This is a genomic window from Actinoallomurus acaciae (assembly GCF_042429965.1).
Lineage (GTDB): Bacteria > Actinomycetota > Actinomycetes > Streptosporangiales > Streptosporangiaceae > Actinoallomurus > Actinoallomurus acaciae.
In genome coordinates, this window is the sequence record NZ_JBHLZP010000003.1 from 5542 (window position 1) to 62681 (window position 57140).

Genomic DNA, 57140 nt, shown 5'->3' on the forward strand with positions numbered 1-57140 from the left:
CTTCGAGCCGAGGACGGCCATGAGCGACAACCCGAGAACCAAGAACGAGACGAAGAGCCCCCGGCCCGACGGGCGATCCGCGCGGTCACGCCTGCGTGCCGAACGTACCCGCCGGAGGCGGGTACGCGCCCGCCGGCGCAAGGCCGCCATCGCCACGGGCATCACGGCGCTTCTGCTGGGCGGCGGAACGGCCCTCGCGATCGGCACCGCGAACGGCGGCGCCGCGGGCGGCCGGGTGACGATGCCGGCGAACGCCTCGGGCGCCGACGGCACGGTGATCGTCTACGGCAGGGCGACGGCCCGTAACACCCTGGACGTCTGGGAGGACTTCCGCTGCCCGTACTGCGGCAGGCTGGAGAGGACCGACGGCGAGGCCATCCAGCGACTCGCCGACACCGGGGTCTACAAGATCCAGTACCACATGGGGACGTTCCTGGACGGCAACCTGGGCGGCCACGGCTCGATGGAGGCGTTGCAGGCCGCCGGTGCCGCGCTCGACGAGGGCGCGGCGCGATTCAAGGCCTTCCACGACGTTCTGTACGCCGGCCAGCCCGACGAACGGACCGACGACTTCGCCGACAAGGACCGTCTGCTCGCCCTCGCCGCGAAGGTGCCCGGCCTGGCCACGCCGGGCTTCGCCAAGGCCGTCAAGGACGGGGCCTACGCCGGTTGGGCCCACAAGGTCAGTGACGCCTTCACCCGCAGCGGGGTCGACGGCACCCCGACGCTGAAGCTCAACGGCCGGCCGCTGGCCGTGCTCGACGGCACGGGGAACCCGATCGCGCCGGCGCAGTACACCGCGCTCATCCAGCAGTCCGTCTCCGGCCGTTCGCGGTAGTCGGGAGTTCCGTCATGACCACGTCGACGTCCCCGGCCGCCCTCACTCACGGGGCGGCCACACGTCAGGGGCCGGTGTCCGGGTCCCGCCCGCTGGCCTGGTTGCTGCTGCTCGCCGGAACGCTGGGCCTGGCCGCCTCGGCCATCCTCACGCTGGAGAAGATCCGTCTCCTGGAGGACCCGAACTACCGGCCGAGCTGCAACATCAACCCGATCATCAGCTGTGGCTCGGTGATGCGCACCCCGCAGGCATCCGCCTTCGGCTTTCCCAACCCCTTTCTCGGCATCGCGGGCTTCTCGGCCGTGATCGTCATCGGCGTCGCCCTCCTCGCCGGCGCGGCCTTCCATCGCTGGTTCTGGCTCGGACTCCAGGCGGGCGTCCTGTTCGGAGTCGGCCTCGTGCACTGGCTGATCGACCAGACGCTGTACCACATCGGCGCCGTGTGCCCGTACTGCATGCTGGTGTGGATCGCGACGATTCCGCTGTTCTGGTACACGACGCTGCACAACGCGCAGAGCGGGGTGGTACCGGTCCCGGTGTCGTGGCGGCCGGCGGTCCGGGCGGTCGCCCGCCACCACTGGCTGGTGCCACTGGCCTGGTACGTGATCATCGCGCTGCTGATCCTCAACCGGTTCTGGTACTACTGGCGCACGCTGCCGTAGCGGGCCGGACCCTCCGGGCCTGCGGGTCCGGAGGGTCCGCGTCGTACTGCGGGTCAGCGGCGGCGTAGCGCCGGGTCGAGCAGGGCGGGCGGCGTGTCGAACTTCTCGTGCGCGGCGAGGTCGACGCCGGGCGCGACGATCGCGTCGATGGCGTCCAGGACGTCGGCGGAGAGCACCGTGTCGGCGGCGGCGAGTTGCGAGTGCAGGTGCTCCAGCGTGCGGGGACCGATGATCGCGCTGGTCACGGCCGGGTGTGCGGTCACGAAACCGAGCGCGAGCTGGATCATCGTCAGACCGGCCTCGTCGGCGACCTCCGCCAGCCGCTCGACGGCGTCGAGCCGGGCGCGGTTGGCCGGAACGGACAGGTCGAACCGCTGCGGCATGAACGCCGAGCGGTTGGTGGTGATCTCCCGGCCCGCGCGGATCGCGCCCGACAGCCAGCCGGTGGCCAGTGGGCTCCACGCCAGCACGCCGAGCCCGTACTGCTCGGTCACGGGCAGCACGTGGGACTCGACGCCGCGTTGCAGGATCGAGTAGCTCGGCTGCTCGGTGACGTAACGGCCCAGGTGGTTCTCCCGGGCGGCCCACTCGGCCTGCACGATGCGGTACGCGGGAAAGGTCGAGGAGCCGAAGTAGCGGATCTTGCCCGCGCGCCGCAGGTCGGTCAGGGCCGACAGGGTCTCCTCGTCGCTGGTCGCCGGGTCCCACCGGTGGATCTGGTAGAGATCGACGTGGTCGACGCCGAGGCGGCGCAGGCTGTTGTCCAGTTCGGTGACCAACCAGCGGCGCGAACCGCCCCGGTGGTTGCGCTCGTCGCCCATCGGCATGCCGGCCTTCGTGGCCAGCACGATGTCCTCCCGGCGGCCGGCGATGGCCTTGCCGACCATCTCCTCCGACCCGCCGTCGCTGTACATGTCGGCGGTGTCGATGAGGTTGATCCCCGCCTCGAGGGCGGCATCGACGATGGCGGTGACCTCCTCCTGGGTGGTGCGCCCGATGTCGCCGAAGTTCATCGCGCCGAGCGCGAGGGAGCCGACCTGCACGCCGGTGCGGCCCAAGGTGCGGTACTGCATGACCGTGTCTCCTCCACTGCGGGTTCCGTGAGAGTGCGTGGCTTGGTCGTCGGCCCGTGCTCTGGCATCATGAGCAAACGGAACCTTGTTCCGATAAACATACGGAACCATGTTTCGTTTTGGCAAGCTCGACGGGAAGGGTGAGGTGTGGTGAACGGCGGCGAGGGAGGTGCGGGGCGCGTGGCCCCGCGCAAGCGGGCCGACGCCCGGCGCAACGAGAGGACGCTGCTCGACGCCGCCGCCGCGGTCTTCGTGACCTCGGGCGTCGAGGCGCCGGTGCGCGACATCGCGGCCAGGGCCGGAGTCGGGGTGGCCACGATCTACCGTCACTTCCCGACGCGGGCGGATCTGATCATCGCCGTCTACCGGCACCAGGTCGAGGCCTGCGCCGAGGCCGGTCCGGCGCTCCTGGAGAGCAGCGCGACCCCTCACGCCGCGCTGGGGCGATGGATCAACCTGTTCGTCGACTTCCTGGTCACCAAGCACGGGCTCGCCGCCGTGCTGCGGTCCGACGACGCAGGCTTCGAGGCGCTGCACGCGTACTTCCTCGACCGCCTCGTGCCCGTGTGCGCCCGGCTGCTCGAGGCCGCGGCCGGCGCCGGCGAGATCGGCTCCGACGTCGACGCCTACGAACTCATGCGCGGCGTCGGCAACCTCTGCATCGGCGCGGACAGCGACCCCCGCTACGACGCGCGCCGGCTGGTCGAGCTCCTCGTCGCCGGGCTGCGCCTGCCGCACTAGCTCGCCGGAACAATGCTCCGGATATTGCCGCCCGGTGCCTGAGGCCTCCGCCGGAGGCGATAACGTCGCGGTCCGTGACGGAGAACGTATACGTGGGCAACGCCACCGTGGACGCGGCCGGCGATCGCGGCTGGCTGCTCGGGCACTTCAAGCCGGCGGACGATGTCCGGCACAGCGACGACGTCGAGATCAAATGGGGCGTACACCGGCCGGGGGACCGGCGCGCGGAGTGGGTCACCGAGGAGAAGCGCACCGCGCTGCTCATCTTGATCAGCGGCCGGTTCCGGGTGGAACTGCCCGGGCGCAGCGTTCTCCTCGCGAACCAGGGCGACTACGTGGTGTGGAGCCACGGCGTCGATCACTCCTGGCACGCCGAGGAGGAGTCGGTCGTGGTGACCGTCCGCTGGCCGTCCGTCCCCGGCTACGCCGTGAAGGACGGCGGCCGGTAGCCGGCCCGGCGCAGGTCGCGGGAGAGACGGACGCGCCGAGCCGTACGACGTTTCCCGCGTCAGCCAGCCGTGCGCAGGAGCCGGGCGACGAGGTCGAGCGCCGCCGTGCCGTCGGCGGGTGCCTTTCCCCGGGCCAGGGTGGCGTTGCCTCCGCCGTGCCCCTCAAGGGCGGCCTTGACCAGCTCACCGGCCGACAGGCCGCGTGCGCGTGCGGCCTCGTTGGTGGCGGTGACCAGGCTGGCGGGTGTGACCACCGTGACCACGCCGGGTCGGCCGGTGTCGAGGTGGTCACGGACGAGTTCGGCCGTCCGGCGTGCGTGGTCTTCGGCTCGTACGCCCACATACGCGATGTCGCCGATGACGGTGGGCCGGGCGGCGAGTCGCTGGGCCTCGGTGTCGATGAGCCGGTCTCGTAGCCGCTCGGACTCACGCTCGGCCTGTTTCATCCGTTCGATGAGGCCTGCCACCCGGCCGGGGAGTTCCTCGCGTGGGGCGTGCAGTTGTTCGGCGAGTCGGGCGACGAGGTCGCGTTCGCGGGCCAGGTGGTGGAACGCCTCGATGCCGGTTACCGCTTCGACGCGGCGCCGGCCGGAGCCGACGGAGGATTCGCCGGTCAGGGCGATGGGGCCGATCTGGGCGGCGTGGTCGACGTGGGTGCCGCCGCACAGCTCCCGTGACCAGGCGCCGCCGATCTCCACGACGCGTACGTTCTCGTCGTAGGTCTCGCCGAAGAGCGCGAGCGCTCCGATCTCGCGGGCGGCGGTCAGTGGCATGTAGCGCACCTGGACCGGCAGGTCGCGGCGGATCGTCCGGTTGGCCGCCTCTTCGACGTCGTCTCGGGCCTGTTCGCTCAGCGCGCCCTGCCAGGAGAAGTCGAGCCGCAGGTATCCGGGCCGGTTGTAGGAGCCGGACTGCAGCGCGGCGGGGCCGAGTACCTGCCGCAGCGCCGCGTGCACGACATGGGAACGACGTCCGGTCGAGCACCACGGTCACGATCTGACCGGCGCTCGCGGTCCGCACCGGAGCGCCGTCGCTGAAGATCGCCAATACGGTCGCGTCCGTCTCCAGCGACTCGTAGGCCACCCACCGGGTCGGGCCGCTTGTGTCCAGGACCGGCCGGTACGGGCCCGCGTCGGCGGGGCCGGTCTTCTTCGCCCGCGCGTCCGCCTTCGCGCGCCTGCGCTGTTCCGCCATCAGCCGGGTGAACCCGTCGACGTCCACGCTCAGGCCGCGCTCGGCCGCGATCTCCACGGTCAGATCGATGGGGAGGCCGTAGGTGTCGTGGAGCCGGAACGCCGTGTCCCCGGGCAGGGCCGTGGACGTCTTCGCCAGGGCCTGGTCCAGGATCGTGGTGCCCTGCCGGAGCGTGGCGCGGAAGGCCTCCTCCTCGCCGTAGGCGTAGGAGGCGATGCGGTCGTGGTCGGTGGCGACCTCGGGATAGGAAGGGGACATGCGGTCGCGTGCGACCGGCAGCAGGTGAGGAAACGCGGGGTCGTCGAAACCGAGCAGCCGCATGGCGCGTACCGCGCGGCGCAGGACGTAGCCCCGGCCCTCGTTGGCGGGCATGACCCCATCGCCGATCAGCATCAGTGCCGTGCGCACATGGTCCGCGACGACCCGCAGCCGTACGTCGTCCGGGTGACTTTCGGCGGCGACGTGGCCCGAGCGTGCGCCGTGGGTCCTGCCGGTCAGCGCGGCGGCCGTGTCCAGGATCGGGCGGACCTCGTCGGTCTCGTACAGGTTGTCGACGCCCTGCAGGACGGATGCCAGGCGTTCCAGGCCCATGCCGGTGTCGATGTTCTTGGCGGGCAACGCGCCGAGGATCGGGAAGTCGTCCTTTCCGGTGCCCTCGCCGCGCAGCAACTCCATGAAGACGAGGTTCCAGATCTCGATGAACCGGTCTCGGCCAGGTCGCGCCACAGCGCGTACGTCTCCTCGTCGGAGGTGTGGACGGTCGCCCAGATCCGTTCGGGGTCCAGGCCGTAGCCGCCGTCCTCCACCGGCGCGGTCACCAGGGACCAGGCCAGCTCGATCGCGCGTTCCTTGAAGTAGTCGCCGAAGGAGAAGTTGCCGCTCATCTGGAAGAACGTGCCGTGGCGGCTGGTCCTGCCGACCTCGTCGATGTCGGGGGTGCGCACGCATTTCTGCACGCTCGCCGCCCTCGGATACGGCGCGGGGACGTCGCCGGGCAGGTACGGCTTGAACGGCACCATGCCGGCGTTGACGAACAACAGGTTCGGGTCCTCGGCGGGCAGCGGCGCACTGGGGACGGCAACGTGGCCGTTCGCCGCGAAGTGGGCCAGGAACCGCCGTCTCACCTCTGCTGTACGCACCCTCATCCGCCCTTATTGCAATTGATTCGCAACTACATGGTAGGTCGGGCTCAGCCTCGCCGCACCGCGTACCGGCCGCCCTGATCGTCGTCCATGGCCACGTGGGAGGACATCGTCGGCCGTGCCCGGGAACCTCGACGCCGGAGCCGGTTCCCGGGGGTACTGGATGAGGTTTGTGAACCACGTGGTTCACTTATTGAAAAGAACGATTCCGTCCGATCGGGAGGCAGACATGCCTACGTCTGTACAGCGGGAGAAGGTTCGGTTCGACAGTGGCGGCACGCGATGCGTGGCCTGGCACTATCCGAGCACCAACGGCGCCTGTGTGGTGATGGCCGGCGGCTTCGGGGTGACCAAGGAGCCGGGGACGGACCTGTTCGCGCGCCGGTTCCACGAAGCCGGGTTCGGTGTGCTGGCCTTTGACTACCGGCACATCGGGGAAAGCGGCGGGCAGCCCCGTCAGATCGCGCGCGTCCGGGAATACCTGCAGGACTGGCAGGCCGCCGTCGGCTATGCCGCGACCCTGCCGGGCGTCGACCGGGACCGGATCGCGGCTTGGGGGTTCTCGCTGTCGGGCGGGCACCTGTTCCGCGTCGCCGCGCACACTCCGCATCTCGCCGCGGTGGTCGCGCAGACGCCGGCCGTCGGCGGCTGGACGGCCTCGCGTGCCGCCACCCGTCACCAGAAGACGCTTCCGCTGCTGCACTTCTTCGCCCGGGGCATCGCCGACGCCGCCGGGTGGCTCGTCGGCCGTCCGCCGCGGCTGGTGCCACTGTCCGCCCCGCCGGGCGTACTGGCGATGCTGTCCACCCCCGACTCACTGGACGGCCCGCGCGCCCTGGACCCGGCCGGGGAGCACACGGGCTGGCGGCAGGAGATCGCCGCACGGTCGGCGCTGCGGTTCGCGCTCTACCAGCCGGGACGCGAGGCACCACGCGTCCGCTGCCCGGTGCTGGTGATGGTGTGCGAGCAGGACATGACCGCGCATCCACCCTCGGCGATCCGCGTCGCGCGGCGTACGCCCCAGGCGGAACTGGTCCGGCTGCCCGGCATGCACTATGCGCCGTTCCTGGACGAACACGAACGAGCCGTACGGGAACAGTTGTCGTTCCTACGCCGCCACCTGGTGGATTCCTCGCGAACGGACCGCTCCGCGCCGGCGCTGTCGTGAGGTGACGAACGTACGAGGGCGGACTTGTGCGCGGGGACGATCGAGCCACCGACACCGCTGAGTGCCCCGCGCACGAGCCGATGAACGACGCGGGCCGGTTCTCGGCGACTTCGGCCGAGCATGACGTACCCCCGGGGCTGATCATGGGTCCTGTACGGCAATCTCAGGTTCCGGCGGCCCGTGACCAATGCCCGTCCTCGGCTCGCCGGCGTCGGTATTCCGCCGCTCTGGCCTCGTAGTTCTGGTGTTCCCGCGCGTGATCCGGGGGCAGGTGCGGTGCGTCCGGGGACGTCGTGGCGAAGAACCGCGTGAGCGCGGTGTTCGCGTTCACGGCGAGTTCCCCGGATCGCGGGAACATCGCGGCCTCGTACCGTACGACCGCGTCGTCGAGGCTGTTCTCCCTCTTGACGGCGTGCGCGAGTTCCGCGCCGTCGAGCAACGCGAGGTTCGTGCCGTGGCCGCCGAAGGGCGCCATCAGGTGGGCCGCGTCGCCGATCAGGGTGACGCCGGGGACGTGGTCCCAGGTCAGCGGGGCGGGCAGGGCCCAGAAGCTGCGCTGTACGTAGTCGCCGTCGTTGTCTGTGATCAGCGGGCGCATGACCGCGGACCATTCGCGGAACTCCCGCAGCAGGTAGGACCGCACCGCCTCGCGGTCGGTGACGTCCACCCCGGCCGTGACGTGCCAGTCGAGTTCGGCGCGGAAGGCCACGTAGCCGCGGACCACGCCGTTGCTGTTGCGCTGGACGATCACCGCGCGGCCGTCGCCGTCGGTGGAGAACATGTGGCCCTCGCCCACGATCGCGGCGACCTCGGGGTGCCTGGTGTCCACGTCGTCGAATCGGGCGTCGAGGAAGTGGACGCCGAGGTACCGCGGCACCGCGTCGGTGAGCAGCCGGCGAACCGGCGACCACGCGCCATCGGCGCCGATGACGAGGTCGGCTTCCGTGTCGGCGCCGTTGGCGAACTCCAGCCGGTGCACTCCGCCTCCGAGCGGGGTGAAGTGGCGGAGTCGGTGTCCCCAGCGTACGGTGCCGGGTTTCAGGTGTTCGTAGAGCATGGTCCGCAGTTGGCCGCGGTCGATCTCGGGGGCGGCCTCGTCGCCCTCGGCGGGGATGAACTCGGCCAGGACGGTGCCGTGCTGGTCCCGGCGACTCTTGGCCTGGCCCTCGACCCGGGCCAGCGCCCGGAAGGCCTCCATCAGCCCGGCGTCCTCCAACGCGATCTGGCCGGAGTCGGCGTGCAGGTCGAGCGTCCCTCCCGGGTCGCGGGAGTCCACGGTGGCGTCCGTGTCGTACACCACCGGTTGAATGCCGTGCCCCTGCAGGACACGAGCGCACATCAGGCCGGCGGGACCGCCGCCGACGATGGCGATACGGGGTGGGGTCGTCATGGAGGTGAGTCCTTCCCATGTGTGTGGTGCGACGGCGTGTTCGCCGCCGATGGCCCGGGCCGTACGGCCCGACCTCCCACACCATAGGTGGAACCGTAAGAAAAATCGAACGGTTCTACATTTAGATCGGTTCAACACGGACGCTAGAGTGGAGACGTGACCGAGACAGGACGCCGCGAGCGCAAGAAGGCCGCCACCCGCCAGGCCTTGGCCGACGCCGCACTGGAACTGTTCCTGGAGCGGGGCTACGACGCGGTCGGCGTACGGGAGATCGCCGACACCGCCGACGTCTCGGTGGCCACCCTGTTCAAGCACTTCCCCGACGGCAAGGAAGCGCTGGTCTTCGACCAGGACGCCGACCGCGAGGCCGCGCTCGTCGCCGCGGTCCGCGAGCGCCCCGCCGGACAGTCCATCCCGCAGGCGCTGCGCCGGCTGCTGCGCGACGAACACTCCCGGCAGGTCCGCGCCGACCCGCGCCTGGCGGACTTCCTTCGCCTGATCGACACCACTCCCGCGCTGCGTGAGTACTTTCGCCGCATGTGGCTGCGCCACGAGAACGCTCTGGGCGCAGTGATCGCCGCCGACGCCGGCCTGCCCGAGGGCGACGCCGGCTGCCAGGCGCTGGCCCATTTCGCCCTCGAAGCCGTCACCCTCGTCCGAGGGCGCGACGACGCCGAGTCCGCGCTCGACCAGATCTTCGCCCTGCTCGACAACGGATGGACGGGCACGACGAAGGAATCCGCGAGGCAGAACGGCACCTGACCGAGCCATGGACGACTCCCACGCCCGAAAACGTTCGTGGGGCCGTGGTCCCGGGCGAATATCGAGTGGGCAGGAACGATCTTGAGTGGCCATCCTGGCCGACGTGAAGCTTGCCGAGGCTCTTGCTCTACGCGCGGATGCGGCGCGCCGAACAGCTCCGGATAGCGCTACCGAATAGGGCCGGAGGTGAGACCATCCCGCCCCGTGGACAACGAGCCCGCCGCCTGACTGGAGATGTCCTGCACGTGTACCGATGCCGCGTCGATGAACTCGTCGACAAGCTGCTGCGCTCGGTCACCCCGAGCCGTTAGATCGTCGTTGCCGGCGGCTTTGTGAAGGTCTTCCGTGATCCTCATGATTTCGTTGACACGAGCGATGAGCTTGCGATCACTCGTGAGAAGCCTCACCCGAAACGTCGTCTGCCTCGCGATCGCCTTCAGCCGGTACGACTCCGTTCGGGCGTCGATGTACGCGCCACTTGACGGATCCTCCTTGTGACGATGCCACCGGTCGTATTGAGCCCGTCGGTACTCGACCAGTGCTTCGGCAAACGCACCGTACGCCTGGAGACGCTCCTGCCAAAGCCGCTGGTCACGAGCGAAACGTTCGGCACGCTCCGCATTGCGACGCTGCAGGAGGTACGTCACCACGGATCCGACAACGGTCCCCACCACCGCGAACAGCCCAGTAAGCACGCCTTGCACACCAACAAGTGGATCACATCCCCCAGCCCGACGCCCCTTCTTCCGGATCCGCGGACTGGCGGCTGCGCTGCTGGACTCCCCGTCGTGGCAGTCACACCCGAGAGGCCGGCCAGCGACCCCTCAGGTCACAGTGGCCCAGGCCGAGTCAAGAGCGTGCTTGATCACGCGGTGCCAGCCTGCCGGCGCGTGGGGGTCTCTGCTTGCGGTGCCGGCCAGCCAGAGCATGCAGAACAGGTCATCTTCGGTGAAGTCCGGCGAGAGCGACCCGTCCGCGTGCGCTTCACGGACCAGGCTTCGGCCCATCGTGGTTGAACGCTCGCACACATCAAGGAGTGCCACGGCGTCCGGATAGCGTCGCAGGATCGCGTCGTTGAGTGCGGGATCGTCGCGCTGGAGCTCGATCATGCCGTGCACGAAGGCTTCGAGGCGCTGCCTGGGTGTGTCTTCGGCCATCACGGTGGTCGCGAGGGCTTGCAGCCTGCTGCCTGCGACGTCGGGAATGACCGCATCGATGAGGTCCTCGCGAGACCCGAAGCGGTAGTAGAGAGTTCCGATGCTGACGCCTGCAGCCCGTGCGATCTCATCCAGCGGGGCGTCAAGGCCCTTGGCCAGGAAAACCTCCAGTGCGGCCGCATGCAGCTTCGCCAGGTTCTCGCGGGCGTCCCGCCGCACGCTCTTAGATCGCGCCATGTCCATCCCGTCACAGTTTGAGGCCACCCTCAAACTTGGTGCTAGGCTCCGACTTTGAGGGTGTACTCAAACTATCGGAAGGCAGGCCACGATGGAATCGACGGCAGACGTCGCGACATCGACGCGACTGACGATCGACGTGTGGGCGGATGTCCTGTGCCCGTGGTGCTACCTGGGCGAACAGCGACTGAGTGTCGCCATCGCCCAGTCCCCCCATGCGAATGACATCGAGCTGAAAGTCCATACCTTCCAGCTCGATCCCACCGCACCCGCCGAGGTCTCCGCGACTCTGGACCACCTGTCGAAGAGGTACGGGGTCCCCGCGGCGCAGGCCCGGTCGATGGAGGAAGGGATGGCCGAGCAGGCCGCCGCCGCGGGACTGAGGTACGAGGTCGATCGTCCCGCGCGCAACACCTTCGACCTGCTGCGCCTGCTGCACCTGGGTGCGGAGTACGGCGTCTCGTGGGAGTACCTGCGTGCGATGCAGGCCGAGGTGTTCAGCGGCAACGACGACGCGTTCGAGCGCGACACACTGGTCCGGATCGGCGTGGGCCTGGGCATTCCCGCCGACGAGATCCGCGACGTACTCGCCACCGACCGCTACGCCGACGCTGTGCGAGCCGATCACGACGCTGCCGTGGCTCTGGGCGCGCGAGGGGTGCCGTTCACCGTCCTCGGCGGACGACTCGGCATCCCGGGCGCGGTCAGCGTCAGCCAGTACGCGAGCGCCATCGACCAGGCGTGGGAGCAAGTCCGTGGCTGACGACACGCCCACGCCGGCGGTGTCGCTACAGCTCATCGACGGCGACGCGGACGGCTACTGCGATCCCGAGACCGGAGTGTGCGCGCTGCCGGGATATGCGGCTGCCGCAAATACCTCCAAGGAGCGGTCTCCGCACGAGCCCGGCCCCGCGGCGTCAGACCAATGTGCGACGATCACGCCCCCTTCAAGGGTCTTGGACCCTGAACCTCCACAACGAGCTTGAACCCCACAACATCTACGTCGCACACATCGCCATCAGCGCATGGATCGGAGCCGGCCACCCCGGCGCCGCACCCGACGTCATTGCCCAGGCCTACACCGAGCTGTACGAGACACGCACCGAACCCGAGCTGCACTACATCGCACTTGACTAACACGTGTAATGGCGGCTCCGACGACCTCAATCGCCTGTACGTCTTGCTCGTCAAGGTCGCCTTCACCTCCCCCTGCAACGGCGGGCGGGGACGACGTACGGGATCCGGCTCGCGGGCGACGACACGTGGTTCGTGACGGACGCGCCGTGCTGGAACTCATCGGCCACGACGGGCTCACCGGCGGTCGCCGCCTTCCTCGGCGGCATCGGGCGGGGAAACGGGATGAGCCTCGACGGTCGGGTGGTCAGGATGGGGGATGCTGGTCGCTCAACCTCACCGTCTTGCATGCCGGCGACGTCGTCGGGCAGCAGAGCATCGGCGCACGTGACCTTACGGCCCTCCGCCAGGTACAGACCGGCTCATGGTTGGGACAGCGCTATCAGCGGCAGGGGATCGGGACCGAGATGCGCGCTGCCGTGTTGCACCTTGCCTTCACCGGGCTGGGCGCCGAGGAGGCCGTCTCCAGCGCGTTCGCGACCAACCCGGCCTCACAGGCCGTCTCGCGGAAGCTCGGTTACCAGCCCGACGGACTCGATCGTCGCCTCGTCCGTGGTGCCATGGTCATCGATTGCCGGATGCGCCTGACCCGGGCGGCGTGGGAACGCCACCGCACCATTCCCGTCTCCATCGACGGACTCGCCCCGTGCCTACCTATGTTCGGGATCGACGCTGCGTGACCGCAGACGGTCAGATAGCTCCCCGCTGACTCCGCCGCCGGTGGGGAGTTCGAACCGGCCGCTGACACACGATGCAGGACGCACGTCGAGCCACCGAGGAGATGACCTCGATCTGCGATGCGGTTCAAACCGCCGGTGATGAGCTTCCGCGGCACACCGGTCGGTGCTGATGTACGACGGGTGGCCGAGCTCGGCATCACACCGCGCGAAGCATGGCGCGGGGGTCGTCTCATGTCGGCGTCGAGGGTTTGCGGGCGATTACGGCGATGGCGTCGAGGTGGTCGTGGTGGGCCCGGAAGGTGGCGCGCATCGCGAGGATCCGGCGTCGAGCGTCCGGATGGGTGAGCACGTTACGGGCGAACCGGAGCGTGCCGAGGAGGCCCTCGTCGGCGATGAGGCGGCGCGGTTGCAGCAGCGCCATCGGCGCGGTGAGGACGTGATCGACGATCAGGCCGTGTTCGCCCAGCAGTTGCCGCCACTCCGCCGGGGTGAGCGGGCGTGCGTTGACGCGGATCGCTTTCGCGAGGCCCCTGCGGATGTCCTCCTTGGCCTCCTCGGGCAGGTCGTCGGGGGTGAGCGCGAGCTCGTGGATGGCATAGCGCCCACCGGGCCGCAGCAGGCGTACCGCCTCGGCGATGATGGCGTTCTTCGCCCTCTCGCCCTGCATGGTGAGCATCGCCTCGCCGATGACGACGTCCGCGCCGGCGTCGGGGAGTCCGGTGTCGGAGGCGTCCGCGACGCGTACCTCGCCGTGGTCGCCGACGATCGGGCGGACCGCCTCGACCGCTTCGGGGTCCTGGTCGACACCCTGGTAGCTGCGCGGTCGTCGCGCGATGACCTCCGCCGCGGTGCGGCCCAGGCCGGGCGCGAGTTCGACGACGTCGGCGTCGGTCAGGCGCGCGTGGGACAGCAGGTTCCGGGTGAGCTCAACGCCTCCGGGGCGCAGGACTCGCTTGCCCAGCCGGGCGAGAAGCCAGTGTCCCTGGACGGTGTCGTCGTCGCGGTCGGCGAAGGAGGCGAAGGGCAGGCGGGTACGGCGCTGGTGCTCCTCGCCGGTCATCGCCCCGCCCCGATCCGGCCGGTGTCGAGCAGCAGCGACTGCCGCCGCTGATGCACGGTGAGGTAGCGCAGGCCCTCCGGCCCTGCGGTGAACCGGCGCTGTGACCGGCGCGGCAGCCACACCAGGGCGCCGGCGGTGAGGTCGAGCTCTCCGCGTTCGGTCGCCAGCCGGCCGCCACCGGCCAGTACGTGGATGAGGACGTCGAGGTCGGGACCGGTGTGCGCCTCGATCGTGCCGCCGGCGGGCAGGGCGATGATGTTGGAGTCGAGGTCGCGGTCGCGTGCCTGGAGCTTCCAGACCGCACCGGTCACGTCCGCCTCGCCGGTGTGGGCCGCCAGGTCGGCGGTGTCGGCGAGGATCCGGGGGAGCGGCGTACTGGTGAGCTTGGTGATCCGGATCCGCCAGTTCCGCGGCTCGCGGTCGAGGTACTCCCACGCGAATCCGCCGGCGTGATCGGTCTCGAACTCCTCGCGCAGGTGCCGGGGGTCGTGGTCGTTGACCAGGACGAACGACTCGCCGACGTCGAGTGCGGCGTACGCGGCGAAGATCGTCGGATGCTTGTCCGGTTTGCGGAGCGGGCGTACGTCCAGCTCCTGGCCGGGTTCCCCTCGCTGGGGCTGGCGGGTGTCGGCGGGCTCGGCCACGGGGTTTCCTCCTCGACGGTGTTTTTACAAGTATCTCTTGTATAAACTGTAGGCCATGACGTACGTGATCGGCGGGCTGGGGTCACCGGATGGCGCGGCCGGGTCGCCGCCGGGGGAAGCGTGACCTCCCGGGTCCGCAGGCGGAGGCCGGGGCGGCGCGAGGATGTGCTCGCCGCGCTGCGAGAGGCGCGCTCGCCGCAGTCGATCGTCGAGATCGCCGACCGGGTGGGGGTGCACCCGAACACGGTGCGCTTCCACCTCGACGTGCTCACCGACCAGGGGCAGGTCGAACAGGTGACGCCGGAGCGCCGCTTGCCGGGGCGGCCGCCGCAGCTGTTCCGTGCGGTACGCCGGATGGACCCGAACGCGCCCCGGCGCTATCGGATGCTCGCCGAGATCCTGGCTCAGTCCCTCGGCGAGGATCCCGACCCGAGCGGCCGCGCGATCGAGACGGGCCGCGCTTGGGGTCGGAGCCACCACGACACTACGGGCGCGACCGAGGGCGAGGAGCCGGTGAAACGTCTGGTCGCGCTGCTGGACGACCTCGGCTTCGGGCCAGAGGTGGAGGAGGCCGACGCGGCCGGCGAGCCGTCGGCGATCGGACTGCGCAGTTGCCCGTTCCTGGAGCTCGCGGCGAGCCGACCGCAGATCATCTGTCCGATCCACCTCGGCCTGATGCAGGGGGCGATGGACGCCTGGGATGCCGGGATCAGCGTGGATCGGCTCGACCCCTTCGTGGAACCCGACCTGTGCCGGGCCCACCTCCGGCCTCGCCGCACCTCAGGAGTCTCGTGACGGACGGATCGATGCGAATGTCTGTTCTCTGCCGGCTGCGACGATCATGACTGTGCTGGAGACGAAGCGGCTTCTGATGCGGCCGCTGACGGGCGACGACTTCGCCGACTACGCGGCGATGATGGCGGATCCGCAGGTCGCGGGAGGGCTGGCCGAGAGTGTCGGCACCTCACCCGCCGATGCCTGGCGAAGTCTCGCCCTGTTCATCGGGCACCGGGAGATCCGCGGTTACTCCCACTGGGCGCTGGTGGAGAAGGCCACGGGCCGGTTCGTGGGGCGCGCCGGTCCCTGGCGGCCACACGGGTTTCCGGGGCTGGGCGTCGGCTGGTGTCTGGCGCGCGAACATTGGGGGAGGGGCTACGCGACGGAGGCGGCCCGCGCTTCGCTGAGCTACTGCTTCGGGGAGTTGCGCGCACCGGAAGTGGTCTCCGTCATCCTGCCGGGCAACGTCCGCTCCATCGCCGTTGCGGAGCGGATCGGCCACCGCCACCTGCGCGATGTCCAGTACGGCGGCCGGACCGTCCATCTCTACGGCCAGCGTGCGCGCTCGACCCCCGATTGAGACTCCGCGAAGGCGGGCCTGCTGACGGGTGCCACCTGCGGTGAACGCCGTATCAGGACCCCGATGTCCACTAGCTATTTTAGAGGACTATAGTCCTCTAAAAAGAGAGCCTGAGGGGAAGGGGACGCCGGTGACCTACGTGATCGCGGAGCCCTGTGTGGACGTGCTGGACCGGGCGTGTGTGGAGGAGTGCCCGGTCGACTGCATCTATGAGGGAGCCCGCGCGCTCTACATCCATCCCGATGAATGCGTGGACTGCGGGGCCTGTGAGCCGGTGTGCCCGGTGGAGGCCATCTACTACGAAGACGACGTGCCGCGGCAGTGGTCGGCGTTCATCGAGGACAACGCCGCGTTCTTCGGCGAGGTCCTGCCCGGCCGTACCGAGCCGCTCGGTTCGCCGGGCGGGGCGTCCAAGCTGGGCCGCCTCGGTACGGACACGCCGATGGTCGCCGCCGTCAAGGAACCCGCATGAGCGTCCAGGAACGGGCCCGCGCCCACGGCGCGCTCGCACTGCCGGCGAGAGTCGCGGTCCTGGAGCATCTGCGCGCGTCCCCGCGCCCGTTGGAGGCCCGTGCGCTGGCGGCCGCGACCGGCCAGCACGTGACCACGATCCGGTTCCACCTCGACGTACTGATCAAGGCCGGGCTGGTCACCGCCACCGGAGAGCGGCCGCAGGGCCGTGGACGGCCACGGACCCTGTACGCGCCCACCTTCGGAGGCGGCGGGGCGCCGGGCGGGGCCTACCAGGAACTCGCCGACGTGCTGGCCGCCCACCTCGACACCACTCCGGCGCGGCGCAGACGGCGCGCGGAGCGGGCCGGAGCGGACTGGGCCGGCCGGCGGCTCGGCTCTTCGGCGGAGGCCGCCCCGTCGCCCGCCGAGGCGCGGCGCCGGGTCACCGGAATGTTCACCGAGATGGGCTTCGACCCCGAACCGGCCTCTGACGGCCGGGTGCTGTTGCACGACTGCCCGTTCGGCGACATCGCCCGCGCCCATCCCGAGGTGGTGTGCGCCGCCCATCAGGGTCTGCTCACCGAACTGCTGGCTCGTCTCGACCCCTCCATGCCCGCTCCCGCGCTGGAGCCCTTCGTACGGCCGGGCGTGTGCATGATCACCTTCGATGAGGATCCCGCCGCTGGCACCGGTGCCGAGCCCGAAGAGCCGGAGGAGTCCTGAGATGGGCGGTCTCGCCGCGGCCCTCGCCTTCACCTGGTTCGGGATGGTGATCGCGATCTCCTTCCTCGAAACACCGCTGAAGTTTCGGGCACCGGGCATCACCGTGCCCCTCGGCCTGGGGATCGGGCGGCTGGTGTTCAAGGCGTTGAACATCGCCGAGTCGGTCCTGGCCGTCCTCCTCCTGGCCGCGCTGGCCACGGGACACGTCGACGGCCGCGGATGGATTCCCGCCGTCCTCGCCACCGTCTGCCTGCTCGCCCAGATGGCGGTGCTGCGTCCCGCGCTGGACCGGCGTGCGGCGGTCGTGATCACCGGCGGCGAGGTCGCGCCGTCCCGGCTCCATCTCGGCTACGTCGCTCTCGAAGTGATCAAAGTCGTTGCCCTGGTCGTCGCCGGCGCACTCTCACTGGCCTGACACCGAACCGGAGAAGCCATGCACGCCGTCACCATCCACACCTCGCAGGACCCGGTCGACCGGGTCACCCCGCGCCTGCTCATCGGCCCCGGCGATGAGGGGTGCACCCACCTGGCGGCCGTACGCATCGAGGTGCCGGCGGGCCGCCGAATGGGCGAGCACGCGCACGGGGACTCCGAGACTCTGCTGACCGTCATATCCGGCCAGGTCCTGCTGCACGCGGGGCGGCGTACCAGTGAACTGCGGCCGGGCGTCCTCGCCCACATCGGCGTCGGCGAACGCGTGGAGGTGGAGAACCCCGGGCACGAGACGGCGACCCTGCTGGCGGTCTTCTCCCCGCCCGAGTTCGCCGCCCGGCTGCCCCGATGACGTGAACGTCTCCCGGTGAGGAGAGGGAAGCATGGCGACGAGCGGTACGCGAACGCGTTCCACGACCGGGCCGACACGACGCGGGCGCATCCTGGTGTCGTGGCCGTCGTCCACCGACCACAAGGTGATCGGCTACCTGTATCTGATCACCTCTTTCACGTTCTTCCTGTTCGGCGGCGTACTGGCCCTGGTCATGCGCGCCCAGCTGGCCCGGCCGGGCCAGCACCTGGTTTCCGGTGAGCAGTACGACCAGCTGTTCACCATGCACGGCACGGTCATGCTGCTGCTGTTCGCCACCCCGCTGTTCATCGGCTTCGGCAACGTGATCGTGCCGTTGCAGATCGGCGCCCCCGACGTCGCCTTCCCCCGGCTGAACATGCTCAGCTACTTCTTCTTCACCTTCGGCGGGCTGATCACCATCAGCGGGTTCCTCACTCCGGGTGGGGCGGCGGGCTTCGGCTGGTTCGCCTACGCCCCGCTGTCGGACGTCGTGCGTTCTCCCGGAGTCGGCGGCGACCTGTGGATCATGGGCCTGGCCCTGTCCGGGCTGGGCACGATCCTGGGAGCGGTGAACTTCATCACCACCGTCTTCTGCATGCGGGCGCCGGGCATGACGATGTTCCGGATGCCGATCTTCACGTGGAACGTGCTGCTCACCAGCATGATGGTGCTGATGGCCTTCCCCGTCCTGGCCGCCGCGCTGCTCGCCCTGGAGGCCGACCGCAAGCTCGGTGCACAGGTCTTCGACGCCGCCAACGGCGGGCCGGTGCTGTGGCAGCACCTGTTCTGGTTCTTCGGCCACCCGGAGGTCTACATCATCGCGATCCCGTTCTTCGGGATCATCACCGAGGTCATCCCCGTCTTCAGCCGCAAGCCGCTCTTCGGCTACATCGGCATGGTCGGCGCGACCACGGCCATCGCCGGGCTTTCCATGACCGTATGGGCGCACCACATGTTCGCCACCGGCCAGGTCCTGCTGCCCTTCTTCTCCTTCATGTCGTTCCTCATCGCGATCCCCACCGGCATCAAGTTCTTCAACTGGGTCGGCTCCATGTGGCGCGGGCACCTCACCTTCGAGCCCCCGATGCTGTTCGCGATCGGCTTCCTCATCACGTTCCTGTTCGGCGGCCTCACCGGCGTGATCCTCGCCTCACCCCCACTGGACTTCCACGTCACCGACTCCTACTTCGTCGTCGCGCACTTCCACTACGTCGTCTTCGGCACGGTCGTGTTCGCGATGTTCGCCGGCCTTTACTTCTGGTGGCCGAAGATGACCGGCCGAATGCTCAATGAGACGTGGGGGAGAATCCACTTCTGGCTCACCTTCGTCGGGTTCCAGACCACCTTCCTGGTCCAGCACTGGCTCGGTGCCGGCGGAATGCAACGACGCGTGCCCGACTACGCCCCCCAGTTCGCCACCCTCAACCTCGTCTCCTCCATCGGCTCGATCATCCTCGCCCTGTCCACTCTCGCCTTCATCTGGAACGTCTTCACCAGCCGCCACGCGCCCCGCGTCACCGCCGACGACCCCTGGGGGCACGGCAACTCCCTGGAATGGGCCACCTCCTGCCCGCCGCCGCGCCACAACTTCACCGCGATTCCCCGCATCCGCTCCGAGCGCCCCGCCTTCGACCTCCACCACCCCTACGCCGACACCAGGAGACCACCGGAGCCGCGCCATGACCGAGTGAGCGGGTGACGGGCGCCGAACGTGGCGGTGCCCGCCAACGGTGACCGGCCCGCTGGTCTTCCGGCTCCGTTGAGCTAATGATCCGGTCAAAGTGCCCATCAGCAACTACGGTTGCAGGTATGTCTGGGCTCAGATGGTTCGAGACAATCGCGGCTGTAGCCGTGGCGGTGCTGGCGGTCGGTCCATTCATCTTGTTGTGGAGGCGCGCGCCACGATTGGTCTTCTGGTGTGATGCGCTCGCCCTGATAATGATAATCGCATCGATAGCGGTACCTTTGGGTAGTTGGGTTACGTTTCTAGCGGTGTCAATAGCAATCGTCGTCCCGATCTTTTCGGGAAAACGATCGGCGATCCTCGCGGGCCTTACAAAACGCGGATTCTTTGCCAAGAGCAGCAGGCGGGGCCCCGGACTTGCTCGACCGAGCGCTTCCCGAGTCGCGGACGGAGGCCGCCGAGATGCAGGCCGCCGGGAACCCCCGGTCGGCTGACCTGCTCGCCGAAATCGAACGCGGACGACCATGCAGACCGGTCGACGCCAAGCTCGCGATGTACCGCATGATCGTCGAACGGCCGGGCAAGGCGCTTGGTCAGCCGGCCCGTGCGGGCGAGTCGCCGGACCGACGCGCCAGCAGCCGCAGGGCCTGCTCGGAGGGCGAGCCCGGCTCGGCGACGTGCAGGCACAGCACCTGGTCCGGATCGCCGTTGGGCGTGAGAGCCTCGTACTGGAGGCTCAGGTCGCCGACCACGGGATGGTGGAAGCGTTCGGTGCCGTGCGCGTGGTGGTGGACGTCATGGTCGCCCCACCAGGCGCGGAAGTCCTCGTCGTGGGTTGACAGCTCATCGACCAGCTCCGCCAGGCGCGGGTCGTCGGCATGGCGCCCGGCGTACAGTCGCAGGGCGGCCACGGCCCCACGGGCGACCAGCGCCCAGTCGGTGTACAGCCGGCGTCCCTCCTCGCCGAAGAGAAGACGTGCCATGTTCCACTCGTGGCGCGGCAGTGCTTCAAGCCCGGTGAGCAGGGCACGGGCCAGCCGGTTGATCGCCAGAATGTCCAGGCGGTGGCCGAGCACCATCGCCGGAACTTCCGTCGAGGCGTCCAGCACCTGGCGCAGTCCCGGTCGTACGCTCTGAACGGGCGCCGCCCGAGGTCTCGTACGAGTGGGCTTGGCCAGGGCGAGCAGGTAGGCGCGCTCGGTCTCGTCCAGGCACAATGCGCGAGCGACGGCGTTCAGCACGGACTCGGAGACGTTGAGGTTGCGGCCGCGTTCCAGGCGCACGTAATAGTCCACGCTTACTCCGGCGAGCTGGGCCACCTCCTCCCGGCGTAGTCCCGGCACGCGCCGGGAATCGGTCGGCCGGGAACCCAGGCCGACTTCGAGCGGGGTGATCCTGGCACGACGGGAACGCAGGAAATCCCGTAGTTCTGTGTTGCCTCCCGGGGCAGAGGCGTGGTCGGTCATGGCCCTCAGGCTAGTCAGGCCGTTTCGCGGCGAGGGGGCCTGGTAGACCCCCGGCCTGGCGGACCCCGGGTAAAAGCGTGCCTGCTCCATCGCACTATCCGGTTCGCTTCACGTGCTTGGCTTACTACCGACCCGACCGGTCTCCTCTCCGAGAAGCTCCGGATGCCGACGATCAATGAACGATTGGGTGATGCATGGTGACCGATCAGACAGCGGTTCCCGTAGGAGGAAAACGTATTCTCATCGGCGCTTCCGGCTCAGCCGCCGTGATGATGCTGCCGATGTACATCGGCGCGCTCCGCAGCGCGCTCGGTGGCACTTACACCGTAATTATGACGCATACGGCGTCCACCTTTCTTCCGCCGCACACAGTGGAACTCGTCGCCGAACGGGTGGTGGGCGGGGACTCCCCGGCGGACTGGGCGCAGGACAACCACGCACGTCTCGTGGCCGAACACGACATCCTCGTCGTGCTACCGGCGACGGCGCACATGCTGTCCCAGGCAGCGACCGGAGCGGCACCGAACCGCCTCTCGGCGGTCATTCTGGCCGCGAACCTCCCGGTTCTCTTCTTCCCGGTGATGAACGCCGACATGTGGAACAAGGCCGCGGTCAAGCGGAATATCGCGCAACTCCGCGAGGACGGATACCACGTGAACGAACCCGTGTGGGCGGACCGTTACGACGTCGGATCGGGAACGGTTCTCCACGACCCGACGCTGCCTCCTCCTCCGGTCGTCGCCCAAGTGGTCGGCGAAAATCTGCGCCCCTTTTCAGCCGACCCCGTACGGGAGGCCGACCGCGAACGCCTCCACCTCGGCGGGTGAGGAGATCGTCGTTCGCAGCGCGGTGAGCGCGGCCCAGACCGTCACCGTCGAGGAACATCGGCCCGCCGATGCGGGCCGGAGCGCGCAACGTCGTGGCCGCGACGACCCCGGCGCCCGCGGAGTGCCCGACGAGGATCGGATGATCGAGCCGCAGCGCGTCCAGGAACCCGAGCACCTGGGTGGCCTGGTGTTCCAGATCGTAGGGTGCGCGGCCCCGGGTGTAGCCCGCACCGTTCAGGTCCAGGGCGTACACGCGGTGCTCGCGGGCGAGTAGCGGGGCGAGCGGACCCCAGGTGTCCGCCGATCCAACGCCTCCTCCCCATCCGCCGTGCCGGTTCCGTGTCCGCCTCGTTCAGAGGCGGCGAGCCGCCCCCCGGTTCGGTGGGTTCGTCGTGGAGTTCCACGTCGTCGCTCATGTGTACGACTCGACGAGGGTGATCGAGTGTTCCCACAGGCGTACCGCGAGGTCCGGGTCGTCGGCCTGCCGATTGACCTTCGCGTCCTTGGTGAAGCCGTTGAAGTAGGCGCCGCTGGCATCGCCGACCTCGGATGACGTGGCGAGCCAGACCAGGGGGGCGGCGCCGTCCTCGCCGGTGAGGCGGATGGCGCGCAGCGGTGCGTGCGCGATGAGGCGGCCGAGCCGGGTCTCGGCCGCGAAGTTCGTGGGGGTCGCGCCGCGGCCGGCCGTCTCCCGCCTCCTCCGCGGGCCGGGGGCGGGGTTGAAGGAGAAGGCGGCGATGTCGGGGTTGCGGCGTGCGAGTTCGCGGGTGAACAGGATGTTCATCAGCTTGGTGGTGGAGTAGGCGATCCAGCCCTCGCCGTACCGGCGCTTCTCCCATTCGAGGTCGTCCATGCGGAGCTTGCCGAACCGGTTGCCGAGGCTGGATGTGGTGACGACGCGGACGGGACCGTACCGGGCACTGTCCCGGAGGCGGGGCAGCAGCAGCCGGGTGAGCAGGAAGGGCGCGAGGTGGTTTGCCTGGAAGGTCAGCTCGTGCCCGTCGGAGGTGACCTGACGTGTCGGGACGAGCGCGCCGGCGTTGTTGACGAGCACGTCGATGCGCGGGCAGCGTTCGAGCAGCATGTGAGCCAGACGGTGCACCTGGTCGAGGTGGGCGAAGTCGGCCACGATCGGCTCGACGCCGAGTTGCGTGGCGACTCGCGCGGTGCGTTCGGGCGAGCGGCCGACGGGCACGACGTTCGCCCCCAGAGCGGCCAGCCGGCGTGCGGCGGCGGCTCCGATCCCGGAACTCGCTCCGGTGATCACGACCGTCTTACCGTCCATGCCGATCCGGGAGCCGAGGTCTGTCATCAGTGTCCTTCCGGAGAATGGTGTCCCGTGTGAGCGGTGAACGCGGGGTCAGACGGCCAAGGGTTCGGGCTCGCGTCCGGACCGCGTTTCGAGCGCGCGGCCCTCGATGTCGACATCGGGAAGCGCCCGGCCGAGCCATCGGGGCAACCACCAGGCGCTGCGGCCGAGCAGCGTCATGACCGCGGGCACGATCGTCATGCGGATGACGAAGGCGTCGAACAACGTCGCGGCGGCCAGGGCGAAGCCGATCGACTTGACCAGTGGGTCCGAGGAGAGCATGAAGCCGGAGAAGACGGCGGCCATGATGACGGCGGCGGCCGTGACGACCCTGGCGCTGTGCCCGAAGCCGGTGACGACCGCGGCCGCCGGTTCCTCCCCGCCCACGTAGGCCTCGCGGATACGGCTCACGAGGAAGACCTGGTAGTCCATGGCCAGGCCGAACACGACGCCGATCACGAAGATCGGTAGCGCGCTGAGGATGGGGGCGGTCTGGGAGACGCCGAAGAACCCGGCGAGCCAGCCCCACTGGAACACCGCGACGACGGCCCCGAACGTCGCGGTGACGCTGAGCAGGAACCCGAGTGTGGCCTTGAGCGGGACGAGCACCGACCGGAACACCAGGACGAGCAGAATGACCGCGAGGCCGATGACGAGGGCGAGGTAGGGCGCCAGCGCGCCCGCGAGCTTGGCGGACATGTCGATGTTGAGCGCGGTGAGCCCGGTCACCGCGATGTCGGCGCCGGTTTCGGCGCGGAGGCCGGCCGCCTCGCCACGGATGGCGGTGACCAGGTCCGTGGTCGCGTCGCTGCCGGGTGCGCTGCGCGGCACGACGGTCATCAGGGCGGTGTCGCCGGCGGGGTTGAAGACGGCGGGAGTGGCCGCGGCGACGTCCGGCCGGTGAGCGATGGCGTCGCGGACCCGCTGGGCGGCCTCCGTGGGGTCGGCACTGTGCGCCGCGTCGACGACCAGGGTCAGCGGACCGTTGAAGCCGGGCCCGAATCCGTCGGCGAGCATGTCGTACGCCTTGCGCTGGGTGGTGTCCGGGGCGGCGACGCTGTCGTCGGGCAGGCCCAGGCGCAGGCTCAGGGCCGGTGCGGCGAGCACCGTCATGCCGAGAACCGCGACGATCAGCACCGGTACCGGCCGGCCGGTCACCAGCCGCGCCCACCGCGATCCCCACGAGCGGCGGGCGTCGCCGGGACCGCGCGGCCTCCGGAATCGGCGGCTCACGATGCGCCGTCCCATGAAGCCGAGCAGGGCCGGCAGCAGGGTCAGGGCGATGAGCACGGCGACGAGTACGGAGGCCGCGGCGGCCAGGCCCATCTGCGTCAGGACGGGGATCCCCACCACCGACAGCCCGGCCAGGGCGATGACCACGGTGAGCCCGGCGAACACGACGGCCGAGCCGGCGGTACCCAGGGCGCGCCCGGCGGCCTCTTCCGCGTCGTGGCCGGCGAGGAGCTCGTGGCGGTGGCGAGAGACGATGAACAGCGCATAGTCGATCGACACGGCCAGCCCGAGCATCACCGCGAGCGTCGGTGTCGAGGCGCTCAGCTCGACGAACCCGGTGGTCGTGGTGATCGCGGTCATACTGACGGCGATCCCGATCAGCGCGGTCAGCAACGGCAGCCCCGCGGCGGTGAAGGAGCCGAACGTGACCATCAGTACGATCGCCGCGACCGCCACCCCGATGACCTCGCGCAGACTCTGCCCGGACGGCTCCTGCGCCGCGTCGCCCCCCATCTCGACCGTCAGACCGTCGTCCCGGCCCGACGCCACCGCCCGTGACAGCGCGGCACGAGCCGCGCCCGCCAGGTCGACTGCCGGTACCCGGTAGGTGACCTGCGCATAGGCGACCGTACGGGCCGGGTTGATGGCGCCGGCGGCGAAGGGATCGGACACGTTCGCCACCTGCGGGCCGGACCTGAGACGGTTCACGACGCTCTCGACAGCAGCCTTGTCGCCGGGGGCGGTGAGCCGCCGCCCGCCGGGCGCCGCGAACACCACCCGGGCCGTGGCACCGCCGGCGGAGGCCTGAGGGAACCGTTCGGCCAGCATGTCGACGGCCCGTTGCGCCTCGGTGCCCGGGATCGAGAAGGAACTGGACGTCGGCCCGGAGAAGGCCAGAGCCCCGACGATGAACGCCGCGAGCAGGCCGAGCCACGACAACGCGACCAGCCGCCTGTGGCGGAAAGCGAACCGGCCGAGCCGGTACAGGTGTGCGGCCACGACGAACCCTCCCGATGAACATAACGTCTCTTGGATGAGACAGAGTGTCTTATCAGAGAGGCATGCTGTCAAATGTCGGGACGACGATGTACGCTGTCCGCGATGAGCAGGAGTACGTCCCTCCGCGACCACGTGGCCGCCGGAATCCTCGACATCGCCGCCGAGGTCCTTGCCGAGCGCGGCGACTCGGCGAGCATGGTGGACATCGCTGCGGCGGCCGGCGTGGCGCGGGCCACCCTGTACCGCTACTTCCCCAACCGGGACGCGCTGCTCCGCGCCCTGTACGAGGCGGCATTCGCGGACCTGGACGAACGCATCTCCGACGCGCAACTCGACGCGGCGCCGATCGACGAGGCGATCGCCCGGATGACGCGTGCGGTGCTCGCGGCGACGAACAAATACCGGGCACTCGGGCTGTTCAAGAAGACGCCGGGCGAGGCCCAGCAGGCGGACCATCGACTCACCGCACCGCTTCGCGCGGTGTTCGAGCGGGGTGCCGCCGAGGGCTCTTTCCGCGACGACCTCCCCGTGCAGACGCTCGCCGAGGTCTACTTCGGACTCCTCGAAGGGACGGTCTCGCGGGTGATCCAGGGCCAGCTCGGCGTCGAACAGGCCAGCGCCGCGATCACGGGCATCTTCCTCAACGGCGTGCTCGACGCCTCCGGCCACGGACGATGAGGGCCTGCACGTTTCGTGTGACAGCGGGTGGGCCTGTGAGCGTGTGACCTTGGCCTGTCTAGGCTCGGACACGTGGACTCGTCTGATCGCTCACGGGCTTCTGGCGGTGAACGGCCTCTGGCCGTGTCGGCTGATGTCCGGGTGCGTGGTGCCCGTGAGCACAATCTCAAGAATCTCGATGTCGACATTCCCCGGGATGCCCTTGTGGTGTTCACCGGTGTCTCCGGGTCGGGTAAGTCGTCGCTGGCGTTCGGCACGTTGTTCGCGGAGTCTCAGCGGCGGTATCTGGAGTCGGTGGCTCCGTACGCTCGTCGGCTCATCGAGCAGGCCGGTGTCCCCGACGTCGACTTGATCGAGGGGATGCCTCCCGCGGTCGCGCTGCAGCAGCAACGTGGTGCGCGTAGTGCCCGGTCGTCGGTCGGAAGCGTGACGACGGTGTCGAGCCTGGTGCGCATGCTCTACTCGCGTGCCGGAAACTACCCGGCGGACCAGCCCATGCTCTTCGCGGAGGACTTCTCTCCCAACACCGTCGAAGGCGCGTGCCCGGCGTGCCACGGCATCGGCCGGGTGTACGAGGTACCCGAGCGGCTCATGGTTCCCGACCGGTCGCTGACGATCCGGGAGCGGGCGATCGCCTCGTGGCCACCGGCGTGGCACGGGCAGAACCTCCGCGACATCCTGGTGTCACTGGGGTACGACGTCGACACCCCGTGGAAGAAGCTGCCGAAGAGGGACCGCGACTGGATCCTGTTCACCGACGATCGCCCGACGGTGCCGGTCTATGCCGGCTTCACCCCGGCGCAGACCCGTAGAGCGCTGGCGCGGGAGATGGAGCCCAGCTACCAGGGAACGTTCATCGGAGCGCGCCGGTACGTTCTGGACACGTTCGCGAACACCAAGAGTTCGTCGGTGAAGAAGCGTGTCTCCCGGTTCGTCAGCAGCGCGGTCTGCCCGACGTGTCATGGCAGGCTGCTCAAGCCCGAGGCCCTGTCGGTCACCTTCGAAGGGCTGGACATCGCCGAGTTCTCCCAGCTTCCCGTGGCCCGGCTCGCGCGGCTGCTGGCACCCGTGCTCGGCGACACCTGGACGCCGACGGACATCGGCTTGGCCGCCGTCCTCGACGAGGACGCGCGGCACGCTGCCGTCGAACGCAGAGTCGCGGCCGGCGGGTCGGCGCACAAGACGGCTCCGGACGTACGGCATACACCGAACATGTCCGTCGAGAAACGGGCCGCCGCCCGACGTCTGGTCGCCGAGTTGCTGGACCGGCTGCGGCCGATCATCGACCTGGGGCTCGGTTATCTGTCGCTCGATCGCAGCACACCGACCCTGTCATCGGGGGAGTTGCAGCGTGTGCGGTTGGCGACGCAGTTGTCCTCGCAGCTCTTCGGTGTGGTGTACGTGCTCGATGAGCCATCGGCGGGACTTCACCCACGTGATAGGGACGCTTTGCTGGCGATCCTGGAAGATCTGAAGAGACGCGGTAACAGCGTGTTCGTGGTCGAGCATTCGCTCGATATCATCCGGGCGGCCGACTGGCTGGTGGACATCGGCCCGGAGGCCGGTGAGGACGGCGGCCTGATTCTCTACAGCGGACCTCCCCAAGGCCTGGCCGACGTCGGCGAGTCGGCGACGCGCCGCTACCTGTTCGGCCATGAGCGGCCGGTGCCCCACACCCCCCGGATCGCCGGTGGCTGGCTGCGGTTGGACAGGGTGAGCCGCAACAATCTCCGCGATGTGTCGGTGTCGTTCCCGTTGGGGTGCCTGACGGTGGTCACCGGGGTCTCGGGATCGGGAAAGTCGAGCCTGGTCGGTCAGGCCCTCCCGACGCTGGTCGGAGAACATCTGGGTCGTCCCGTCGCAGGGGCGGCCGACGACGTCGGTGACGACCACGACCTGCTGCTGTCCGGAGTGTCCCAGCCCGTCGACGGCAGGATCGTCGGCGGTGTCGGCGACCTGCGTCGCGTGGTCTGTATCGACCAGAAGCCCATTGGCCGTACGCCGCGGTCGAACGTCGCCACCTACACGGGCATGTTCGACCACATCCGCCGCCGGTTCGCCGAGACACCGAAGGCACGACGCCGGCGCTATGACGCCGGGCGGTTCTCCTTCAACGTCGCGTCGGGGCGGTGCCCGACGTGTGAGGGCGAGGGGTGGGTGATGGTCGAGCTGCTGTTCCTGCCCAGTGTCTACACCCCATGCCCGGACTGCCACGGAACCCGCTACAAGGACAGCACGCTGGAGATCATCTTGCGCGGCCGCAATATCGCGGAGGTCCTCCAGCTGAGCGTCGACGAGGCACGCTCGTTCTTCGAGGGTGACACCGAGGTGCTGCGCTCGTTGACGGTTCTGTGTGACGTCGGGCTGGGCTATCTGCGACTGGGGCAGCCTGCGACGGAGCTGTCCGGCGGCGAGGCCCAGCGCGTCAAGCTGGCCACCGAGCTCCAGCGCGCACACCGCGCCGACGCGCTGTACGTACTCGACGAACCGACCGCCGGACTCCACCCCGCGGACACCGACCGGCTGATGCTGCATCTGCAGAAGCTGGTGGATGCCGGTAACACGATCGTGGTCGTCGAACTGGACATGCGGGTGGTGGCGCAAGCCGACCATGTCATCGACCTCGGTCCCGGCGCCGGAGATGAGGGCGGCCGCGTCGTCGCCACCGGGACACCGGCCGAGGCGGCGGCGAACGCTCGCAGCGTGACCGCCCCCTACCTCGCCGCCGCCATCAAAGATCTACCAAAACGCACGCGACGATCGACCCGGAGTGCTTCCTCACCTGGCAGGCGCTGAGCGCCCGTTTGCCGGGGGTGGAGGTTTTACCCCGGCAGCCGCCAGGGAAGGGGGGTAGTGGAGTACCGCTCGTGCCACGGGGTGAGGTGGGCACGACGCGCCAGGTCGCGGGGGAAAACCGTGGCGTATTCATGACTGACCCCGGACGTGCGACCTTGTGACTTCCTCACTCCGCGATCACAGAAATTCGTCGGAAAGGAAGTGGAAAACCATGACACACAACGGTAATCGCCTCGTGACGTTCCACGGCCGAGAAGACGTCCGGGTCGACACCTACAAGTTCCCCGAACTGACGATGCCCAACGGCAAGAACGCGCCGCACGCGGTCATCCTCAAAATCATCAGTACCAATATCTGCGGCAGCGACCTGCACATCTACCGGGGCTCGTTCGCGGTCCCGTCGGGTATGACCATGGGTCACGAGATGACCGGTGAGGTGGTGGAGGTCGGTTCCGACGTCGAATTCCTGCACATGGGCGATATCGTCTCGGTGCCGTTCAACGTTGGCTGTGGCCGCTGCTACAACTGCAAGCACATGCGTACCGACGTGTGTCAGTACGTCAACGGTGACCAGATCTTCCCGATCGCCGGCACCACCCAGCACGTCGACTGCGGCGCCTACGGCTTCAACCTCGGCCCCCCTGTCCGGTCGGTCAACACCGCCGCCGGCTGGGCCGGCGGTCAAGGCGACTACCTGATGGTGCCCTACGCCGATTTCAACCTGCTTCGGTTCCCCGACCGGCACGCCGCCATGGAGAAGATCCGGGACCTCACCCTGCTCTCGGACATCCTGCCGACCGCATTCCACGGTTTCGCCGCACCCGACTGGCCGGCGATGCCGTCGTTCGGCGTGGGCCGCAGTGTGCTGATCTTCGGCGCCGGGCCCGTCGGCCGCTGCGGCGCCGCATGCGCGCGGCTGCTGGGTTACGGCGCGATCATCGTCGCCGACTACCTGCCCGACCGGCTGGCCCTGCTCGAGCCGCACGGTATCGAGACCATCGACCTCAACGATGGCGTGGCGATCGAGGACCACCTGCGGCGCATCACCGGTAGGGAGACCGCCGACCGCGTCATCGACTATGTCGGCCTCGACTCCCGCGGTTTCGGTTCCGACGCCGACCGGCCCGTCGAGAACGCCGTCACCAGCGCCCTGCTGAAATACGTCAGCTTCGGCGGCACCACGAGCACCGTCGGCGTGTACTGCGCCAACCCGCTGGCCGAAAGCGCCGACTACAAGAAGGGGTCGATGACGACCGAGTGGGCCGACGCCTGGATCAAATCGCCGCGCATGGCGGCGGGCCAGTCGCCGACGATGTCCTACAACCACGGTCTGATGGAGGCGATCCTGCACGACCGGATGCCGTACTTGACCCCGATGCTCAACACCACCGTCATCACGATGGACGAGGTACCCGAGGCCTACAAGGTGTTCGCTGAAGGTTCGCCGTACAAGTATGTGATCGACCCGCACGGCTCGGTCAAGGGCGACGTGCCGCACGGCCTCAACCCCGGCAACCTGAGCAAGGAACGGTTCACCCCGCTGGCCGGCAAGCCCATCGCGCTGGGCAGTGCCTCGTAGATCGTGATCTTTGGGCTGCGGTAGACCGTGGCGGGTGGATGAACGCCTGAATCGCCATGATCTGACTGATGAGGAGTGGGCGCTGCTGCCCGTCGGTAGATTCCTGAGCAGTACGTGAACTGGAAGACCCTCTACGGGCGGCATCGCCGCTGGTCACTGGGCGGGCCCCGGGAGCCGGATCTTAGACGGGCTGTGATGAGGCCGAGGGACCGGACCCTCGGCGCGGACTCGACGATCAACCGGGCCCGCGGCCGGAGCCCGCCCTGCTCAGGCACGAGCGAGCAGACGAACCGCCGCCAGCGACGGCACACCGCAGAAGCCGGCACGAGCCGTCAGCACCATGCCGCGCCGTCGGCAACCGGCAGGAACCCCGGCGATGTGCGGTCGATCTCCACCCGGCCGTTCCGGCAGGCGCACTACGCGGTCTTCCCAATTGATTTGCGGGCGCGGTGCATCGCCGCCGGATGTCGGCCGCGCGGCACCGTCGTCGCCCCGTTCGCCGGAGCTGCGACCACCGGCCTGGCCGCCCGCGAGCTCAACCGCTCCTTCATTGGCATCGAACACGACTCCGCCGTGTGCGGCCTTGCTGGAGACCGCCTGTCGTGGGACCGGAATGAGCCCGGGGGGAGAACTGCGGTGACCTCGCGGCGACGAGAGAACAATGGCCATCAAGCAGCCTCCTCCGACCAGCGGGGCGGGGGATATGCTTACGGGCCCGAGCGCGCCCCCACCGATTGTGGCCACGATCGCGAGTATCCAGCGTCGCTACGCCGAACTCGTTAGACAACGCGGCGACGCTCAGGCCCAGTTGTCAGACCTCAACGAGCAAGACCAACCTCTGGCAAGCGACGATCTCTCGCTCCTGGAGGACATTCCTCAGATGGCGATCGGTCTCGACAAGCTCCCCGAGGACCTGCGACGAAGGCTCTACGACGCCTTCCAACTCCAGATCCGCTACAACAAACCCCGACACGAGGACACCGTCCGTACGTTCGCCAAGACAGCATCTGCAGCCGCCGGAGGGTCGACCACGCCATCGCGTAGGTCACGCAGGTCACACACGTCGACCAGAGTTTCCATGTTCTGGGTGCCCCCGGCAGGATTCGAACCTGCGGCACACGGTTTAGGAATTCGCTGGGGTTCATGCCGGACGGCAATGGATGATGTCGCCTTCGCGCATTCTTGCAGCTAGCTCACTCGGCTACGTGTCGATCAATCCCGGGGATGCTGCGCGCTGTTGTCTCCGCGTAGTCCGTACGGGCTCCCCTCGGGCCCCCATTACAGCCCCGGACGCGGCGATCGAAGCGCCCTCTACAGGTCTTGATCAGACCAAGAAGCAGGGGTAGGCCAATCAAGAGCTATCGGATGGTGACCTCTGATAATGGACTGTGACGTTTTGTTCGGGTTGGCAACCGTAACTGGTTGGGGTTCGGGGTCATTCCCGAGTGAAGATCTCCTTGGCGGCGTCGAGGCGTCCGGCTGATCGCAGTGTGGCCGCGGTCGCCTCTGCCGCAGCGGAGACGAAGCGGTGGACCGGCCAGTCGTCGGTGGTGGTCTGGTCGTCGAGGATGGCCTGCGTGTCGTCGCCGGCTCCGACGTCTCCGTTTGAGGTCGCCTGTTGACCGGTCAGTTGGCGGGCATCGTTGATCCATTGGCGTGCCCGTTCGCGGGCCGCCGGCTCTGTTCTTGGGTCGTCGCCGGTGAGGTCGGGAAGGTCGGCGGCCATCTCGCCGGCTGTGGCGGCGGAGACGTGTGCGACAGTGGCCAGGGCCCCGAGGCGGACGGTGGCATCACCGTCGTGGTCGGTGAGGACGACGGTGGCGTGGAGTGCTGCTCTGGCGAGCAACTCCATGGTCATCTGACGTGGGGAGGAGATGTGGCGTCCGACGCCGCGATAAGGGTTGACGTCGGTCTGCGTCAGCCGCGCCGCGAGACCGGCGACGTCCAGTGCGGCGCGTAGCCGGTCATTGAATTGTTCGTCGTGGACCAGCGCGTCTTCGAGCGCTCCGTGCATCTCGTCGTATGGGTCGCCGTGTTCGTAGTCGATCTTGTCTGCATCGGTCAGCAGCTGGGCTTGGACGAAGGCGGTGAGACCGGAGCGCATGTCCGCGGGGAGTGGTTGATCATCGACGGCCTTGCGCGTCGGCTCAGGACCGGCCATCAGCAGGGTGTTGTAGACGACGTGGTGGAGGGCTCCGGGGTTTGTGGCGATGCACTCGATCAGCCGTTCGCCCTCGGCGGTGTCGAGCGTCTCCGGACGGCGGATCGCCAGCCACATGGCGGCGTGGGCCAGCGCCGCGCTTTGAGCTTCGTCGGAGTCGTGCTCGGTGGTCGCGGCGATCTCTTCGGCTTCCCATGCGGCCAGGGTCGAGATGAGCCGGTCGTCCTCTAGCTCATAGAGCAGCTGCCAGGGCCCGGCGGTGTCGGAGAGTGAGTACGCGAGTGTCGCCAGGGCTCGTACACCGGCCCAGAGGAGTTCGTGGAGCTGGCGCGCCGTGCGTTGTTCTGTCTGGGCGGGTGATTCGTCCTTCGGGACCTGCTTCCAGGTTAGTGAGTGGTCCTCCATGAAGTCCGACAGGAGTACGTGTCCACGCATTTCATCGTCGTCGGCACAGTCGTCTTCCGGGTCGAGCTCGGTGGCCGCTCGCGCCCTGGTGAGGAGGTCCTCGGCCAGGGCGGGATCACCGGATCCTCGTACGGTCAGCTTCGCCGTCTCACCGGTCTCGGCCTCGTGGTCGGCGGCTAGAACCAGCAGTGTTCCCAGGGCGCCCGTCAGCTCTCTGCCCCACGGATGTTCGTTGCCGCCGGCGATGACATCACCTGCATCGATGTGGGGGGTTCGAGTCTTCGCGGGGTCCCACAGCGACCGGACGGCGCGCGCGAGCAGGTACTTCGCCGACAACGTCAGAAGTTCTTCATCGAGCAACTCAGCGGGTGACCATCTGCGCGTCGGTGTCGGTATGTCGAAGGACTGTGCCCAGTCGTCGTCGATCGGTTCGGCGGCGGGGGAAACGCTGACGTTCTCGGTGGTGAACTTCAGCAGGGTCGGGGACCAGGTGGTCAGGTGCTGGGAGAGGGCGGCTGCGGCCAGTGCCGCCTGCGCCAGGTCCGTTCCCTCAAGGAGGACCAGAATGATCGCACCTTCGGGGTATCCGAGGATCCGATAGTCGAGGATGTTGCCGCCGTCGGGCTTGTCCTCTGCCAGCGGTGGGTCCAGGTCTTCATCCTCGGAAACGGCCAGTGGCGACTCCCACCCCGCTTCGATCGCCGTGGCCATCGCCTCCAGCACTTGGTCCCCGTCGTCGGTATCGCTCCGTGGAGCCGCCAACGTGATCTTGCAGAGGTGCGGCATGAACTCTCCCACCGATCCACCGTGGCCAAAGTTCGATTCTCTCTCGCCGTGATGTCCGATGAGCACCGCTCATCGGGATCGAGCTTGCACCCACTCATCGCGGAGTTGGACGTGGGCGGTGTTTGGCGGACGGAGATCAATGCGGATAGGCGGGGGAGGGCTGGTATCGGGCGGGTCGGGTGCGAAGAACCGCCAGGGTCACGTCCAGCGGGGTGGTCACTAGGGCACCATGGCTGTCGCCAGGCACACGGGTGCGCGGTGATTGGACTCGGCGGGGGCTGAGATGACGGCCTGGAGTGGTCGCCGGAAACGGCCGCGTACACACTGCCGCGCTCGGCTCTTTCCGGGGGCTGCGGACCGGCAACAGGGAGATGCGCTCAGAGCGCCGCTTAGTGACCATCCGGTGGCCGGCCTCCCCGCCGAGCTGTCCCTGCCATCGGAGGAGTCGAGTTGTCGCTTGCGCTGGGTGAGGCGTTGTTCTTCGTCGGGATCGACTGGGCCGCGTCCGAGCACGCGGTGTGCGTGATGGATGAGGCCGGGAAGATCGTGGCCGAGTTCACGATCAAGCACACAGCGGACGGGATCGCCCAACTGGTGCGCCGGCTGGCCAAGTACGGTGACTCCGAACAGGTACCGATCGCGATCGAGCGCCCCAACGGCCGGCTGGTCGACCTGTTCCTGGAGGCCGGTCATGCTGTCGTTCCGGTCAAGCCGAACGCCATCAAGACCTGGCGGGAAGGCGAGGTGTTGTCGGGAGCTAAGTCCGATGCCGGAGACGCCGCGGTCATCGCCGAGTACCTGCGGTTGCGGCAACACCGCCTGCGGGTCGTTACCCCTTACTCCAGCCAGACCAAAGCCGTGCGCGCCGTGGTGCGCACCCGCGACGACCTGGTCGAGATGCGGGTGGCGGCGGTCAACCAGCTATCAGCGCTGCTGGAGGCGCACTGGCCCGGAGCCAAAGCGCTGTTCGCAGACGTCGCCTCGCCGATCAGCCTGGAGTTGCTCAGCCGTTATCCGACGGCGGCCGCGGCCGCTCACCTGGGCGAAAGGAGGATGGCCGCGTTCTGCACCAAGCACGCCTATTCGGGCCGGCGCACAGCCGCTGAGCTGATGGCTCGGCTGCGCGCCGCACCGGCCGGGACCTTCGATCCGGCCCTCACGCCTGCCCTCAAAGACGCCGTGCTCGCGCTGGTCACTGTGCTCAAGACCCTCAACACGGCGTTGAAGGACATGGCCAAGTCCGTCAGAGCCCGTATGGCGGAGCATCCAGACGGTGCGATCTTCACCTCGCTGCCGATGGCGGGGCAGATCAACGCCGCTCAGATCCTGTCCGAGTGGGGCGATTGCCGCGAGGCCTATGCGGGGCCCGACTCGGTCGCCGCTCTCGCCGGGATGTGCCCGGTGACCAAGGCCTCGGGCCGGCATCGATCCGTGGGGTTCCGGTGGGCCTGCAACAAACGCTTCCGCAAGGCCATGGCCTCGTTCGCTGACAACAGCCGGCGTTCCAGCCCGTGGGCTGCCAAGATCTACACCGACGCCCGAGCTAGCGGCAAGGACCACGCTCATGTGATCCGTGTCCTGGCACGCGCCTGGATCCGCGTCATCTGGCGCTGCTGGCTCGACAGCGTTCCCTACGATCCTGCCAACCACGGCGCCGCAGCGGCTCTCATCCAGCCGAAAGCCGCCTGAGGTTGACACAGGGAGTGTGTACGAGTCCGGCCTGGTTGCCTCCGCGTGATCCGTTGTTGCGGCAGTCATTGTCCTGCAACAGTTCCTGGCCAAAGGCTGGCTTTCGCCAGCCCAACGGAGCGTAATCACAGCGTATGCCGGGGCCGCTGTCCCAATAGCCGCTGGCACCGCCGCACGGATGATCGCCGAGCGGGGCGAATACGACCTTGCAACCTCAGCTGCCGCTCTGCGCGCTGTGCGACGAGGGTAACGCCGAAGCTTGCGTCGGAGATCGGACGCCCCCCACGTGGGGGTGTTTCGATCTCCGAGCCCACCATACGCACCCCAGGTCAGACCTCCCTCACGCTCGTGGGGGTGTTCCGCTGCCGGATCCGTCTCGATTCCCTTATCGATCGAGGTGCACTCGTCTGCCGCTGATCGGTCGCGGATCAGGCGATCAGGTCTACATGCGCACCCTGATGCCGCGATCGCATGCGATCTGCGGTGGCGCGCGATGTCCATCTTCCTGGAGGGCGGCGTGACCGATCCGCCATCGAAGGGCGGCTGATCAAATACCTCAGGCGTCAAGCCGTTGTGGCGGTCTGAGAATCGGTGGACTCTAAGCTCAATGCCACCGAAACTCCACCTCCCCCAGCTCCACCTCCGGTCGCCATGACGGCCTGACGACGACCGCGCTGATCTCAGCCAACCGCAGCGCCGCCTCGATCACGAAGCTTTGGCAGAACTGGAACTCCTCCACGCTCGGCGCATAGCTCGCCTCCGGGTCGAAGACCACATGCTCTGCGGAGTAGCGCCGAACCTCGGGAGTAAGGCGATCGAACTGGACGTAGCGGTAGTAATCGATTCCGATTGCCATGACCCGCATGGCCTTCTGTAGTGAAATGACCGCTTCCACGGTGAGATCGAGCGCCTGCCCGATCCTGTCTTTCGCGAAACGGTCCGCAGCACGTGCGTGCCCCTTGTCTGAAGGGGACGTCTGCAACTGATTCACCATCCCCCCGATTCCTCTGAACGCGGGGGTCCGGATGGTCCGGCCGAAGCTGAACTCGGACTGAATGGCGTGCGCGGGTCCCACGTGCTCTTGAAACAGGTCATCGAATGCGATTACCAGGTACCCCATCGCTTGCGTTCGGTCTCCTTCGGCTTCCGCCTCAGCCGCTTCCTTCAGCTTCTGCCGCGTCCCTTCCTGAGGTACGACATCGGCCATCTCGATCTTGGCGAACTCAACCCCAAAGACCTTCGGGGTGTTGTCCTCGAAGAAGGCCGCGGCGTCGGCGCGGAACTGTTCGATGCCGGTCGGGCCGGGCCACGTGTTCGCATGCTTGAAAGCGTTGCGCTGGTCCGTAAGCCTTCCGACACCCTTCCGACCGGACAACTCGGTCCCGTTCAGCTCCCTGTTGATGTTGTCGAAGTACCTCTGAGTGAAGTTGCCCTTCTCCGGGATGTTGGCGCCGAGATGCTCGCCAGCGAGCAGCAGGAACAGCTCCACTGCGTCGTGATACATCAGGACACACATGAAGTTCATAGGCGGGGGCAAACGGCTTTGCTCGGCGGCCTGCTGGTGAAGCAGCCGGACAAAGGCCAACCGGTCCATCGTCGGTGGGTTGAGCGCCACGGGCTACCGACCTCTCATCTCAGCCAAGCTTCACCTCTCGCAGATGCCGATGCACCGGATGCGACCGGGGCTGTACAGCGTGCGACCTGAGTAGTCGTGTCCACCCACGGGCTGCACCTCGACCAGGCCGCCGCACCGGAGACAGTCCGGGCGCCACTGGGCGTCGAACTCCTCGGCGGTGTAGCCGCCCGGCTGTGGGTGTGCGTCTCCTTCGGAGAACTTGCCGTCCTCGTCAAAGCGCCATCCCTGCTCAGCGCTCATAGCTCGCCGTCTGCCCTCTCCACTCCCCGGACGTTGCTGAGCAGATCCCACAAGCGGGTGCTCGGTCCCCATTCCGGTTCGATGAGCGCGACCTAGTGGGTCGACGACGTCTACGAGATCGCGCCCCGCCCGCCGGCGGGGACGCTCGACGCGATGTCGGGCGAGGCCGCCGCGGCGCCCGACGATCCCGAGCTGGCACCGAGGACGTTCATCGTTCCCGGCTTCGGTAAGGGCGCGGCCACGCCGATGATCCCGACCGCAGCCGAGAAGCAGACCTGGGCCGACCGGATCCTCCCGCTGTTCACGGACGGGCAGGAGCACACCCTCGGCCAAGTCATCGACGACATCACCAGCCGGGCCGCACTCATCCGCAGTACCTACGACCCGCACCCCACGATCCTGGAACCGCTCAGCGCCCGCACGGTCATGCTGACCCTGGTGAGCGAACAGATTGGCATCGCGGGAGGCTCGGCTCATCACATCACTCGGCTTTTTGTGGACGTGGGGATGGTTCTCTCCGCTTATCGTGAGAGGAACGATCCGGATCGCGGGGCCGCTCCGCAGCGGCGAGATCTCGTCGGTAGGTGCTCAGCTCGTTGTCGTAGCGCCTTTCCCGGGTGATGAATGCGGCGACCCCGCCTTCGAGGACGTTCTGGATCTCGCGGCGGACCTTCATGACCTCGATCGGTCCGAGGTGCTGCTGGCCGTCGGACTCCTTGACCCTGAGGCTGCCTTCGTGCGCTTCCAGCACGAGGATCTGTTCGGCGTCGCTCAACACGGGGATGTTCGCGTTGTGCGTGACGATGATGACCTGCCGCTTCCACCGGCTCTTCCGCAGCTCGGTGACGATCAGTTGGGAGATCAAAGCGGTGTCGAGGTCGTCCTCAGGCTGGTCGATCACGAGCGGCTCGGTGCCTTGATGGAGGACGAAGCTGAGCATTGCTGCGCTTCGCTGACCAGGTGAGCCGTGGGAGACGTCCTGCCAGTCCTCGGCATGGTCCGCTCGGCCGCCGGTCTTGAGGAAGCGCATGGTGATTACGTCGTCGGCCATGAGCATTGAGAGCCGCAGCCGTAGCGTCGCGTCCAGCTTCTGTAGTTTCTGCCACCAGGGCTTTCGTACGTCGGGTAGGTCGTCCTCAAGGAGCCGGTAAGCGGCGGGCTGGGAGTCGACGAGCGCATGCCGCCATGTCAACAGGCGAGCCTCAAAGTTGTCGGTGCGACCGGACCACAACCACTTTGCTACGGCACGAACGTCTGTCACGAAGCCGTCTACTCGCAGATTCAGCAGTTCCCGAGCGGCGCTTTCCCACCCGGCCCAGTCGCCATGTGAGGCGAGGTCGAACCGCAGTGACCCGCTTTTCCTGTGGACATCGTCCACAAGGTGGGTGCGTCGGCGTCGGCGCCCGTCGTAGAAGGTCGCCAGAGCATTCCAGGCGCTGGCCTCGTCCTCCTTGAGCTGGGTGAGACGCCTCTGTTGCTCTTCAAGGTCGGCCAGCCCGCGCTCTACTGTGGAGAGTTCTTCGCGCAGCCCCAGATACTTTTCGGGGTCGACGCCGGCTTCGCCCAGTTCTGCCTGATAGGCGGCCTCGTCGTCGGCGGCGTGCCTGACTTCGTCGGCCCACGGTCCTTCTTGCCTGGCGGCTTCGGCCGCTTTCGCGTCTGTTTCAGCCTGCCCGGTGGCGGTGAGCAGGTCGTTCAGCAATCGAGCGCGGACGTCGTCGAGTCGACGCAGGTGAGGCGCCCGAGTGCTCGACCGCGCGTCAGGCTGGCTGGCGTGGGAGCTTTGAGAAAGCAGCCCTTCCGCATGTCGCCGGATGTCACTGATCGTCTGGTTCAAATTCGTGGCGATGGATTCGAGTTCGGCTCGTTCGCGGAGGATCGCCTCATTGTGTTCCCGGCGCGTCTTGAACTCGGCGTTGTCGAGGACCGCGATCTGCCGGCCGAGCTCTACCGCTCGCGCCTCCAGCTCGTTCTTTCGGCCAAGTGCGACCTGAACACGCTGTCTTTCACGTACAAGTTGCTCGCAGCGGTCTTCGAGCGCGGCCCGGCCCTCGGTGAATTCGTGCCGTGATCCGTCTCCGGCGGCCTCGACCGCCTCATCGATGAGGCCGAGCAGGTTCCGCGAGGCAACGTACGGGTCCGAGGGGACGGACTTGATCCGCTCGTACAGCTCTTTCTGACCGAACAACCGAATGGGAAACGCGGTCTTGGTCGTGATGCCTCGATCCGTCGTCGGGCCGTCCTTGCGGGTCCAGTGCGCGCTCTGCCGTTCACCGGAGATCTCGAGGTGGTGTGCGGCGGCCAGCTCGGCGGTATCAAATACCCGCTCGACGAAGTCCTCGGTCTCCGCGCGGAGGGATTCCGGAAGGCCGTCGGTCGTGCCGTAGAGCTGCCTGAGCGCTGCCACGATCGTCGACTTGCCTGAGCCGCGCCCACCGATGATGACGTTCAACCAGGGCACGAACGTGACGTTCATCGGGCTTGCGGAGTTGCCCAGCCTGCCGCCGAGAGTCACGGACTCGACCCAGGCGTGGTCGACATGGTTCGGGTCTGGCCGGTCGGCCAGCCGGTCATCCCAGTCGCAGATAATCCGGGCTTCGTGGTCGAGGAACGCCTGTCTCAGCCCCTCCAGCGAGGGCTCGTTCATCCGGATCCAGGAGAAACGGCTACCGAGATCCTCAACGCAGTAGGCGTCGGACGTGCTGATGAACGCCAGCCTTTTCAGGCACGGAAGATCGTCCAGCTCCCGCGCCCGGAACCGCTGATTGAATCCCTGCCTCTTACCTTCGGCTCCTTCACCAGCGTTGAAATGGCCAACGTCGACGGCGGAGAGTCGATCATGGTGCAAGGCCTTCCACCGAAGTGTGTCACCCACGGTCTTGAGAGATGCGAGGCCATTGTCTGCGAGCGCGTGCGGCGCGATCGCCAGCCAGCCGTCCGGTAGATCGTCAAGGATGTCCCCGATTGATCGGGGGGCTGGCGCGGGGTCACGCTTTCGAGCCGGATTGAACTTCGGATGCTCTGGCTCGTCGAACCCGCAGACCTTCGCAAGCAAGATCTCGATGTCCTGCTCGGTCTTGCTGAGATCACCGATGAGAATGAGGTGTGCGCCGTCCGACCCGGTTCCCGTCGTCACCTCGACGCCGGGGAAGACGGTGATACCGGCCCGGACGCCGGCGTCCTTCATGTCGCCGAGCCAGGTGGCCGTGTGGTGATCGGTGAGAGCGATGACCTCGATGCCGCGTCTCTTCAAATGGTCCATATAAAGATCGGCGAATGCCTTGCGATCATCGGGCTTATCGAAGTTGTAGCTTCTGTCCTTCGGTAGCCTCATTCGCCAGGCGGGGGTCGCTACCTGAAGGTCGCACTTGTACCACTTTGACGTCATTGTCGCCCCCGGCTTTGGCGCGTTCCTCATCGCCGCAGGCGCGGCGTTCCCATCTGGCCGGCAAAGGTCTAGACCGGTCAGAGATGAGTGGCGTCGCGATGTGTCGTACACGGGCCATCGCGTCCCTCCCGCCACGCGGATCATCTTCGCCAGTGCATTGGACAATTGCAACAACATTCACGCGTGTCCCCGCATAAACGCTTACGCGGGGCTTCACCTACTTGCTCCGCGCGGTCCGTCCCGGGACCGAAGGTGGCGCCTGCACCACCGCCCCCGAGCCCGCCTCGACGAGCAACGACCCGCAGTCCAGCCTGGTTCGACCGGCGACCACAGCGGCGGGCAGAGCGATCCAGGCGCTGAGCAGCCGGGAACGCCGTCCGGGCGTAGCTCGACCTTCGGCCAGCTGTCCTCGCCTGGGGGCGGAGGATCGAAGCGCTCGCTCCCTCTCCCACGGGCCGGGTCGACGGCGGACGACCCCGCGCAGAACGTCGCGCGGACCGGAGGTCAGAACCTCTCTCCGGTCGACAACTGATCAAGAAGCAGTCCGGCGCGAGCGACTATGCGCCCTGGGCGGCCGGCGCCGCGATCGCCGTGCTCGGCGCGGCTACCGGGCTGACGGCGTTGCACCGCAAACACGCCTGAAAGTCGTGATGCGTTCCGCGTCGGTCGCGTACTTCTTTCCGCGGGACCTGCATCCGGGCGCGTGGTGGTTGTGGACGCTCGGCCTCGTGACGGCGGCCAACCGGACGACGAATCCGTGGCTGCTGGCCGCCGTGCACGTGGGCGCACGGGCAGTGGTCGTGCCCCCTATGCGGGTCCGGCCTGCGGTGGAGCGGGTCAGGTGACGCCGGAGGGTGTAGGCCGGTTGCCGGGAACGAGCGCCGTGACGATCAAGCGTGGGAGGTCGCCGTCGGCCAGATCCGGCTTGTGGGCCAGCCAGATGCTCTGGCCAAGGGAGCGAACCTGTCCTTGGGGTTTGGGGCTGAGGTCGAGCACGAGCAGGAGCCCGAGCGCGACGTTGGCGCTCTGGTACAGGCCTGCCTGGTTGAGATAGGAGTCGAGGTGGCCGGTCGCGGCCGGATTGGTGTCGCGTTTGATCTCTCCGACGATCCGGGTGCCGCCGTAGCGGAAGACGATGTCGGTGCGGCCTCCGCCGATGTGCGGGGTCTCGATGTCCACGACAGCGCCGAAAATGGTGCCCTTCATGAACTCGTAGTAGTCCAACTGCAGGTCACGTTCGAGGGCATCAGGCTGGCTGAGATAGTGGAATCGCCCGCCTGGTCGGCCGGTCTGTATGTCCTGCCGCATTTCAACGAACCGGATGGTCAGATCGAGGATGCGGTCGAAGAAGATCCGGGTGGTGCCGGTGTAGTCGGGGACGCCCTCCAGGCCTGCGCGGATGTCATGATTGACGCGCCATGCGACCCGGTTGAGCAGTACCGACTCCTCACCGTCCAGAGTCTCCAGCCGGCGTTCAAGCACCTCACACTGACGGTCGTCAAGAGCCTGCAGCACCGCATCGACGGCAGTGGGGTCGTCGGCCCTAGCGCGCAGATCGGCGATGAGCGTCGCGGTGTCCCCTTTTGGGTCCTCCACCACCTCTTGAAGCTCGATCGCGCCTTGCTCAAGCTCTGGATCGTCGGCGACCTGTGTCGCCCACTGCTTCAGCGCCCGCACCCGAGAACTGTCGGCGATGAAGGCATTACTGATCCGCGGTTCGATGACCGCGCGCAGGCCCGGCGCCGCTTCGGGCAGCACACGCGCGACGCGCGCGGCACGGTGGGCACGCGCGATCGCTTCCAGCGACGTGGCGGCGTTCAGCCACACGTCCTCATCCAGTGCGCCCGCGGCCTGGGCGAAGGCAGCGGTGACCATCCACCAGTGCTGTTCAGCCGCGCTGGTGTCTCCCAACCAGCGCCCTAACCGCCCCGGCGCGTGCCAGGCGGCGCGTACGAGCGCCAGGTCCTCCACCTGCTCGGCAGCAGCCTCCACATCAGCGGCCGGGCGCTGCTCGATGAGCGCCAGCACCCCATCCAGCGCGCTGGCGTACAGGCGGGCGTCAAGACGCTCCTGGTCGGCGTCGATCGCGGCCGAATAGTCGCGACGTGCCGTGCGCAGCGCGGCCTCTGCCTGCTCGGCGGTCGATGATTCCAGGCCGTCGATCAGCGAGCATCCGCCGAGTTCGCACAGCGCGTCGTCGCGCGCGTCCGGGTGCTCGCTCAGCAGCTGCAGCGTCGCCCGTGCCGCATCACGGACGCTGGTCTCCGGTTTGTGCAGGTACAGCACGCCGAGGCGGCGGGCGACGGCCTCGGCGAATGTCGATGGCTCGATGATGGTCACCGACGAGACCAGCTCCAGCAGCCTGAATGGCCGCACCGCCCCTGCCAGGAGTAGGCGCAGCGCGCCGTCGAGCGCGTCGACGGCGATGTGCGCGTGCCGCGGATCTGTACGTTCACCGGCACGATCCAGCAGAACATTGTTCATCCCGTCCGCGAGCGCGGCGACGACCGCGGGCTGGGCGAAGATCGCCTCGACCGCTCCGGCGAAGGCCAGCGGATCCGGCGTGTGTTCAAGGCCTAGCAGCAACAACCTGGAGGCGCGTTCATGATCGAGTTGATTCCAGGCACCGATCACCATGCTCGTTGCGACATCGAAGGCGTCACTATTGGCGATCTGCTCGGCGTGGCGATACAGCTGCGCCTCACCGCCGACGTCATCCAGCGTCCGCGAGGACGCGCCAGGCCCTGCCTGGCGGAGCCAGTCGACCACCTCTACCACAGCGTCGTCCGCCCTTTCGCCGGGATCCGGAACCGCTTGGGATCCAGCACCGACTGGACGTCATCCAGGCGCGCGGTCGCAGTCACCACCTGCAAGCCCAACTCGGCCGCGACCTCCACGAGCCCGGAGATCATCTCACGCAACGATCCAGCGGCGACCTCTTCGGCACCAGGTGAGTCGACGAACAACAGGCCGGGGTGGCGACCGGCACCACGGCGGTGGCCAATCCGCAGTAGCGCGATTACGACTGCGACCTTCAGCCGCAGTTTGTCCCCGTCCGGCAGCTTGCTGAATTTGTAGTCGGTGCCTTCCTTGGTCACCGGGAGGTGCGCCGCGCGGTTCAGCTTGACGCGGCACAGCCCGGAGATCCCGAACCGCTGGCCCAGGCTGAGGATCTCGGTGTTGAGCTCCTCGAACAGGTCCGCCGAGGTCCGGACCCGCGCGTCGGTCTCGGCCGCCTCCAGCACCCGCGTCACATCGTCAGGTCCGGACAGACGTACCGCCAGTTGCGGCCAGTCTCTTCACGTTCTTCCACGCGGCCCTCGAGCCGGTGGAGGCGTGCCTCATGCGCACGACGCCGTTCCAGCTCACCGCTGCCAGCCAGTGAGGTGATCTCCCGCTCCGTCGCGGCACGCTCATCCGCAATCTGCTCATGCTCACGCTTCGCCTCCCCTAGCGCCTGCTCGGCGCTCTCCACGGCCTCGGCGGTGGCGGCAACCTGTTCCTCGGCGCGCTCACGCGCCATCACGTCGGGCTCATAGACGGCCGGCCGATCACAGACCGAACACACCTGCTCCTCGGCTTCGTGGGCCCGCCGCTGCCCATCAATCGGCTTGGTGCAGCGCGGGCACGCCTTGGGCTCCAGCGCCCGGAAGAACGCACCGGCCGCCTCACGCTCGACGATGGTGCGCAACGCCCGCTGCGCAACGATCTGCGTGTCCTTGGCATCGGCCAGACACTGGGTCGCGGCCTTGACCCGCGCACCGGCCGCCAGTGCGGCCCGCGCCAGCTCAGTGGCACGATCCACCGCCGCGCGCAGACGATCAGCCAGCTCCTGTTCATCACTCATCGCCGCGAGCTCCAGCCGTGCCTGCCGCAACTCCTGCTGGATACGGTCAGTCTCCTGCAAGCGGACCTCGTGTTCGGCCTGGGTTGCCTGCTCAACATCCCGGTTCTGCTGTCGCACCGCACCAAGCGCAGCCCGCACCTGAAGCAACGTGTCATACCACGGCAACGCCAGATAGACCTGCAGCATCTGCGCGGCACGCACCGGCACGCCACCGATCACGCTCGACAGCTCCGAGGGACGCACATGCAACCCGTCGGACAGCAACGTCCAACCGGCCTCGATGACGCTCCCACGCTCCGACCCACTCGCACGCTGAAACACACTGATGCGATCCAGCCCAAGCCGCGGCAGCAGCAACTCCTCCATCACCGTCTCAAAGGAACGTTGATCGAATGTGCGCAGCACATCGCTACGCTGACTCAACCGCCCCGACATCCCACGACCGTCGAGGGTAACGTCCACGGTGAACGGCTGGCCGTCGAGCCGAAACTCCAAGCTTGCCCGCCGGATCCGCTCAAAGACCCAGTTATCGACCGCGGACCGCCCCGTCAGCAACCAGCGGATGATCTCCACCACGCTCGTCTTGCCCGCCGAGTTGCCCGCGCTAGCCAACGCGCTGACCCCTCGGGCACCTCCATCTCGAAGGTGAACTCCTCGCCCGGCGGGTCGGACTGCAGATCCTTAACGCCGGAAAACCCGACCCGATCGATCCGCAGCCGTGCCGCCGGTCGGGCTGGCAAATACTCCTCTATGCCGTGGTCGGCCAAGATCTTCGCCGCCGTCTCCACCGCCATGTGCGCGCGTTCGGCGACCGCGTCCAGGAACTCGCTCATGCAACTCCCTGCCCCAGGCGTGACAGCCGCTCCATCACCTTCACGCGGATCCCGGCGATGTGATCGTTCCAGCGGGTGTCCCGGTACTCCCACACCGCTTTTTGTCGGGCCTTCAACTCATCACCGCCGACATCACCGGCCACCACGCCCACAAGGTGGGCCCGATCGGCATACCATCCCAACGCCGGAATATCGGCTAGCAGCCTCGTAGCAGCGCGGCGCCCCTCGGCCAGCAAATAAAAGTCACGGCGGCCGCCTAGATTCTTGCCCCGGCGGATATCGACCGCCAGGAGGCTGAGGCAATCATCCAGCCGCTCCCACGCGCCGTGACGCCACCGCAGCATCGGCGTCGTCCGCAGATCCGGCTCCTCCTCGGCCGACACGATCCGCGCCGCCTCACCGACCAGAACGGCATCGGGACGCAGCTCCGCCTGATCGAGCAATTCCCACGCCAAGTAGTCCGGATTACGCAACCAACAATCCATCGCTTGAAGCCGCATCTCGCCGGCGATACACGCCTCAGCTTCATCCGGCGCTGGCTCGGCCAGGACCGAATCCGCAGCGACATGCAACAGCATCAGCAACCGGACAGCGGCTTGTTCCTCCGAGCTCACTAACACATCGTGAACCTTCAAGACCGCACCGGCATAGACCCGCCCTAGCGCCACAAGTGGACACAGCACGCTGTACGGATTCGGCATCCAAAAGATCCATAACTCCACGAACGGTAGGCCGGTATCGGTCGGAGGACCGGGTTAACGTCGCTCCAGACCGACCGATCTGCCCGGAAACATGTACCGTTCCGGCGGCCGCCGCGCGCTGCCAGCGGGACAGGGCGGCGTACGCTGCGGCGTACCGTCCGGTTGAAATGTGGCCGGGAGGCCTTTTTGCCTTCCCGGCCGCTAATACGTCCGTGTCCGCACGGCAGTGGTCTACTTCGGACGCCGTGGTCTCATTGGCAGTCCGGGAGCGCATCGGCCCCTTGCTGCGCCACAGCTCGGTTGCGATCACGGCGGACCTCTACGCCGAAGTGGTCACCGAGCTTGCCCGCGAGGCTGTGGAGAAGACGGCCGCGACGATCCTTGAGGGAGGCGCGGTAGACACGCCGGTCCCCCCAGGGGCCCCCAAGGCTCGGATCCGCCCAGCGGAAGGCGAGTAGATGAGATGTTTTCCCTGGTCAGGCGAGGTGCCCCCGGCAGGATTCGAACCTGCGGCACACGGTTTAGGAAACCGTTGCTCTATCCCCTGAGCTACGAGGGCTTGTCGCTGGTAGAGCCTAGCGGAGCCCGCCTCCGTCCGCGCCCTACTATCGAGCGTTCCGGACATGTTCCGGATCTTGGTCTCCGCCGTCGTGCCGGCGTGCGGTAGCAAGCCTTGTGCGGCTCGCACAGATTACCCCTGCTGGGTCATCCCCTTCGCCGTCGTCCCGCCCACGTCGGCGACGCCGATGCACCCCTTCAAGCCCCGCGGTGCGCATCAGCCGGGCCACCCGCTTGCGACCGACCGGCACTCCGAAGTCATCGCGCAACTCGGCGTGGATGCGTGGGGCACCGTAGGTGTGACGCGACCGGGCATGAATCTCGACGATGGCCTCGGTTCTTCCAAGCGTAATAGCCCTGCGCAACACACCCAGTACCCGAGCGAGGAGGGAGACGCCATGGTGTGCCTTCCCCGCATCGATCAGCCGATACTTCACCTCGGCCGATCCGTATCCCGCGCGAAGAAGACCGCCGTCTTCTTCAAGATCTCCCACTCTTCACGGAGCTGACGGACCTCACAGCGCAGCCTCGCCAGCGCGCCTTTCTCAGCGCTGGTCGGCCCTTCCTAGCGGCGGCCTTCATCGCGGTCGGCCTGGACCACCCGGTCTCGGATCGATTGAGCGGTCGGCTCGACCTCCTTGGCTCAGACTCCGTACGACCTTCGGCATGCGGCGGTCTTGCTCTGGCTGAACGCTGGGTCGCGGCTCCCGACGTGGCTGAGCGGGCAGGGCACGGCGTTGACGTCCTGCTCGAGGTGTACGCCAGAGGCCCTCGGCTCGTCCGGGGGTCTCTTCGTCCGAGTGACCTCCACAAACGCACCCTGCGGCCATTTTCCTGCCTTTGGGCACGCCTCGTACGTCGCGAACGGCGGAGCGGCCGGAACCGGCGGACCCGTGCGTCCGTGGCGCCGCTGCGGGCGGTCCGCCGGTCCGCTCGTAACGATCTTTGTCCTCGCGGGCCGTCTCACGTGGCGTAGCTGGTGGCGTCCACGCTGGCCTCCTCGGCGAAGACCCAGTTGCCGGCGTTGGTGCGTAGCCCCGGCAGCCAGGTGCCCGGCGTGTCGCGGCAGGCGGCGAGCTGGTCGGCGGCGCCCTGGCGCATGAGGGTGTGCGCGTGCGCGATGGGGATGCCGAGCACACCGAAGCCGGGGTAGCCGACGTCGTTGCCGCACGCCTGGTCGTACGCCTCGGAGAGCGTGTGGCCGACACTTTTGTCCAGGTCCTTGCCCAGCGCCTTGATCGACTCCGGGGAGATCCGCTTGATCGCCTCCTGGGCGGCGGCGCTGGGCGCGCGGTACCCGGCGGGCGTGGCGGCCCCCGGCGCGAGCCGCTTCGGCCAGTGGAGCGTGACCCGCTCGCCGTCGAGTTTCGACTCGGCCCTGGTGCCGATCTCAAAGGCGCCCCAGGCGGTCAGGCCGACGTCGATGGCGAGGGGCAGCCACAGGCGTCCCCACTTGGCGTTCAGCTCGCTGATGAGGATGGCGGCCCTTTCGTTGACCCTGGCCAGGCCTTGGATGAGGATCCGGACCACCTGGAGCGTCTGGGCCATTCGTTCGTTGGCCGCGAAGATCGCTGCCATGTTCGCGCCGGGTAGTGCGGCCGCGGCGAGTTGGGCCTCCACATACATGAGGAGGGTGGAACCGATGACCGCCGACGACACCCCCGCCGCCGTGTATCCCACCGAACATCCGCGCAGGACCGCGCCCATGTGGTCATACATCCGCGCGGCCTCGTCGAGCGTGTCCTGGTAGGGCTTGACCCTGTTGGCGAGGAAGGCGTTCTTGCCCATCTCGTTCCACTTGTCGGCGGAGGCGTGTCGGTCCACGCACAGGGTGATCTCCGAGTTCGCGGTCCGGATGAGGCCGGCGACGTGGCCGTACCGGTCGCCCGCGTGCCACATCTGCGCGGGGTCGGACACCACCATGGCGAGCGGCACCGCGACCAGAGCGGCGAGCGGATAGACGACTGCGGCGCTCGCGGCGTTCGTCGCGCCCCACGTGCTGGGAAAGGAGGTGACCACGTCGGAGATCGTGATGCCCATGATGGTCTCCCTTGGGTAGTGCCGAAGCCATGCGACGGTCGATGAGACTACGGTTTGGCCGCCATACCGCTCAGCGGCTTCGTCGCGCTAGCCGGCGTGCTCGGTTGGGGAGAGCCGGTGGTCGGCGATGCCGTTCTCGGCTCTGGGCAGGCAGTGGAGTCACGATATCCGGGTTCGTCGTGAACGTGGCGGATCCTCGCCTTCGCCGTACCGGAGGAGGGCCAGGAGGTGACGTTCTTGACAGAGGGTGACTGCTGGAGCATTCGCGGTCTTCTCGGCACATGGCGCCTTTCTCCGTAACCTCTGGCTGCTCTGCGTGATCTTCAGATGGTGCGGTCGTTCTCGTGGTGGAGGGACTTTGCGGTGTTTCGGGCATCCTCGAGCGATCCGGCGGGGCGCGGGATCTAGACTGCCGGTCGGGCAGAGCCGTGCGGCCGGTCGGGCTCGGCGGTGGCGAGGAGGATCATGGAGCAGGGTTCCGTCCCCGTGCAGGGTCGTCCAGCGGACGGTGCTCCGCCTCATTCTTCGGATGCGCCCGTTGACGGGCTTGATGAGCGGATGCGGGTCGTGCCGGTCGGTGAGCGGGCCGCCGTGCTGGTCGATCATCTTGCGTCGCGTACCTCGTCCGGTGGGCTCGACTGGATCGCGGATCTGGCTCGCGGTGTCGAGCGGTACGGGCTCGGCCTTCCGGAGGTCCGCCGGGCCGCGACGGATCTCGCGTGGATGGCCCGCGTGGCGGAGCAGAGGTATCCCGGGGACCTGGAGTGGGGTGCGGCCGGCGGGGTGAGCGGCTCCCGGACGCAGCGGCTCGTGCTCGCGTATGTGCACGGTCAGCGGCTCCGGTTCGACTACCGGTTCCGCGAGATCCTGGAGCGCTGCAACGGCTGGCTGGCCGAGTTCCACGACGATGCCCTGATCCTGAGTTTCGCCGCCTTCGGCGGGCTCGGCTCGCGGGCGCCGAACGGGCTCGACCTGTACGACCGGGCGGTCCGGGCGCCGGACTCGGACCGCAAGAGCCGCCAGGTGGCGCTGACCGCCATCTGGTTCGCCGACCATCTCGCCGAACAGCCGGACACACTGCTGCGCCTCTCCGACGAGATGATGGCGCGCGGCGACGACGACGCGAACATCCACTACCGGCGCGCCGCCGCCCTGCGACGGCTGGGCAGGTACGACGAGGCGCTCACCGAGATCGACCTCGCGATCGACCGGTTCGGCGTCGGCAACATGCTGGTCCACGAGCAGTACGCCCAGGAGCGCAGGACGATCATCCACACCCGCGACCTGCGCCGAGGTGCGGACGAGGCGGCCGCCCGGCTCAGTGATGAGATGACCGCGAGGATGGACGAGCGGATCGACCGCGCCTCCGCGGCTCTCGAAGAGAAGATCGAGGAGGCGTCACGGCAGCTGACGGAACGGGTGTCGGTCGCGCAGAAACTGGTCTCCGAGGGTCTGCTGAAGATGGTCGAGATGCTCGGGCTCTTCGTGACGCTGCTCGGCTTCCTGATCGGCTCCGGCACGGTGCTCGTCAAGGCCAGGACGTTCTCCGAGCGGGCCATCGCGATGAGCGTCGTGGTGGTGGGGGCCCTGGTGTTCTTCGGCCTGCTGAGGCTCGTCACGCAGGTGCGTCGCCGGTCGTCCTGACACCACGCGTCCCGTACGGCGCGCCGCGCCCGGGCGCTGAAATCAGACCTGTGAGCTGCCGTTATGCTGGCACGGCCGGTATGCCGTATCCATCTTCGTCAAGGTCGGGCGCATGACAGCGAACCCTGCGATTTTCCACCCTGACTTCGTCAGTCCGCGGCGGACCATCGGCCGCCGGACGTTCGACTTCTCGCGCCAGGTCGCGGTCATGGCGATAATCAATCGGACGCCGGACTCCTTCCACGATCGTGGTCGTACCTTCGAACTGTCGAAGGCCGTCGCGGCGGTCGAGAACGCGATCGCGCACGAGGCGGACTGGATCGACATCGGGGGCGTTCCGTTCGCGCCGGGGCCGGAGGTGACCGAGCGCGAGGAGATCGATCGCGTCGTCCCGGTCGTGGCGGCGGCGCGGGAGCGGACCGACGCGGTGATCTCCGTTGAGACCTACCGCCCCGAGGTCGCCCGGGTGGTTCTCGCGGCCGGCGCCGATGTGATCAACAACGTGACCGGCCTGCACGATCTGAGCTTGGCGGACGCCGTCGCGGAGGCCGGCGCGAGCCTGATCATCACGCACAGCCTCGCCGCGCCGCGTACGCCGTTCCCCCGGCCCACGTACAAGGACGTCACCGCGGAGGTCGCGGCCTTCCTGCGCGAGCGGGCCGAGGCGGCGATCGGCCGCGGCCTGCCGCCGGAGCGCATCATCCTCGACCCCGGCCACGACCTGAACAAGAACACCCGCCATTCGCTGGAACTCACCCGCCGGCTGCCGGAGATCACCGGGCTCGGTTATCCGACACTTGTGGCGGTGTCCAACAAGGACTTCATCGGCGAGACCTTGAACCTGCCGCAGAATGAACGGCTGGCGGGGACCATCGCCACCGTGGCGGTGTGCATTCTGCAGGGGGCGCGAATCGTCCGGGTCCACGACGTCGCGGAAATCGTGTCGGCCGTCCGAATGGTGGAGGGCATTCTGGGCTGGCGTGAGCCGGCCGTCGTTCGCCATAACGCTGTCTGAGGCCAGCCGGGTTCCGGAACGTACGGCGTCTGGCCGACCTCGCTGAGGGTGATCAGCAGGGCCACGTCCTGTGCTCAGTCGCCGTGGGCGTCCTCGCGGACGTACCGGGTGAACAGGAAGCCGTCCTCTTCGAAGACCCGGGCGAGCCGGAACGAGAGGTCCTCGATGAGCGGCCCGTTGACGATACGCGGCCCGCTCCCCGCCACGATCCGCGGACTCAGCGTCAGGCACAGCTCGTCGAGGCGCCCGGCCGCCGCGATCTCGGCGAGCAGCCGGGGGCCGCCCTCGGAGAGCTGCCGGGTGAACCCCCGCTCCGCGAGCGCGTCGAGCGCCGTACCGATGTCGGCGATGAGGTCACCGCAGACGAGGACGTCGGCGCGCCGCTCGGCCGCCCTGAGCCGTTCTTCGGGCGCGCTCGCGCACGTGATGAGGATCGGCCGTACGTGGGCGTCGGCGAACACGGGCGCGTCGAAGTCCAGGTCCAGCCGCGCGGACACGATCGCCAGCGGGGGCGCCGGAGGCCGCCCCTTCCGGATGTCGCGCCACGAGTCCTGCGGTGGGAGCGGCCCGTACCCCTCGACCCGGATCGTGTTCGCACCCACGATCACGACGTCGGCCAGCCCGCGCAGGAACGAGAGCACCTTCTGGTCGGCCTCGCCGCCGAGGGGGCTGACCTTCCCCTCGAACGAGGCGGCCCCGTCCAGGCTGGTCACCATGTTCGCCCGCAGCCGGCGGCCGGTCCGCGGGTATCGGTACATCTCGGCGAGCTCGGCCTCATCCACGAGTAAGGACACTAGCCGCTGCCGTACGCGGCTCATCGATCGGATCCGGGCCCTTCCGGTCAGTGGCTGACGTGGCGCAGTACGAACCGCATGCGCGCCTCTGGATCGGTGCGGGGCAGTTCAACCAGGTCGTACCCGTATCGGGCATAGGTCTCGGCCATGGCCTCGTGGGTTCTCCGGGCCTCATCCCAGCTCTGGTGCCGCTCGTCATCGGTGCGGTAGATCTCCGGCCAGGGCGGCGCGATGAACACCTGCGGGCGGTAGGGGAACGCCGCCACCGCGGCCTCCACGTGGTCCGGCACCTCCTGTCCCAGCAGGCGGAGGTACCCGGCCACGCACGGCACGGCGTGGTCGAAGAACACCGGGCCCGTCCGCGCCAGCGCCCAGCGGTAGGAGCGGATCTCCCAGGACAGCATCAGCTCGGCGAACAGCGCCGTGTCGTTCCAGGGCAGACCGGTGCCTCCGATGGCGCTCTGGTCCTGGATGATCGCGCGGCCGGCCTCCGGTGCGGCGGCGAGCCCGTTCTCGCGGAGCAGTTCGACCAGGGTGGTCTTGCCCGATCCGGGACCACCGGTGATGGCGATCAGTCGGTCACGTGCGGATGCCATGGGTCTCCATCCGGTCGAGGGCACTGCGAAGGCGCCGATGCGTCAGGCGGCGGTGCGGGCGGGGGAGCGGAAGACCTCTCGCGTGTGCCAGGCGACGCGGTCGTCGGCGACGCGAGGGAACGCCGGCTGCGGCCCGTCGATCTCGCGGCCGGACAGGTCCAGGACCTGGGCCTCCGCGCTCCGTCCACGGCCCACGTAGCGGGCCGACACCGCGACCCGGTGATCCGCGGTCACGCCCAGCACGCCCTTGTCGAACAGCTTGTGGTGCAGCGCGCACAGGCAGATGCCGTTGGCGATGTCGTCCGGGCCGCCGAAGGCCCACCACTGTACGTGAGCCGCGTCCAGGCCCACCGCGCGGCCGTTCAGCCAGCCCTCGAAGCCGCAGAACGCGCACTGGTACTCGTACGCGACCATCACGCGTTCGCGGAAGTCCCGGTCGCGGCGGCGTACGGCGCGGTCGGTCTCCACCGACTCCAGGTCCAGGCCGACCTCGGCGCAGATGTCCTCGTGCAGCGACGGCTCGAAGTTGGCGTCCAGCAGTGCCCGGCCGAGCTGGGACAGCAGCCGGGGGTCGCGCCGCAGGTCCCGTACCAGCGGCGGTGTCAGCCGGCCGCTCGCGGCCGAGTCGCGCAGCGCGCCCACGCGCGCACCCGGGCTGCCGCTCCCGTCGGCGGTCCGCACCTCCCACAGGCCGTCGCTGGTCAGATGGTGGAACGGGTACGCCGGCGTGGTCGGCCGCGGAGGGCCGAACTCCCGCAGCAGGTGGCCGAGCCGCTCCTCGGCGGCGCTGTACCGGATCGGCTCGTCGCCGTGCCGCTGGAAGTGACCCAGCGCGTACAGCAGCAGGAGCGGTTTGTGCGGCGCGCGCTCCTGCCCGCGCGTCCAGCGGCGGATCCCGGTGACCCTCTCGACCCAGTCCACGACCGGCATCGTACGGGCCCACGACCAAGTCCCTATTAATTACCTCTTATTAAGAGATATTCTGACTTCGTGACCGATGAGGGGGTACGTCTCGCCCGCGAGCTGATGTCCGTCAACGCCGCGATGCGCCGGCTCGTACGGCGGCGGCTGCGCGAACAGATGCCGCCACGACTGCGGCCCGCGCAGGTCGAGCTGCTGGTCGTCGTCGGCGACCATCCCGGCATCAGCGTCGCCGCCGCCGCGCGGGAGCTGCACCTCGCCGACAACTCGGTGAGCACCCTCGTCAACCAGCTGCTCGCGGCCGGGATGCTGCGCCGCGAGACCGATCCGGACGACCGGCGGGCCGTACGGCTCGAGCTCACGCCGGACGCACGGCGGCACATGACCGACTGGCGTGACCGCCGGGCCCGGATGATCGGCGCGCGTATCGAGGAGCTGACGGAGGAGGACCGGACGGCGATCGCCGCGGCCCTGCCCGCGCTCGGCCGCCTCCTCGCGAGCCTGCGGGAACAGGCCGGACCGGCCAAGGACACCCCGGGGTCGGCGTGGTCGCGTGAACCATGATAATTCGGGTAACTCGTGTTGCCTGCTCGGATAGAATGAAAATCTGTGGCGAGAGTTCTACTTGTAGATGATGACGCACGGCACGCCAGAGTAGTCGGGCACTTGCTTGACAAGAGCAATCATCGCGTGATATCAGCACCCACGGGTGAATTGGCTCGGAAGATACTCGACGGTGGCGGCATCGACATCGTTCTCCTCGACGTCAATCTCCCGGACATCGACGGGCTCTCCGTCGTGCAACAACTGCGCGACGCGGGCGACGAAACGCCGATAATCATCCTGACCGCACGAGACAGGGCGCACGAGCAGGCGCTCGGGCTGCGGCTCGGGGGAGACGACTACGTCGCCAAGCCGTTCGATCCGGAGGTACTCCTGGCCCGGATCCACGCGGTGCTGCGACGCAGTGCGACGAGCAAGAACGGGCAGACGAACGGCCCCCGCGACAACCTGCTGCACATCTCGTCGGCGGTGATCGACCTCGCGGCTCGACAGGTGTCCCAAAACGGAGTGGCCGTGCGGCTGGCCCCGCTGGAGTACGCCGTCCTGGAATTCCTCGCACTCAACCGCGGCCGGGCTATTTCGAAAGAAGTGCTCATGACGCAGGTATGGGGCACCACGCACGGCTCCGACCGTACGCTGACGGAGCACATCTCACGGCTGCGCCGCAAGCTCGGCGACGGCGTGATAATCACCCGGACAGGGTTCGGGTATCTCATCCCCGCGGATCCGGAGTACTCCGCGGGCGCGACTCGGTGACGAGGGCGCCTTCCCCTTCCCGGCGACGTCATCCGGCACTCAGGCCGTTTCGGCCGGGGGCCTTTCGGCGACAAGCCGTTCGATCTCCTGGCGCAGGTCGGTACCGGCCGCGACGACCCGTACGGACAGGCCGGTCAGCGAGCCGGCGAGCCGGGCGTTCAAGTTCTCCTCTTCGACGCCGCCGGAGGACCGATGTGGCTCCACCGCGACGACCGCGTCCTCGCGGTCCACGAGGATGCCCGCGACCTCCACGGGCCTCATCGCGTTCGCCAGGAATGTGGCCCGGTCGCCGGAGTACTCGACGATCTCCAGCTTCTCGCCGCCGAAGGTGCGGTTCAGTAGCCTCTCGACCCCTTCGATCCGGGTTGCGCCGCGACCGGTGCAGGCCTCTCGAGCGTCGACACCGGGGCCGGCGGGAGCCACGGCGACCTTCGATCTGGTGCCGGCGGCCCGCGCGACGCCCTTGATGACGACCTTGCCGTCGAGGATCTCCTCGACGAACCCGGTAAGGAGGCGTTCGACCAGCTCGGGCGCGGTGACCGAGAGCATCAGCCGCCCGTAGTCGCCGTCGGCGCCGTCGGACACTCCAACGACGAGCGCGATGACGGTGTCTCCCCGCGCCCACTCGGGCGGAGCGGTCCCCCCGGCGAGCTCGTGGGCGATGACGTGCGGCAGCAGCGCGTCACGGGCCCGGCTCGTTCCGGCGTCGTAGACGGCGCAGTCGAACCCATCCGGACCGCGTGACCTGATGTGCGCCGTCACCGCCTTCCCGACGAGCGGCGACTCGAGGTCGGGGTCGCTCAGGTCCGTTCGCAGCGTCATGGGGTCCTCTCGGTTCGCAGGCCTTCCACCGGCTCTGTCCCGAACCCGTCGCGGATGGCCCTCTTCTCTAATGTCCGTCAGGCGGCGGAACGGCAACCATGACGGTCTCGGTGGGCGGTACGGCCGGCGGTGCGGCCGGTGGTGCGGTACGAGAGCGGCGGATGACGGCGTACGGAGAACGTTGCGCATCCCGGCGGTGACCGCACTGTCTTTATCCGGACATGCCGGAAGGTGAAACATGCCGGGACAGTTGCCCATACGCCTCACCAGAGTGCCTCCCCGACACCCCAACGCGCCGACGACTCGCGGCCGTGCCGGGCAGGTGCTCCTCCTCCCTGTGTCTTCGCGATGGCTCTTGCCCCCGACGCCGAACAGCCCCGTGATCAGAGGTGAAGCGCTGTGAGCATGCCCGGCGCCGGTCCGAGGGCGTCCATGAGGCGGACCGGCTGTATGTGGATCGGCGGCCTGGGGCTCGGCTGCACCGGGCTTGTCGCCGTGTTGGTGATCTTCCTTGTGGTCGTGGTGGTCGTCATCCCCAATTCCAATCCGCTGTGCGGCGGCTCCAATTCCTCCTCAGGCGGGACGGGAGTGATTCAGGCCAAGCAGGTGACGGCGGCGCCGGCGGCGAACTCCATACCCAAGAACTACCTTGCCCTGTACCAGCGGGCCGGCGCGGAGTGGAATATTCCATGGAACATCCTCGCCGGCATCGGATGGGTGGAGACCCACCACGGCACGCTTCAAGCGCCGGGCGTCGGTTCCGGAGAGAACTATGCGGGGGCCGGGGGCCCGATGCAGTTCTTGCAGGGGACGTTTAACGAATACAAGGTGGACGCGCCGCCTGGTGACGGGGTAATAAGTCGATACCACGCGGATGATGCCATCTTCACCGCCGCCAGGTATCTCAAGAGCAGCGCCCTACCCGGCGCGAGTACGCAAGAGCTTAAAAGCAGAACGCTGACGGCGGCTCAGATACGCAAAGCGATATTCGCATATAACCACCTCGATTCTTACGTCAACGACGTGCTGGCGGCGGCGAATCGTTACACGAATGGTTATGTGGTGGCATCGGACAACAATGAAAGTCAGGGCTGCATACTGGGGGCGGCATTTCAGGAAGGGTCGTCGTTCGGCCAACGCATCGCTGAAAGCGCCGCCTATTTCGCGAGGCGAGATCAAGGCGGGCCGAACCCCCCTCAGTGGATCCATCGGCTGATCCCATATTCATGGGGCGGCGGAGATCCGCGTGGCGATAATCGCAAGGGTGAGATTCCCGACGATGGCCCCAGTTTCGGCATCCCTCAAAATCCTGGCGTCGATGGCACCGACATCTACGGATTCGACTGCTCGGGCCTCGCTCGGTGGGCCGTCTACTCCGCGTCCGGCAAGAAGATCCTGCTGCCCCGGACTGCGGACAAGATGTTCGAGAGCAGTATGGGGGTCAAGGTGCCTCGTGACCAATTGGCTCCCGGGGATCTGGTTTTCTTTAATCATTTGGAGCACATGGGCATCTATTACGGCGTGT

Annotated in this window: 51 protein-coding genes, 1 tRNA gene and 3 pseudogenes (1 of these 55 running past the window's edge); 27 read left to right on the top strand and 28 right to left on the bottom strand. The window is 68.1% G+C overall.

Annotation, left to right across the window (positions count from 1 at the left end; genetic code table 11):
• Together ACFFNX_RS01040 and ACFFNX_RS01045 are read left to right on the top strand one after the other, a co-directional pair.
• The coding region (locus ACFFNX_RS01040; RefSeq protein ID WP_378193549.1) for a DsbA family protein at window positions 1–838 on the top strand (838 nt) is incomplete at its 5' end.
• Between the two features lie 14 nt (window positions 839–852).
• Complete coding sequence (locus tag ACFFNX_RS01045) at window positions 853–1500, top strand: vitamin K epoxide reductase family protein (protein ID WP_378193552.1); 648 nt, start codon at window positions 853–855, stop codon at window positions 1498–1500.
• A gap of 53 nt (window positions 1501–1553) precedes the next feature.
• Here ACFFNX_RS01045 and ACFFNX_RS01050 read toward each other — a convergent pair whose 3' ends face one another.
• Window positions 1554–2573, bottom strand: coding sequence for an aldo/keto reductase (locus tag ACFFNX_RS01050; RefSeq protein WP_378193555.1), 1020 nt, complete (start codon window positions 2571–2573; stop codon window positions 1554–1556).
• A gap of 180 nt (window positions 2574–2753) precedes the next feature.
• On the opposite strand from ACFFNX_RS01050, the gene ACFFNX_RS01055 reads away from it, so the two are divergent.
• Both ACFFNX_RS01055 and ACFFNX_RS01060 read left to right on the top strand, forming a co-directional pair.
• The gene (locus tag ACFFNX_RS01055) at window positions 2754–3314 is read left to right on the top strand and encodes a TetR/AcrR family transcriptional regulator (protein WP_378193557.1); all 561 of its coding nucleotides are present in this window, start codon (window positions 2754–2756) and stop codon (window positions 3312–3314) included.
• A 74-nt stretch (window positions 3315–3388) separates the two neighbouring features.
• Window positions 3389–3763, top strand: a complete 375-nt coding sequence (locus ACFFNX_RS01060; RefSeq protein ID WP_378193560.1) for a cupin domain-containing protein — start codon at window positions 3389–3391, stop codon at window positions 3761–3763.
• A 59-nt stretch (window positions 3764–3822) separates the two neighbouring features.
• Here the strand turns inward: ACFFNX_RS01060 and ACFFNX_RS52345 are convergent, their stop codons facing one another.
• Both ACFFNX_RS52345 and ACFFNX_RS52350 read right to left on the bottom strand, forming a co-directional pair.
• Window positions 3823–4719 carry an alanine--tRNA ligase gene (locus ACFFNX_RS52345; protein ID WP_446678499.1) on the bottom strand — a complete coding sequence of 299 codons (897 nt, stop codon included), beginning with the start codon at window positions 4717–4719 and terminating at the stop codon, window positions 3823–3825.
• A gap of 67 nt (window positions 4720–4786) precedes the next feature.
• Window positions 4787–6096, bottom strand: a pseudogene (locus ACFFNX_RS52350) (alanine--tRNA ligase-related protein); the annotation flags it as partial.
• A gap of 232 nt (window positions 6097–6328) precedes the next feature.
• Between ACFFNX_RS52350 and ACFFNX_RS01070 the strand changes: the two are divergent.
• Window positions 6329–7267, top strand: a complete 939-nt coding sequence (locus ACFFNX_RS01070; protein ID WP_378193563.1) for an alpha/beta hydrolase — start codon at window positions 6329–6331, stop codon at window positions 7265–7267.
• Between the two features lie 163 nt (window positions 7268–7430).
• Here the strand turns inward: ACFFNX_RS01070 and ACFFNX_RS01075 are convergent, their stop codons facing one another.
• Window positions 7431–8657 carry an FAD-dependent oxidoreductase gene (locus tag ACFFNX_RS01075; protein WP_378193566.1) on the bottom strand — a complete coding sequence of 409 codons (1227 nt, stop codon included), beginning with the start codon at window positions 8655–8657 and terminating at the stop codon, window positions 7431–7433.
• 156 nt (window positions 8658–8813) lie between these two features.
• Between ACFFNX_RS01075 and ACFFNX_RS01080 the strand changes: the two genes are divergently transcribed.
• On the top strand, window positions 8814–9419 hold the full coding sequence (locus ACFFNX_RS01080; protein ID WP_378193569.1) for a TetR/AcrR family transcriptional regulator: 606 nt from the start codon (window positions 8814–8816) through the stop codon (window positions 9417–9419).
• Between the two features lie 167 nt (window positions 9420–9586).
• On the opposite strand, the gene kilB is transcribed toward ACFFNX_RS01080, so the two are convergent.
• Both kilB and ACFFNX_RS01090 read right to left on the bottom strand, forming a co-directional pair.
• Window positions 9587–10123, bottom strand: a complete 537-nt coding sequence (kilB, locus tag ACFFNX_RS01085; RefSeq protein ID WP_378193572.1) for a plasmid transfer protein KilB — start codon at window positions 10121–10123, stop codon at window positions 9587–9589.
• Between the two features lie 120 nt (window positions 10124–10243).
• Window positions 10244–10819, bottom strand: a complete 576-nt coding sequence (locus tag ACFFNX_RS01090) for a TetR/AcrR family transcriptional regulator (protein ID WP_378193575.1) — start codon at window positions 10817–10819, stop codon at window positions 10244–10246.
• Between the two features lie 85 nt (window positions 10820–10904).
• On the opposite strand from ACFFNX_RS01090, the gene ACFFNX_RS01095 reads away from it, so the two are divergent.
• On the top strand, window positions 10905–11576 hold the full coding sequence (locus ACFFNX_RS01095; RefSeq protein ID WP_378193578.1) for a DsbA family oxidoreductase: 672 nt from the start codon (window positions 10905–10907) through the stop codon (window positions 11574–11576).
• A gap of 520 nt (window positions 11577–12096) precedes the next feature.
• Window positions 12097–12627 (top strand): GNAT family N-acetyltransferase, encoded by a 531-nt coding sequence (locus tag ACFFNX_RS01100; RefSeq protein ID WP_378193581.1) that lies wholly within the window; start codon window positions 12097–12099, stop codon window positions 12625–12627.
• 229 nt (window positions 12628–12856) lie between these two features.
• Here the strand turns inward: ACFFNX_RS01100 and ACFFNX_RS01105 are convergent, their stop codons facing one another.
• Together ACFFNX_RS01105 and ACFFNX_RS01110 are read right to left on the bottom strand one after the other, a co-directional pair.
• On the bottom strand, window positions 12857–13687 hold the full coding sequence (locus ACFFNX_RS01105) for a class I SAM-dependent methyltransferase (protein ID WP_378193584.1): 831 nt from the start codon (window positions 13685–13687) through the stop codon (window positions 12857–12859).
• Complete coding sequence (locus tag ACFFNX_RS01110; protein WP_378193587.1) at window positions 13684–14331, bottom strand: DUF2249 domain-containing protein; 648 nt, start codon at window positions 14329–14331, stop codon at window positions 13684–13686. The genes ACFFNX_RS01105 and ACFFNX_RS01110 overlap by 4 nt, the downstream gene beginning before the upstream one ends.
• 120 nt (window positions 14332–14451) lie before the next feature.
• Between ACFFNX_RS01110 and ACFFNX_RS01115 the strand changes: the two genes are divergently transcribed.
• The 7 genes from ACFFNX_RS01115 (at window position 14452) to ctaD (ending at window position 19347) form a co-directional block, all read left to right on the top strand.
• Window positions 14452–15126 (top strand): helix-turn-helix transcriptional regulator, encoded by a 675-nt coding sequence (locus ACFFNX_RS01115; RefSeq protein WP_378193591.1) that lies wholly within the window; start codon window positions 14452–14454, stop codon window positions 15124–15126.
• Window positions 15127–15178: 52 nt separating this feature from the next.
• Entirely contained in the window at window positions 15179–15688 is a 510-nt protein-coding gene (locus tag ACFFNX_RS01120) for a GNAT family N-acetyltransferase (protein WP_378193595.1), read from the top strand.
• A gap of 130 nt (window positions 15689–15818) precedes the next feature.
• The gene (gene fdxA, locus ACFFNX_RS01125) at window positions 15819–16160 is read left to right on the top strand and encodes a ferredoxin (protein WP_378193598.1); all 342 of its coding nucleotides are present in this window, start codon (window positions 15819–15821) and stop codon (window positions 16158–16160) included.
• Window positions 16157–16864 (top strand): helix-turn-helix transcriptional regulator, encoded by a 708-nt coding sequence (locus ACFFNX_RS01130; protein WP_378193601.1) that lies wholly within the window; start codon window positions 16157–16159, stop codon window positions 16862–16864. Before fdxA ends, ACFFNX_RS01130 begins: the two co-directional genes overlap by 4 nt.
• Before the next feature lies 1 nt (window position 16865).
• Window positions 16866–17279 (top strand): hypothetical protein, encoded by a 414-nt coding sequence (locus ACFFNX_RS01135; protein WP_378193604.1) that lies wholly within the window; start codon window positions 16866–16868, stop codon window positions 17277–17279.
• Window positions 17280–17297: 18 nt separating this feature from the next.
• On the top strand, window positions 17298–17648 hold the full coding sequence (locus tag ACFFNX_RS01140) for a cupin domain-containing protein (RefSeq protein ID WP_378193607.1): 351 nt from the start codon (window positions 17298–17300) through the stop codon (window positions 17646–17648).
• Window positions 17649–17679: 31 nt separating this feature from the next.
• Window positions 17680–19347, top strand: a complete 1668-nt coding sequence (gene ctaD, locus ACFFNX_RS01145; RefSeq protein WP_378193610.1) for an aa3-type cytochrome oxidase subunit I — start codon at window positions 17680–17682, stop codon at window positions 19345–19347.
• A 578-nt stretch (window positions 19348–19925) separates the two neighbouring features.
• On the opposite strand, the gene ACFFNX_RS01150 is transcribed toward ctaD, so the two are convergent.
• Window positions 19926–20798 (bottom strand): helix-turn-helix domain-containing protein, encoded by an 873-nt coding sequence (locus ACFFNX_RS01150; RefSeq protein WP_378193613.1) that lies wholly within the window; start codon window positions 20796–20798, stop codon window positions 19926–19928.
• Between the two features lie 194 nt (window positions 20799–20992).
• On the opposite strand from ACFFNX_RS01150, the gene ACFFNX_RS01155 reads away from it, so the two are divergent.
• On the top strand, window positions 20993–21625 hold the full coding sequence (locus tag ACFFNX_RS01155; protein ID WP_378193616.1) for a flavoprotein: 633 nt from the start codon (window positions 20993–20995) through the stop codon (window positions 21623–21625).
• Here ACFFNX_RS01155 and ACFFNX_RS01160 read toward each other — a convergent pair.
• The 3 genes and pseudogenes from ACFFNX_RS01160 to ACFFNX_RS01170 form a co-directional block, all read right to left on the bottom strand.
• A pseudogene (locus ACFFNX_RS01160) lies at window positions 21609–21896 on the bottom strand (alpha/beta fold hydrolase); the annotation flags it as partial. The gene ACFFNX_RS01155 and the pseudogene ACFFNX_RS01160 overlap by 17 nt on opposite strands.
• Window positions 21897–22037: 141 nt before the next feature.
• Entirely contained in the window at window positions 22038–22937 is a 900-nt protein-coding gene (locus ACFFNX_RS01165) for an SDR family NAD(P)-dependent oxidoreductase (RefSeq protein WP_378193619.1), read from the bottom strand.
• 48 nt (window positions 22938–22985) lie between these two features.
• The gene (locus ACFFNX_RS01170; RefSeq protein ID WP_378193622.1) at window positions 22986–25166 is read right to left on the bottom strand and encodes an MMPL family transporter; all 2181 of its coding nucleotides are present in this window, start codon (window positions 25164–25166) and stop codon (window positions 22986–22988) included.
• Between the two features lie 102 nt (window positions 25167–25268).
• Between ACFFNX_RS01170 and ACFFNX_RS01175 the strand changes: the two genes are divergently transcribed.
• The 4 genes from ACFFNX_RS01175 (at window position 25269) to ACFFNX_RS01190 (ending at window position 31002) form a co-directional block, all read left to right on the top strand.
• Window positions 25269–25844 (top strand): TetR/AcrR family transcriptional regulator, encoded by a 576-nt coding sequence (locus ACFFNX_RS01175; RefSeq protein ID WP_378193625.1) that lies wholly within the window; start codon window positions 25269–25271, stop codon window positions 25842–25844.
• A gap of 141 nt (window positions 25845–25985) precedes the next feature.
• Window positions 25986–28640, top strand: a complete 2655-nt coding sequence (locus tag ACFFNX_RS01180) for an excinuclease ABC subunit UvrA (protein WP_378193628.1) — start codon at window positions 25986–25988, stop codon at window positions 28638–28640.
• 157 nt (window positions 28641–28797) lie between these two features.
• Window positions 28798–30219, top strand: coding sequence for an alcohol dehydrogenase catalytic domain-containing protein (locus ACFFNX_RS01185; protein WP_378193631.1), 1422 nt, complete (start codon window positions 28798–28800; stop codon window positions 30217–30219).
• A 195-nt stretch (window positions 30220–30414) separates the two neighbouring features.
• The gene (locus ACFFNX_RS01190) at window positions 30415–31002 is read left to right on the top strand and encodes a DNA methyltransferase (RefSeq protein WP_378193766.1); all 588 of its coding nucleotides are present in this window, start codon (window positions 30415–30417) and stop codon (window positions 31000–31002) included.
• Between the two features lie 652 nt (window positions 31003–31654).
• Here ACFFNX_RS01190 and ACFFNX_RS01195 read toward each other — a convergent pair.
• Window positions 31655–33583, bottom strand: coding sequence for a hypothetical protein (locus ACFFNX_RS01195; RefSeq protein WP_378193634.1), 1929 nt, complete (start codon window positions 33581–33583; stop codon window positions 31655–31657).
• A gap of 438 nt (window positions 33584–34021) precedes the next feature.
• Here ACFFNX_RS01195 and ACFFNX_RS01200 point away from each other — a divergent pair, with 438 nt between their 5' ends.
• Window positions 34022–35260 carry an IS110 family RNA-guided transposase gene (locus ACFFNX_RS01200; protein WP_378193637.1) on the top strand — a complete coding sequence of 413 codons (1239 nt, stop codon included), beginning with the start codon at window positions 34022–34024 and terminating at the stop codon, window positions 35258–35260.
• A 604-nt stretch (window positions 35261–35864) separates the two neighbouring features.
• Here ACFFNX_RS01200 and ACFFNX_RS01205 read toward each other — a convergent pair.
• From ACFFNX_RS01205 to ACFFNX_RS01215, 3 genes are all read right to left on the bottom strand, one after another.
• Window positions 35865–36875 carry a hypothetical protein gene (locus ACFFNX_RS01205; RefSeq protein ID WP_378193640.1) on the bottom strand — a complete coding sequence of 337 codons (1011 nt, stop codon included), beginning with the start codon at window positions 36873–36875 and terminating at the stop codon, window positions 35865–35867.
• A gap of 30 nt (window positions 36876–36905) precedes the next feature.
• Window positions 36906–37136, bottom strand: a complete 231-nt coding sequence (locus tag ACFFNX_RS01210; protein WP_378193643.1) for a hypothetical protein — start codon at window positions 37134–37136, stop codon at window positions 36906–36908.
• 481 nt (window positions 37137–37617) lie between these two features.
• Window positions 37618–40701: a TrlF family AAA-like ATPase gene (locus tag ACFFNX_RS01215; RefSeq protein WP_378193646.1), complete on the bottom strand. Its 3084-nt coding sequence runs from the start codon at window positions 40699–40701 to the stop codon at window positions 37618–37620.
• A 473-nt stretch (window positions 40702–41174) separates the two neighbouring features.
• Here ACFFNX_RS01215 and ACFFNX_RS01220 point away from each other — a divergent pair, with 473 nt between their 5' ends.
• Window positions 41175–41369: a hypothetical protein gene (locus ACFFNX_RS01220; RefSeq protein WP_378193649.1), complete on the top strand. Its 195-nt coding sequence runs from the start codon at window positions 41175–41177 to the stop codon at window positions 41367–41369.
• Here the strand turns inward: ACFFNX_RS01220 and ACFFNX_RS01225 are convergent.
• The 8 genes and pseudogenes from ACFFNX_RS01225 to ACFFNX_RS01265 all read right to left on the bottom strand — a co-directional run bounded on the left by ACFFNX_RS01225 (window position 41362) and on the right by ACFFNX_RS01265 (window position 48503).
• Window positions 41362–43293 carry a hypothetical protein gene (locus tag ACFFNX_RS01225; protein ID WP_378193652.1) on the bottom strand — a complete coding sequence of 644 codons (1932 nt, stop codon included), beginning with the start codon at window positions 43291–43293 and terminating at the stop codon, window positions 41362–41364. The two genes, ACFFNX_RS01220 and ACFFNX_RS01225, sit on opposite strands and share 8 nt — an antisense overlap.
• A gap of 2 nt (window positions 43294–43295) precedes the next feature.
• Window positions 43296–43769 (bottom strand): hypothetical protein, encoded by a 474-nt coding sequence (locus ACFFNX_RS01230; RefSeq protein ID WP_378193655.1) that lies wholly within the window; start codon window positions 43767–43769, stop codon window positions 43296–43298.
• 5 nt (window positions 43770–43774) lie between these two features.
• Window positions 43775–44947 (bottom strand): coiled-coil domain-containing protein, encoded by a 1173-nt coding sequence (locus tag ACFFNX_RS01235; protein WP_378193658.1) that lies wholly within the window; start codon window positions 44945–44947, stop codon window positions 43775–43777.
• A complete protein-coding gene (locus ACFFNX_RS01240; RefSeq protein WP_378193660.1) occupies window positions 44920–45204 on the bottom strand; it encodes a hypothetical protein in 285 nt (94 codons plus the stop codon). Before ACFFNX_RS01240 ends, ACFFNX_RS01235 begins: the two co-directional genes overlap by 28 nt.
• The gene (locus ACFFNX_RS01245; protein ID WP_378193663.1) at window positions 45201–45905 is read right to left on the bottom strand and encodes a hypothetical protein; all 705 of its coding nucleotides are present in this window, start codon (window positions 45903–45905) and stop codon (window positions 45201–45203) included. The genes ACFFNX_RS01240 and ACFFNX_RS01245 overlap by 4 nt, the downstream gene beginning before the upstream one ends.
• Window positions 45906–46391: 486 nt before the next feature.
• Window positions 46392–46464, bottom strand: a tRNA-Arg gene (locus ACFFNX_RS01250).
• A gap of 178 nt (window positions 46465–46642) precedes the next feature.
• A pseudogene (locus tag ACFFNX_RS52355) lies at window positions 46643–46798 on the bottom strand (helix-turn-helix domain-containing protein); the annotation flags it as partial.
• Between the two features lie 628 nt (window positions 46799–47426).
• Window positions 47427–48503: a hypothetical protein gene (locus tag ACFFNX_RS01265; RefSeq protein ID WP_378193666.1), complete on the bottom strand. Its 1077-nt coding sequence runs from the start codon at window positions 48501–48503 to the stop codon at window positions 47427–47429.
• 558 nt (window positions 48504–49061) lie between these two features.
• Here ACFFNX_RS01265 and ACFFNX_RS01270 point away from each other — a divergent pair.
• The gene (locus tag ACFFNX_RS01270; RefSeq protein WP_378193669.1) at window positions 49062–50147 is read left to right on the top strand and encodes a hypothetical protein; all 1086 of its coding nucleotides are present in this window, start codon (window positions 49062–49064) and stop codon (window positions 50145–50147) included.
• Between the two features lie 112 nt (window positions 50148–50259).
• A complete protein-coding gene (folP, locus tag ACFFNX_RS01275) occupies window positions 50260–51162 on the top strand; it encodes a dihydropteroate synthase (RefSeq protein ID WP_378193672.1) in 903 nt (300 codons plus the stop codon).
• 74 nt (window positions 51163–51236) lie between these two features.
• On the opposite strand, the gene ACFFNX_RS01280 is transcribed toward folP, so the two are convergent.
• The 3 genes from ACFFNX_RS01280 to ACFFNX_RS01290 are packed head-to-tail and all read right to left on the bottom strand — an operon-like array spanning window position 51237 to window position 53473.
• Window positions 51237–51944 (bottom strand): pyrimidine reductase family protein, encoded by a 708-nt coding sequence (locus ACFFNX_RS01280; protein ID WP_378193675.1) that lies wholly within the window; start codon window positions 51942–51944, stop codon window positions 51237–51239.
• A 59-nt stretch (window positions 51945–52003) separates the two neighbouring features.
• The gene (locus tag ACFFNX_RS01285; RefSeq protein ID WP_378193678.1) at window positions 52004–52552 is read right to left on the bottom strand and encodes an AAA family ATPase; all 549 of its coding nucleotides are present in this window, start codon (window positions 52550–52552) and stop codon (window positions 52004–52006) included.
• Window positions 52553–52594: 42 nt separating this feature from the next.
• Window positions 52595–53473 (bottom strand): phosphorothioated DNA-binding restriction endonuclease, encoded by an 879-nt coding sequence (locus ACFFNX_RS01290; protein WP_378193681.1) that lies wholly within the window; start codon window positions 53471–53473, stop codon window positions 52595–52597.
• A gap of 69 nt (window positions 53474–53542) precedes the next feature.
• Here ACFFNX_RS01290 and ACFFNX_RS01295 point away from each other — a divergent pair, with 69 nt between their 5' ends.
• Together ACFFNX_RS01295 and ACFFNX_RS01300 are read left to right on the top strand one after the other, a co-directional pair.
• Window positions 53543–54037, top strand: coding sequence for a MarR family winged helix-turn-helix transcriptional regulator (locus ACFFNX_RS01295; protein ID WP_378193684.1), 495 nt, complete (start codon window positions 53543–53545; stop codon window positions 54035–54037).
• A 45-nt stretch (window positions 54038–54082) separates the two neighbouring features.
• Entirely contained in the window at window positions 54083–54793 is a 711-nt protein-coding gene (locus ACFFNX_RS01300) for a response regulator transcription factor (protein ID WP_378193687.1), read from the top strand.
• Between the two features lie 39 nt (window positions 54794–54832).
• On the opposite strand, the gene ACFFNX_RS01305 is transcribed toward ACFFNX_RS01300, so the two are convergent.
• A complete protein-coding gene (locus tag ACFFNX_RS01305; protein ID WP_378193690.1) occupies window positions 54833–55615 on the bottom strand; it encodes a hypothetical protein in 783 nt (260 codons plus the stop codon).
• 450 nt (window positions 55616–56065) lie between these two features.
• On the opposite strand from ACFFNX_RS01305, the gene ACFFNX_RS01310 reads away from it, so the two are divergent.
• Window positions 56066–57140: the 5' portion of a C40 family peptidase gene (locus ACFFNX_RS01310; RefSeq protein ID WP_378193693.1), read on the top strand. It continues 191 nt past the right edge of the window; the window shows 1075 of its 1266 coding nt (coding positions 1–1075); its start codon is at window positions 56066–56068; the stop codon falls past the right edge of the window.

Excerpts from the sequence above, each read along its gene's own strand:
- ACFFNX_RS01045 (WP_378193552.1), top strand. The coding sequence starts at position 853 with ATGACCACGTCGACGTCCCCGGCCGCCCTCACTCACGGGGCGGCCACA.
- ACFFNX_RS01050 (WP_378193555.1), bottom strand. The coding sequence starts at position 2,573 with ATGCAGTACCGCACCTTGGGCCGCACCGGCGTGCAGGTCGGCTCCCTC.
- ACFFNX_RS01070 (WP_378193563.1), top strand. The coding sequence starts at position 6,329 with ATGCCTACGTCTGTACAGCGGGAGAAGGTTCGGTTCGACAGTGGCGGC.
- ACFFNX_RS01075 (WP_378193566.1), bottom strand. The coding sequence starts at position 8,657 with ATGACGACCCCACCCCGTATCGCCATCGTCGGCGGCGGTCCCGCCGGC.
- ACFFNX_RS01090 (WP_378193575.1), bottom strand. The coding sequence starts at position 10,819 with ATGGACATGGCGCGATCTAAGAGCGTGCGGCGGGACGCCCGCGAGAAC.
- ACFFNX_RS01095 (WP_378193578.1), top strand. The coding sequence starts at position 10,905 with ATGGAATCGACGGCAGACGTCGCGACATCGACGCGACTGACGATCGAC.
- ACFFNX_RS01105 (WP_378193584.1), bottom strand. The coding sequence starts at position 13,687 with ATGACCGGCGAGGAGCACCAGCGCCGTACCCGCCTGCCCTTCGCCTCC.
- ACFFNX_RS01130 (WP_378193601.1), top strand. The coding sequence starts at position 16,157 with ATGAGCGTCCAGGAACGGGCCCGCGCCCACGGCGCGCTCGCACTGCCG.
- ACFFNX_RS01135 (WP_378193604.1), top strand. The coding sequence starts at position 16,866 with ATGGGCGGTCTCGCCGCGGCCCTCGCCTTCACCTGGTTCGGGATGGTG.
- ACFFNX_RS01140 (WP_378193607.1), top strand. The coding sequence starts at position 17,298 with ATGCACGCCGTCACCATCCACACCTCGCAGGACCCGGTCGACCGGGTC.
- ctaD (WP_378193610.1), top strand. The coding sequence starts at position 17,680 with ATGGCGACGAGCGGTACGCGAACGCGTTCCACGACCGGGCCGACACGA.
- ACFFNX_RS01150 (WP_378193613.1), bottom strand. The coding sequence starts at position 20,798 with ATGACCGACCACGCCTCTGCCCCGGGAGGCAACACAGAACTACGGGAT.
- ACFFNX_RS01155 (WP_378193616.1), top strand. The coding sequence starts at position 20,993 with ATGGTGACCGATCAGACAGCGGTTCCCGTAGGAGGAAAACGTATTCTC.
- ACFFNX_RS01165 (WP_378193619.1), bottom strand. The coding sequence starts at position 22,937 with ATGACAGACCTCGGCTCCCGGATCGGCATGGACGGTAAGACGGTCGTG.
- ACFFNX_RS01175 (WP_378193625.1), top strand. The coding sequence starts at position 25,269 with ATGAGCAGGAGTACGTCCCTCCGCGACCACGTGGCCGCCGGAATCCTC.
- ACFFNX_RS01190 (WP_378193766.1), top strand. The coding sequence starts at position 30,415 with ATGAGGCCGAGGGACCGGACCCTCGGCGCGGACTCGACGATCAACCGG.
- ACFFNX_RS01210 (WP_378193643.1), bottom strand. The coding sequence starts at position 37,136 with ATGAGCGCTGAGCAGGGATGGCGCTTTGACGAGGACGGCAAGTTCTCC.
- ACFFNX_RS01215 (WP_378193646.1), bottom strand. The coding sequence starts at position 40,701 with ATGTTGTTGCAATTGTCCAATGCACTGGCGAAGATGATCCGCGTGGCG.
- ACFFNX_RS01220 (WP_378193649.1), top strand. The coding sequence starts at position 41,175 with ATGCGTTCCGCGTCGGTCGCGTACTTCTTTCCGCGGGACCTGCATCCG.
- ACFFNX_RS01240 (WP_378193660.1), bottom strand. The coding sequence starts at position 45,204 with ATGAGCGAGTTCCTGGACGCGGTCGCCGAACGCGCGCACATGGCGGTG.
- ACFFNX_RS01245 (WP_378193663.1), bottom strand. The coding sequence starts at position 45,905 with ATGCCGAATCCGTACAGCGTGCTGTGTCCACTTGTGGCGCTAGGGCGG.
- ACFFNX_RS01265 (WP_378193666.1), bottom strand. The coding sequence starts at position 48,503 with ATGGGCATCACGATCTCCGACGTGGTCACCTCCTTTCCCAGCACGTGG.
- ACFFNX_RS01270 (WP_378193669.1), top strand. The coding sequence starts at position 49,062 with ATGCGGGTCGTGCCGGTCGGTGAGCGGGCCGCCGTGCTGGTCGATCAT.
- folP (WP_378193672.1), top strand. The coding sequence starts at position 50,260 with ATGACAGCGAACCCTGCGATTTTCCACCCTGACTTCGTCAGTCCGCGG.
- ACFFNX_RS01285 (WP_378193678.1), bottom strand. The coding sequence starts at position 52,552 with ATGGCATCCGCACGTGACCGACTGATCGCCATCACCGGTGGTCCCGGA.
- ACFFNX_RS01305 (WP_378193690.1), bottom strand. The coding sequence starts at position 55,615 with ATGACGCTGCGAACGGACCTGAGCGACCCCGACCTCGAGTCGCCGCTC.